This window comes from Lutimaribacter pacificus, from assembly GCF_900142185.1.
Lineage (GTDB): Bacteria > Pseudomonadota > Alphaproteobacteria > Rhodobacterales > Rhodobacteraceae > Lutimaribacter > Lutimaribacter pacificus.
In genome coordinates this window covers 1-57,504 of sequence record NZ_FQZZ01000015.1, presented here as the reverse complement: position 1 = coordinate 57,504, position 57,504 = coordinate 1, and the positions used below count along the sequence as shown (strand labels likewise).

Genomic DNA, 57,504 nt, shown 5'->3' with positions numbered 1-57,504 from the left:
GTGGAACTGATCGCGCCGATCGCGATGGAAGACGGCCTGCGCTTCGCCATCCGCGAAGGCGGCCGCACCGTCGGCGCCGGCGTCGTGTCGAAAATTATCGAGTAAGGCAGCCTGCCTCACCCGATGGAACATCTGGAAGGCGCCCGGCAACGGGCGCCTTCTTTTTTGTGTCGCCGATATCGCTGCAAAAACCACCGAAAACAGCAATGACACCAGCCGGACAGGCGACCCTGACGCTCAACACGGTCCCGAACGGGGCGAAACGGGCGCGGCACCGCAAGGGGATGAAAATCGCCCTTGATTTCGGTCAGGCAGCATCGTATCCGTCACCCCGGCCTAGGGGTATAGCTCAGCTGGTAGAGCGACGGTCTCCAAAACCGTAGGTCGCGGGTTCGAGCCCTGCTGCCCCTGCCAATCCTTCCCGTCCGATACCGATCCGGCCGCGCGGTCCTGCCGCGCCGCGGTGCCGTGTCCAACGAAAAAGGCCCGCCGGATCGGCGGGCCTTTCGGTATCCGTGGCGATGCGCTTATTGCGGGATGTCGCCTTCGATGCCTTCGACATAGAAGTTCATGCCCAGCAGCGTGCCGTCATCGGCGGTTTCGCCATCGGCCAGCCACGCGCTGCCGTCCTGCTTGTTCAGCGGGCCGGTGAAGGGGTGGTATTCGCCGTTGGCGATCGCGTCCTTCAGCGCCAGCGCCTCGGCCTTCACGTCCTCCGGTACGGCATCGGTGATTTCGCCGATGCCCACCATGCCCGGGCCGATGCCGTCCCAGGTGTCGGTCGATTCCCAGGTGCCGTCGATCACCGCCTGGGTGCGCGCGATGTAATAGGGTGCCCAGTTGTCGATGATCGAGCTGACGCGCGGCCGCGGCGCGTATTCGCTCATGTCCGAGGCCTGGCCGAAGGTGATGACGTTGCCGGCGCTCTGTGCTGCGGCCTGCGGCGCGGTCGAGTCGGTATGCTGCAGGATCACGTCGGCGCCTTGTTCGATCAGCACCTTGGCGGCGTCGGCCTCTTTCGCCGGGTCGAACCAAGTATAGGCCCAGACGATCTTGAACTGCACGTCGGGATTGGCCTTGCGGGCGTGGATGAAGGCCGAGTTGATGCCGCGGATGACCTCGGGGATCGGGTACGAGCCGATATAGCCGACGATGTTCGATTCGGTCATCTTGCCGGCGATGTGGCCCTGGATGGCGCGCCCCTCGTAGAAGCGGGCCGAATAGGTCGACACGTTGTCGGCGCGCTTGTAGCCGGTGGCGTGCTCGAACTTCACGTCCGGGAATTTCTTGGCCACGTTGATCGTCGGGTCCATGTAGCCGAACGAGGTGGTAAAGATCAGGCTGGCGCCGTCCAGCGCCATCTGCGTCATCACGCGCTCGGCATCGGGGCCTTCGGGCACGGATTCGACAAAGACGGTCTCAACCGCGTCGCCGAAATGCTCTTCCACGGCCAGGCGGCCCTGGTTGTGTTCATAGGTCCAGCCGCCATCGCCGACCGGGCCGACATAGACGAAGCCGACCTTGGTCTTGTCCTGCGCCATGGCCGTGCCGGCCAGGCCCAGGGCAATGGCTGCGGTCGCCAGAAGCTTGGTGAATTTCATGTAAGGTTCCCCCTAGTGGTTGCGATTATGGCCTCATTGCGAGGCATGGAAAGATCGGCCGAGTGCGGCAGGTGCCCTGCTTTTGTCCGCCGACATGATGACGAGCACGAGGATCGTGATCAGATAGGGCGACATTGCCAAGTATTCGACGGGAATGGCAACACCGGCCGCCTGCAGGTTCAGTTGCAGCACCGTGATCCCGCCGAAAAGATAAGCGCCCAGCATGACGCGCCACGGCTTCCAGCTGGCGAAGACGACCAGCGCCAGCGCGATCCAGCCGATGCCGGCGGTCATGCCCTCGGTCCACTGCGGGACGCGGATCAGGCTGATATAGGCCCCGCCCAGCCCCGCACAGGCGCCGCCGAACATGATCGCCAGGATGCGGATGCGCACGACCTTGTATCCCAGCGCATGTGCGGCGTCGTGATTCTCGCCCACCGCCCGCAGGATCAGCCCGGCGCGCGTGTTCTTCAGCACCCACCAGACGGCCGCCACCAGCGCCAGCCCGAAATAGACGACGATATCGTGCCGGAACAGGATCGGCCCCAGCACGGGGATATCCGACAAAAGCGGAATGTCCACGCGCGGAAAGGGCGGCGGCTTGATCCCCTGGTATCCCTGCCCCAGCAGCGCCGACAGCCCCAGCCCGAACAGCGTCAGCGACAGCCCCGAGGCCACCTGGTTGGCCAGCGCGAACTGCGTCAGCACCGCAAACAGCAGCGACAGCGCCGCCCCGCCCGCCGCGGCGGCGACCAGCCCGACGATGGGCGAGCCGGTATTGACCGCGATGGCAAAGCCGCAGATCGCGCCGGTGATCATCATCCCCTCGACCCCGAGGTTCAGGACACCGGCCCTTTCCACCACCAGCTCGCCGATGGCGGCCAGCAGAAGGGGCGTCGCCGCGACCATCAGCGAGGCCAGCAGCAGGATCGGGTTGATCGAGCCGAAATCCATCTTACGCCACCTCTCTTGTCACCCGCCGGATGCGGTAATTCGTTGTCACGTCGACCGCCAGCAGGAAAAACAGCAGCATCCCCTGGAACACCTGGATCGCCGCCGCCGGCAGCCCCAGTTTCGACTGCGCGATCTCGCCGCCGATATAGGTCAGCGCCATCAGCCCGCCCGCCAGCAGGATACCGATGGGGTGCAACCGGCCCAGGAAGGCCACGATGATCGCGGTAAAGCCATAGCCCACGTTGAAGTCGATGCTGACCTGCCCCGACGGCCCGGACACCTCGAACAACCCCGCCAGCCCGGCCAGCGCGCCAGCGGTGCCCAGGCAGAACAGGATCAGCCGCGCGGGGTTCACCCCGGCAAAGCGCGCGGCCCGCGGCGCCTCGCCCGTCAGCCGGATGTGAAAGCCCAGCATGTGCCGGTTCAGCAGGATATAGGCCAGGATCACCGCCACAAGGGCGCTGACGACGCCCCAGTGCATCCCCGATCCCGCGATCAGTTCGGCGTTATGGGCGCTGGGATATTGCTGCAGGTTGCGGCTGCCCGGAAAGCCAAAGCCTTCGGGGTTCTTCAGCAGCCCCAGCGACATCGAGGCCAGCAATTGCTCGGCCACGTAGACCAGCATCAGCGACACGAGGATCTCGTTGGTGCCGAACCGCACCTTCAGCAGCGCCGGGATCATCGCCCAGGCCCAGCCCCCCAGCGCACCCGCCAGCACCATCAGCGGAAAGATGAACCATGCCTCCATCGGGTAGAATGCCAGCCCCACGCCTGCACCGCAGATCGCGCCGATGATGTATTGCCCCTCGGCCCCGATATTCCAGATGCCCGCCCGGAACCCGAGGCTCAGCCCGATGGCGATCAGCACCAGCGGCGCGCCCTTCACCAGCAATTGCGGGCGATAGTAAAACGCGAACTCGGAAAACAGCGGCTCCCAAAAGATCGTGCGGATCGACTGGACCGGGTCCTTGCCCAGAAAGGCGAACAGCACCGCCCCTGCCAGCATGGTCAGGATCACCGCCACCACCGGCGTCAGGTAGGTCCACAGCCGCGAAGGCTGTGGCCGCTTTTCCAGTGTCAGCATGTCGTGCCCCCGGCTTCATCGTTCCCCAAATACTCGGCTGCCCGGCAGTCACACATGCGCAACCTCCATCCCGTGTGCGCCGCCCATCATCAGGCCGATCTCGTCGACGCTCAGCTCCTGCGCCGGGCGGATATCGCTCAGCCTGCCCTCGTTCAGCGCGCCGAACCGGTCGCTGATCTCCATCAGCTCGTCCAGGTCCTGGCTGATCACCAGAACCGCCGTGCCCGTGCCCGCCAGGTCCAGCAGCGCCTGCCGGATCGCGGCGGCGGCGCTGGCATCCACGCCCCAGGTCGGCTGGTTCACCACCAGCACCTCGGGGCGCTGCATCACCTCGCGCCCGATCACGAATTTCTGCAGGTTGCCGCCCGACAGCGCCCGCGCCGCCGTGCCGGGGCCGGGGGTGCGCACGTCGAACCGGGCGATCACCGCCTCGGCGAACTCCCGCGCCTTGCCCCATTTCAGAAAGCCGTTGGCCACCAGCCCCTCGCGCTGCGCGCCGGTCAGCGCGGCGTTTTCCGTCAGGCTCATGTCGGGGGCGGCGGCGTGGCCCAGCCGTTCCTCGGGGGCGGTCAGCAGGCCAAGCTGCCGGCGCGCCGCGGGGCCCAGCCGCCCGATCGGCCGGCCCTTCAGGCGGATCGCGTCGGCATCGGTGCGCAGCTCGCCCGACAGCGCGGCCAGCAATTCGTCCTGCCCGTTGCCCGCAACCCCGCCCAGCCCCAGGATCTCGCCCGCGCGCACCGTCAGGTGCAGGTTCTTCAGCGAGGTGCCGAATTCCGAGGGGCTTCTGACCGACAGCCCGGTGATGTCCAGCGCGACCTCGCCCAACTCGCGCGGCGCGCGTTCGGGGGCCTGAAAGGCGCTGCCGACCATCATCTCGGCCATCTCGCGCGCGGTGGTCCCGGCGGGCACGCAGGTGCCCACGTTCCTGCCCAGCCGCAGGATCGTCGCCTGGTCGCACAGCGCGCGAATCTCTTCCAGCTTGTGGCTGATATACAGGATCGCCACCCCCTCGGCGGTCAGTTTGCGCAGGGTCTGGAACAGGATTTCCACCTCCTGCGGGGTCAGCACGCTGGTCGGTTCGTCCATGATCAGCAGCCGCGGGTCCTGCAACAGGCAGCGGATGATCTCGACCCGCTGCCGCTCGCCCGCGCTCAGGTCGCCCACGGTGCGGTAGGGGTCGATCGGCAGGCCGTAGGTTTCGCTGACCTCGCGGATACGGGCGGCCAGGTCGCGCATCGGCGGCGGGTTCTCCATCCCCAGCGCGATGTTCTCGGCCACGTTCAGCGCGTCGAACAGCGAGAAATGCTGGAACACCATCGCCACGCCCGCCGCACGCGCGGCGCGCGGCTCGGCCGGGGCATAGGGGGCGCCGCGCAGGGTCATCGTGCCGCTGTCGGGCTTGACCAGCCCATAGATCATCTTGACCAGCGTGGATTTTCCCGCGCCGTTCTCGCCCAGCAGGGCATGGACCTCGCCCTCGCGGATGGCGAAGGACACGTTGTCGTTCGCCACCACCCCCGGATAGGCCTTGGTCAGCCCCTCGATGGTCAAAAGAGTATCCGTCACCCCGTCGCCGTCCTTTCGTCCCCGCGGTCTTGCCGCCGCGCCTGTTCAACTATCCCCGCCGCCACCCCGATGGCAATGGCCTGCGGGTGTTTGCCCAGGGCCGGGTCGCCGATCGGGCAGGCGATGCGCGCGATTTGGGCAGGCGCGTGGCCCAGCCCGGCCAGCCGCTTGCGGAACCGCGCCCATTTCGTCGCCGATCCGATCACGCCGGCCCCGGCAAAGCCGCGCCGCAGCGCCGCGTCACACAGCGCAAGGTCCAGCGCGTGGCTGTAGGTCAGGATCAGGTGATGCGCATCCGCGGGCGCATGAGGCATCAGCCGGACGGGATCGGCGGCGGGGATCGCCTGCACGCCCGCAGGAACCACGCCGGGAAACCGCGTGGCATCGGTATCGACCCAGGTGATCGCCAGCTCCGGCAGCGGGGCCAGCACCCCGACGATGGCCCGCCCGACATGCCCGGCGCCCCAGATCCAGACCGGGACCGATGGGTGCAGGACCGGCTCGATCATCCAGCCATCCAAAAGCTGCGGCGCCGGTTGCACACCCTGCGCCCGCGCCCGGTCCAGAACGCGCCGCACCGCAAGCGGCATGTCGCCAGCCGCACCGACAGGCCGCAGCACGACGCCATCCTTCATCTTGCCGGAAATACTCCCCGGGGGGGCGGCGCAGCCGCGGGGGGCGGGCAGCCCCCCTTCCCACGCCTCCAGTCGCGCGGCGTCGAATATCTCGCACAGCAGGTTCACCGACCCGCCGCAGCACTGGCCCAGCTCGGGCCCCAGCGCATGACGGCTCAGGCGGTCTTTTCCGGTGGCCAGCGCCGCCCGCGCCGCGCCTGCCGCCCGGTATTCCAGCGCCCCGCCACCGATCGTGCCCGATTGCCCGTCGGCCCAGACCAGCATTGCCGCGCCGACCTCGCGCGGGGATGATCCGGCAATGCGGGCGATCATCACGCGGGCCACGCGGCCATGCGCCGCGACGGCGGCGCGCAGGGCGGCCAGGTCAAAGCTCACCGCGCAGCCTCCTTATCGCGTGCAGCACCCGTTCGGGCGTTGCCGGTGCGTCCAGCGCGGGATAGCCCGCACCACAGGCCGCCACCGCGTCCGACAGCGCCATCAGCGCCGAGATGCCCAGCATGAAGGGCGGCTCGCCCACCGCCTTGGAGCGATAGATCGTCGCTGCCGGGTTGGGCTGGTCCCACAAGCCGACATTGAACACCGGCGGCGTGTCGGACGCCGCCGGGATCTTGTAGGTCGAGGGCGCATGGGTGCGCAGCCGGCCCTTGTCGTCCCAGACCAGTTCCTCCATCGTCAGCCATCCCGCGCCCTGCACGTATCCGCCCTCGATCTGGCCGATATCCAGCGCCGGGTTCAGGCTGGCGCCCGCGTCGTGCAGGATGTCGGTGCGCAGGATGCGGTTCTCGCCGGTCAGCGTGTCCACCGCCACCTCGGTCACCGCCGCGCCGTGGGCGAAATAGAAGAACGGCCGCCCCTGTCCGCGCGTGCGGTCCCAGGACAGGTCGGGCGTCTTGTAGAACCCGGTGGCCGACAGGCTGACCCGCGCGAAATAGGCGCTTTGCACAGCCTCGGCAAAGCTCATGTCGGCGCCGCCCACCTGTACCCGGCCATCGACAAAGCGCACGGTGCCGGGCGATGCCTGGTGCGTTTCGGCCAGGTGCGCGGCGATCCGGTCGCGGATGGTTTCGCAAGCCGCCAGCGCGGCCATCCCGTTCAGGTCCGAGCCGCTGGATGCGGCGGTGGCCGAGGTGTTGGGCACCTTGGCGGTGTCGGTGGCGGTGATGCGCACGGTCTCTACCGGCACGCCAAAGGCGCTGGCGGCGACCTGCGCGACCTTCTGGTTCAGCCCCTGGCCCATCTCGGTGCCGCCGTGGTTCAGGTGGATCGACCCGTCCTGGTAGACATGCACCAGCGCCCCCGCCTGGTTCAGATGGGTGAGGGTGAACGAGATCCCGAACTTGACCGGCGTCAGCGCGATCCCGCGTTTCAGCACCGGGTTGGCGGCGTTCCAGTCGCGCACCGCCTGCCGCCGCGCGGCGTAATCGGCGCGTTTCGCCAGCGCGTCGGTCATCTCGTGCAGCAGGAAATCGTCGACCTCCATGCCATAGGGCGTGACGTTGCGCGCCCGCGCCGCGCCGGGCGAATGCGGCCCGGCATAGCGGTGCCCGCTGCCCGGCCCGCGCGGTTCGGCCGCGTCGTAGTAATTCACCCGCCGCACCTCCAGCGGGTCACGGCCCAATTCGTGGGCGATGTGGTCCATCACCCGCTCGATTCCCACCATCCCCTGCGGGCCGCCGAAGCCGCGAAAGGCGGTGGCGCTTTGCGTGTTGGTGCGCAGCCGGTGGCTTTCGATCCGCACGGCGGGCAGGAAATAGGCGTTGTCGGCATGCAGCATCGCCCGGTCGGCCACCGGCAGGGTCAGGTCCTGCGCCCAGCCGCCGCGTGTCATCTGGGTAAAGGCGACGCCGGTCAGCCGCCCGTCGCCGTCGAACCCCGCGCGATAGTCGATGCGGAAATCGTGGCGCTTGCCGGTGATCACCATGTCGTCGTCGCGGTCATAGCGCATCTTGCAGGCCCGGCCCGTCGCGCGCGCCGCGACCGCGCAGGCCACCGCCAGCGCGTTGCCCTGGCTTTCCTTGCCGCCGAACCCGCCGCCCATCCGGCGGGTTTCGATGCGCACCTTGTGCATCGGCACGCCCAGCGCCTCGGCCACCTTATGCTGGATCTCGGTCGGGTGCTGGGTCGAGCTGTGCACCAGCATGTCGCCATCCTCGCCCGGCAGGGCCAGCGCGGCCTGCCCTTCGAGATAGAAATGCTCCTGCCCGCCCATCTCGATCCGGCCCTCGATGCGGTGCGGGGCCGTGGCCAGCGCCGCCTCCACGTCGCCGCGCGACCAGGTGATCGGCCCGCCCTCGAAATAGCTGTTTGCGGCCAGCGCCTCTTCGACCGTCAGGACCGGCCTGTCCTCGTCATAGGCGATCCTGCCCAGCTTTGCGGCACGGCGCGCGGCCTGGTGGCTGTCGGCCACGACCGCGAAAACCGGCTGGCCCACGTAATGCACGGGGCCATCGCTCAGCAGCGGCTCGTCATGGATCGAGGGCGAGACATCGTTGGCAAAGGGCAGATCCTCTGCCGTCAGCACGGCCACCACGCCGGGCGCGGCGCGCACCGCCGACAGGTCCATCGACGTGATGCGCCCGGCGGCCACGGCGCTTAGGCCGAAACACAGGTGCAGCGTGCCCGCCGGCACCGGGATGTCATCGACATAACGCGCCTGGCCGGTCACGTGCAGCGGCGCGGAATCGTGGGGCAGGGGTTTGGTAACGCTCATGCCTGCACCCTCCGCACATCGGTTTCGGTGCCGGACAGGTCATGGAAATACCGCACCAGCAGGTTGCGGGCCGTGGTCAGGCGATAATCGGCACTGGCGCGCATGTCGGACAGCGGGGCGAAATCCTGCGCCCAGGCATCCCGCGCGGCGGCGATTGCCGCCTCGGTCCAGGGCTGTCCGGTCAGGGCCTGTTCCACATGCGTTGCGCGTTTTGGGATACCGGCCATACCGCCAAAGGCGATGCGCGCCGAGTGCACGACGCCGTCCCGCACCACGATGTTGAAACAGCCCAGCAGGGCCGAAATGTCCTGGTCGAAGCGTTTGGAGATCTTGTAGCAGCGCAGCGCGGGCGCGGTGGCGGGCAGGGTCACGGCCGCGACGAACTCGCCCGGCGCGCGGTCCTGCTTGCCGTAGTCGACAAAGAAATCCTCAAGCGGCACCTCGCGCCGCGCCTCGCCCTTGCGCAGGTGCAGAACCGCCCCCAGCGCGATCAGCGCGGGCGGGTTGTCGCCGATGGGCGAGCCGTTGGCGATATTGCCGCCGATCGTCGCCGCCGCCCGCACCTGGGCCGAGCCGTAGCGGCGGATCATCCCGGCGTAAGAGGGGTGATGCGCCGCCATCAGCGCCAGCACCCGGTCCATCGTGACGCCTGCACCGATGCGCAGCGTGCCGCCATCTTCGGCGATGTCCTGCAGGTCCGCGCAGCGGTTCAGAAAGATCACCGGCCCCGGGTCACGCATCTGTTTCGTTACCCACAGGCCCACATCGGTCGCCCCCGCGATCAGCGTGGCATCGGGATGGGCGGTGTAAAGCCGTGCCAGATCGTCCGCGCTTTCGGGCTGGAAACCGCGCTGGGGGGCTGTCTGCCCCCCGCCGCCTGCGGCGGCCCCCCCCGAGGATATTTCGGGAGAGAGGAAACCGGGGTCGTCGCGCAGGTGGTCGGGCACGGGCGCGGGTTCCGCCGCGCGGGCGGCGCGCAGGATCGGCACGTAGCCGGTGCAGCGGCACAGGTTGCCCGCCAGCGCGGTTTCGTGGTCGGTTTCGCCGTTGAGGTGGTTCACCGCCATCGACGCCACGAAACCCGGTGTGCAGAACCCGCACTGGCTGCCGTGATGCGCGACCATCGCCTGCTGCACCGGGTGCAGCGCGCCGTCGGGGGCGGCGATGCCCTCGACCGTGCGCAGGGCCTTGCCGTGGAGTTGCGGCAGGAACAGGATGCAGGCGTTCAGCGCGCGCGCGCCCCGGTCGTCGGTGACCATGACCGTGCAGGCGCCGCAATCGCCCTCGTTGCAGCCTTCCTTGGTGGCGGCGAGGCCGCGACGCTCGCGCAGCCAGTCCAGCGTGGTCATCGTCGGGTCGATGTCACGCAACTCCACTCTCTCTCCGTTCAGAAGAAAGGTGATATCCATGAGGTGTTAACCTGCCGCCTTACCTGATCCGACCCGGTCTTTGCCGGGGTGCGCGCCCTCGATGCGGCGTAGAAAGCGCGCGGTTGTCCCTGTTGTGCCCTCAAGGCTAGGCAAGGCGGGGCGGGCTTGGCAAGGAAAAACGCGCTTTTCGGCCGGGCGGAGGGCGCGCGCGGTCAGATTCCGGGCTTTTCGCGGCGGGCGACCCCACATATTGTGTCCCGTATGAGCACCTCGCCCCGATTCATTCACTTGCGCGTCCATACCGAGTATTCGCTGCTGGAAGGCGCGGTGCGCCTGAAGAAGCTGCCCGGCCTCTGCGAAGAGATGCAGATGCCCGCCGTAGCGGTGACCGATACCAATTCGATGTTCTGCGCGCTGGAATTTTCCGTCACCGCCAGCGGCGCGGGCATCCAGCCCATCGTCGGCTGCCAGGTCGACGTGACCTATGACGAGGTGCAGCCGGGCCAGCGGCCCCGCCCGCCCGCCGGGGTGGTGCTGCTGGCGCAGAACGAGGCGGGGTATGAAAACCTGATGCGGCTGTCCACCTGCCTTTACGTCGGCAAGGGCGGCGAGGAGCCGCAGGTGACGGTGGAGCAACTGGCCGAGTTTTCCGACGGGCTGATCTGCCTGTCTGGCGGGCCGAACGGGCCGGTCGGGATGCTGCTGCAGGAGGGCGCGCGCGATCGCGCCGAGGCGCTGATGCGGCGGCTGGCCGCGATCTATCCCGACAGGCTTTATGTCGAGCTGCAACGCCACCCCGAAGAGGGCGGCCCGCCCGAGGCCGAACGCAAGACCGAGCGCGGCTTTGTCGAGATGGCCTATGCGATGGACCTGCCGCTGGTGGCCACCAACGATGTCTATTTCCCGAAAACCGACATGTACGAGGCGCATGATGCGCTGATCTGCATCGCCGAGGGCGCCTATGTCGACCAGTCCGACCCGCGCCGCCGCCTGACTCCGCAGCATTATTTCAAGTCGCAGCAGGAAATGGTGACGCTGTTCGCCGACCTGCCCGAGGCGATTGCGAACACCGTCGAGATCGCCCGCCGCTGCGCCTGCAAGGCGGAACGGCGTGACCCGATCCTGCCGAAATTCGCCGATGACGAGGTCGAGGAACTGCGCCGCCAGGCGAAAGAGGGGCTTGCCGCGCGGCTTAAGGTCATTCCCCACGCCGCACCCGTCGAGGAGTACGAGAAGCGGCTGGAATTCGAGCTGGGCATCATCGAGGGCATGGGCTTTCCCGGCTATTTCCTGATCGTGGCCGATTTCATCAAATGGGCCAAGGAACAGGGTATCCCGGTGGGGCCGGGCCGGGGCTCGGGCGCGGGCAGCCTGGTGGCCTATGCGCTGACGATCACCGACCTCGATCCGCTGCGCTACAGCCTGCTGTTCGAACGCTTCCTGAACCCCGAGCGGGTGTCGATGCCCGACTTCGATATCGACTTCTGCATGGACCGCCGCGAAGAGGTGATCCGCTACGTGCAGGAGAAATACGGCCGCGACAAGGTGGGGCAGATCATCACCTTCGGCGCGCTTTTGTCCAAGGCGGCGGTGCGCGATATCGGCCGGGTTCTGCAGATGCCCTATGGGCAGGTCGACCGGCTGTCGAAGCTGATCCCGGTCGAAGGGGTCAAGCCGGTGTCGATCGTCGAGGCGCTGAAGCAGGAGGAACGCCTGCGCCAGGAGGCCCGCAACGAAGAGGTGGTGGATCGCCTGCTGAATTACGGGATGCAGGTCGAGGGGCTGCTGCGGAACGCCTCGACCCACGCGGCCGGCGTGGTGATCGGCGACCGGCCGCTGGACCGGCTGGTGCCGCTTTACCAGGACCCGCGTTCTGACATGCCGGCCACGCAGTTCAACATGAAATGGGTGGAACAGGCCGGGCTGGTGAAGTTCGACTTTCTCGGGCTGAAAACGCTTACCGTGGTGCAGAACGCCGTCGACCTGATCGTGAAGGGCGGGCGGCACCTGCATATCGCGCCGGACGGCACGCAGCTTTACGATCCGCCCGAGGGCGCGGTCGACGATATCGGCGCGATCCCGCTGGATGACGAGGCGACCTATAAACTCTACGCCAGCGCCAGGACGGTGGCGGTGTTCCAGGTGGAAAGCTCGGGGATGATGGATGCGCTCAGGCGCATGAAACCGACATGTATCGAGGATATCGTGGCGCTTGTCGCGCTCTACCGGCCCGGCCCGATGGAAAACATCCCGACCTATTGCGAGGTCAAGAACGGGCTGAAGGAACGCGCCTCGATCCACCCGCTGATCGACCATATCCTTGAGGAAACGCAGGGCATCATCGTCTACCAGGAACAGGTGATGCAGATCGCGCAGGAAATGGCCGGCTACAGCCTTGGCGGCGCCGACCTGCTGCGCCGCGCGATGGGCAAGAAGATCGCCGCCGAGATGGCCAAGGAGCGCCCCAAGTTCGAAAAGGGCGCGATGGAAAACGGCGTCGACAAGAAAAAGGCGACCGAGGTTTTCGACCTGCTGGAGAAATTCGCCAATTACGGCTTCAACAAGTCGCACGCGGCGGCCTATGCGGTGGTCAGCTACCAGACTGCGTGGCTCAAGGCGAACCACCCGGTCGAATTCATGGCCGGGGTCATGAACTGCGATATCCACCTGACCGACAAGCTGGCGATCTATGCCGAAGAGGTGCGGCGCGGGCTGGACATCGAGATCGTGCCGCCCTGCGTGAACCGCAGCCTGGAAACCTTCGACGTGCAGGAGGGGCGGCTGGTCTATGCGCTGGGCGCGCTCAAGAACGTGGGGCTCGAGGCGATGCGCCTGATCACGGCGGCGCGCGGGGACAAACCCTTTGCCACTCTGTTCGATTTCGCCCGCCGGGTCGATCTGAAACGCATCGGCAAGCGGCCGCTGGAAATGCTGGCGCGGTCCGGTGCGTTCGACCAGCTCGATCCCAACCGCCGGCGGGTGTTCGACAGCCTGGACGCGCTGGTGAACTATTCCGCGGCGATCCACGAGCAGAAGAACTCCAGCCAGGTATCGCTGTTCGGCGAGGCGGGCGACGACCTGCCCGAACCGCGCCTGTCCCCGGTCGAAGACTGGCTGCCGGTCGAACGGCTGGCCGAGGAACACAAGGCCATCGGGTTCTACCTTTCGGGCCATCCGCTGGACGATTACCTGCCCGCACTGAAACGCAAGAACGTCCTGACGATTGAGGCGCTGCGCGAAAAGGCCGAGCGCGAGGGCGCGGCCATCGGCAAGGTCGGCGTGCTGGTTTCGGGCCTGCAGGAGCGCAAGTCGGGCCGGGGCACGCGGTTTTTCCGCATGAACATCTCGGACCCGACCGGGCAGGTCGCGGGCATGGTGATGTTCTGCGACGATTTCGAGGCGACCCGCCAGGTGTTCGAGCAGACCAATCAGGTGGTCATGACGCTCGAGGCGCGGTTCAACGAGGGGCAGTTCGACCCGATGGGCCGCTCGGTCGCGCCGATGGACGGGATCGTGGCCGATGCCGGTGCGGCGGGGCTGCGCATCTTCGTGGACGACGCGGCCGCCATCGCGCAGGTCGACAGCGTGTTGTCGCAGGCGGCCGAAACCGTGCGCGGCGTCGGCAAGGGGCCGATCCATTTCTGCCTGATGAACCCCGGACTGCCCGGCGAGGTCGAGATCGACACCGGCATCGAGTACCCGGTGAACCCGCAGATCAAGGGCGCGATCCGGTCGCTTTCCGGCGTGCTGGAGGTGCAGGAGGTCTAGGCTGGTTTCGGCCTGCGGCCGCCACCTTGCTGGACGCAGGCGGCCTGTCTGCGCTATCACCCCCGCACATGACGGGGGAGATCGGAACGTGAAGCCTTGGATCGCCAGTGTCGCGGCGGCGCTTGTCCTTGCCGGATGCGCCAGCCCGATGGATCGCGTGACGCGCCTGTCCGAGCTGGACCTGGCCGACGCGCCCGCGACGGTCGAAATCGCCGAACCCGCCTCCGAGGCGCAGGCCGAAACCGGCGGCCTGTTCGCCCGGCTTCTGCGTCCCAAGACCACCGCGCCGGACGGCACCGGGGATGTGGCCGATACGCCTGTCGCGGAAACGCAGGCCGCCCCGGCGGAACGCCGCGGGCTGTTCGGCCTTTTCGGCGGTGGTGCGCGCGACACGAAAGGCGAGGGGACGCAGCTTGCCTCGCTCGACCCCGACGCCCCGGATGGGCGGGTGATCGCGCCGGGCCTTCTGCTGCCCTATGGCGAGGTCGCGCGGGTCTGCGACATGCCCCGCCGCGACATGGGGCGCGAGGTGGCGAAATACCCCGAGCGCGGCCCCGAATACCGCCTTTACGACAGCGCGCCGGGCAGCACCGCGCCGCACAGTTTCTACCTCACCGGCTTTCCCGACGGCTGCGCGCGGCAGTTCACCGGGGCGCTGGCCATGTTCGGCAGTCCCGCGATGCACGAGCAGTTGCGCTATGGCGCGCCTGCCGGGTCGCTGCCCTATAGCGATACCGACAAGGCCTATGAAAAGATCAAGCGCAAGGTCTGCGGCGTCGGCCGCAACAAGCCCTGCGGCGCAAGGGTTTCGCGGCTGGAACGCGACACCGCTTTCCTGACGGTCTACGAACATTTCGGCGACAATGCGCGCTGGGCCACGATCCTGCTGCATGGCGGTGCGGTTGTGGCGCGCGACGTGAAATCGGGCGGCTGATCGCGGTCAGTAATGCGGCGGGCGTTCGTCGCCCAGCACGATACCGCCGGTGCCCTCGGACTGGCGCGCCGCTTCGCGCTCCATCAGCATGGCAACGCGACGCGTCAGGCGGTCGATCTCGGCCTGCTGGCTTGCGACCATGTCGGACAGGTCGTCGACGGCGCGGATCAGGTGGGCGAGTTTCTCTTCCAGATGCTCCATCGGGATCTCCGTCTGCGGTGCGGAACGGGACGTTATCATGGCGCCGCCGCGCGGGGAATGGCAGATTGTTCCGGCAAGACGGAGGGGAACATGACGGTTACGACGCAACGTCTGGACAGGGTGCTGGTCGTCGGCATCGACCGGCCCGCGCAGCGCAACGCGGTCGACCCGGCCACGGCCCGCGCGCTTTTCCGCGCGTTCCTGGATTTCGAGGCCGATGACGGGCTGGACGTGGCCATCCTGACCGGCACCGGCGGCGCGTTCTGCGCCGGGTTCGACCTGAAGACGGCCGCCGACGGACGGGCGGACGAATGGCTGCAAAGCCTTGATATTCCTGCGGATTGGGACGATCCCGCCGGGCAGCCGATCCCGGGGCCGATGGGCCCGTCGCGGCTGATGCTGTCCAAACCCGTGATCGCCGCGATCGAGGGGCACGCGGTGGCGGGTGGGGTGGAACTGGCGGCCTGGTGCGACATGCGGGTGGCCTCGGAAACGGCTGTTTTCGGGGTCTTTTGCCGCCGTTGGGGCGTGCCGCTGATCGACGGGGGCACGGTGCGGTTGCCGCGCATATTGGGGCAGGGGCGGGCGAATGACCTGATCCTGACAGGTCGCCCGGTGGGCGCGGAAGAGGCCCGCGCGATGGGGCTGGCCGACCGCGTGACGGACCCCGGTAAAGCCTTGGAAAACGCCATAATTCTGGCCCAGAGCCTGACGCGGTTTCCGCAGGGCTGTATGCGGGCCGACCACCTGTCGGCCCGGATGCCGGGCGCGGAACTGGCCGCCGCGCTGCGCCGCGAATGGCGCTCGGCCGGGGCGTTCCAGGCGGAAGGACGTGCGGGTGCCGCGCGGTTTTCCGGGGGGCGCGGACGCGGCGGGACCTTCGACGAGATCTGAGGCGACGGCCCGCGATTCAATGGTTAATCGCGCGGTTCGGGTGCGAAAGCGCGCGGTTCTTAACGAAAGATGACCGGAAATCGCGCGGTTTGGCGGGAAAAGCGCGCAGTTTCGGGGGCATGACCTGCCCCGGCAAGGTGTCGGACTGCGGGTTTTGGGGTGTCATGTTACCTCTGCCCGGAAAACCGCGCGGTTTGGACGGGAAACCGCGCGACGTTAACCTTTGCGATGGCGGCACGACGCATCCCGCCCGGAACAGCCGCGCAGCGGCCCGGGCATCGCACGGCCGCCCCCCGACCGCGGCCATGCGATGCCCTCGGACGGCGGACGAACCGGGCCAGGGTGTAGCGGCGCCCAAAGGGCGAATGCCCTGACGATCGGTATCCGGCGGGAGTATTTCGGGAACGATGAAGCACCATGGCCCGACCGGCGGATCGCTTGCCCTTTCAGGGGGGGTGCGCTAGACGCGGCGCGAGTTCCGTGGTGCAAGGACCAGAGCGATGGCCAAGCAGAAAAAAGCCCCCCGCCCCAAGGCCGAAACGCCGAAAGGGTTCCGCGACTATTTCGGGCACGAGGTGACGACGCGCGCCGAGATGCTGCGGCAGATCGCCGGGGTCTATCATCGCTACGGATTCGACGCGCTGGAAAGCAGCGCGGTCGAGACGGTCGAGGCGCTGGGCAAGTTCCTGCCCGATGTCGACCGCCCGAACGAGGGCGTGTTCGCCTGGCAGGAGGACGAGGGCGACTGGCTGGCGCTGCGCTATGACCTGACCGCGCCGCTGGCCCGCGTCTATGCCCAGCACCGCAACGATCTGCCGACGCCCTACCGCCGCTACGCGATGGGGCCGGTCTGGCGCAACGAGAAGCCGGGGCCGGGGCGGTTCCGGCAGTTCTATCAATGCGATGCGGACACGGTGGGCAGCGGCTCGGTCGCCGCCGATGCCGAGATCTGCGCGATGCTGGCCGACACGCTGGAAGAGGTGGGCATTCCGCGTGGCGATTACGTGGTGCGGGTGAACAACCGCAAGGTGCTGAACGGGGTGCTGGAGGCGATGGGCCTTGGCGACGATCAGGACAAAAGGGATGCCGTGCTGCGCACCATCGACAAGTTCGACAAGGTGGGCGAAGCGGGCGTGCGCGAATTGCTGGGCAAGGGGCGGCTGGATGCCTCGGGCGCGTATATCGACGGTGTGGGGCTGAGCGATGAACAGGCCGGGCCGGTGGTGGCGTTCCTGACGTCGAAAGGGGCGGACAATGCTGCGACCCTGACCAACCTGCGCGCGGCTATCGGTGGCAGCGCGATCGGGGGCGAGGGCGTGGACGAGCTGGAGCAGATCGCCGACCTGCTTGCCGCCCAAGGCTATGGCCCCGACCGCATCGTGATCGACCCCTCGGTGGTGCGCGGGCTCGGATACTATACCGGGCCGGTGTTCGAGGCGGAGCTGACCTTTGAAATCTTCGACGAGAAGGGCCGCAAGCGGCAGTTCGGCTCGGTCGCGGGCGGTGGGCGCTATGACGATCTGGTCAAGCGGTTCACGGGCCAGGCGGTGCCGGCGACCGGCGTGTCCATCGGCGTCGACCGCCTGCTGGCGGCGCTGCGCGAAAAGGGCCGGATCGAGGCGCGCGAGGTTGGGCCGGTGGTCGTGACCGTGATGGACCGCGACCGGATGGCCGATTACCAGGCGATGGTGGCCGAGCTGCGGCAGGCCGGTATCCGCGCCGAGGTGTATCTGGGCAATCTGAAGAATTTCGGCAACCAGTTGAAATATGCCGACCGGCGACAATCGCCGGTCGCGGTGATCGAGGGCGGCGACGAAAAGGACCGTGGCGTGGTGCAGATCAAGGATCTGATCCTTGGCGCGCAGATCGCCGAGACCGCGACGCTGGAGGAATGGAAGGACCGGCCCAGCCAGTTCGAGGTGCCGCGCGATCAGTTGGTCGCCAAGGTGCGCGAAATTCTGGACGCGCACGGGCTATGACCCCGCTGGCATCGGAAACCCGCGAGGCGGCCCGCCTGCGCGAGATATTCACGCAGGCCGGTGCGGTGCCTGTGGAATGCGCGATCCTGCAACCGGCGGATACGCTGCTGGATCTCTATGGCGAGGATATTCGCGCGCGGGCCTACGTGACCTCGGACGCGCTGCGGGGCGAGCAGATGCTGCGCCCCGATTTCACCGTGCCGGTGGTGCAGATGCACATGGCGCACGGGGCCGAGCCCGCGCGATACACCTATGCCGGGCCGGTCTTTCGCCGGCAGGAGGACGACGCGGCGCGGGCCAGCGAATACATGCAGGTGGGATACGAGGTGTTCGACGGCGCGAACCTGGCCGCCGCCGATGCCGAGGTGTTCGCGCTGATCGGCGAGGCGCTGAACGGCGCGGCGCTGCGCGCGGCGACCGGCGATATCGGGATATTGAAGGCCGCGGTGGGCGCGCTGAACACGACGGCGCAGCGCAAGGCGGCGCTGATGCGGCATATCTGGCGGCCACGCCGGTTCCGCGCGCTGATCGACCGGTTCGCGGGGCGTCTGCCGGTGCCGCCCGCGCGCGCGGCGCTGCTGGCCGCGGCCGACCCGTTCGCGGGCTGCGCGCCGGTGATCGGGCTGCGCACCCGGCGCGAGATCGCGGCGCGGATCAATACGCTGCACGAGGATGCTGCCGCGCCGCCGATCCCCGAAAACGAGGTGGCGCTGATCGACGCGATCCTGTCGGTGCGCGAGGCGATGCCCTATGCGCTGGAGCATCTGCGCGACATCGCCGTGGACATGCCCGCGATCGCCCCCGCGGTCGAACAGCTTGCCGCGCGGATGGCGGCGCTGGAGGCGCGCGGCGTGGATGTGGAGCGGCTGGATTTCGAGGCCAGCTATGGCCGGACCAACATGGAATATTACGACGGGTTCGTGTTCGGCTTTTACGCCGAGGCGCGGCCCGACCTGCCGCCGGTGGCGACCGGCGGGCGCTATGACGCGCTGACGCGGATGCTGGGGCAGGGCGATGCGATCCCGGCGGTGGGCGGCGTGATCCGGCCGGGGCTGCTGCTGGAGCTTGGGGGGCGGGCATGACGATCAAGCTGGGCGTGCCGTCCAAGGGGCGGCTGATGGAAAAGACCTTCGACTGGTTCGGGGCGCGCGGCGTGTCGCTGTCGCGGGCCGGGTCGGACCGGGAATATGCCGGCGTGGTCGAGGGCATCGGCGGGGTCGAGCTGGTGCTGCTGTCGGCGGGCGAGATCCCGCGCGAACTGGCCGCCGGGCGTATCCACCTGGGCGTGACGGGCACCGACCTGGTGCGCGAGAAGCTGGGCGGCTGGGAACAGAAGGTCGAGGAGCTGGCGGGGCTGGGATTCGGCCATGCCGACCTGGTGATCGCGGTGCCGGCGGCCTGGGTCGATGTCGACACGCTGGACGACCTGGATGCGGCGGCGGCGGCGTTCCGGGCGGTGCACGGGTTCCGGCTGCGGATCGCCACCAAGTATCACCGGCTGGTGCGGGATTTCCTGCGCGAGCACGGGGTGGCGGATTACCAGCTTGTCGACAGCCAGGGCGCGACCGAGGGCACGGTCAAGAACGAGACCGCCGAGGCGGTGGCCGACATCACCTCGACCGGGGATACGCTGCGGGCCAACCACCTGAAGGTGCTGTCGGACGGGCTGGTGCTGCAAAGCCAGGCGACGCTGTTCCGGGCGCGCGGCGCGGCGGTGACCGCCGGGGAACGCGCGGCGCTGGCGGCGCTGACCGAAAAGCTGGGGCTGGATTGAAAAAGGGCCACCGCGCGTGATGCGCGATGGCCCCCGGGGGGCACGCGGGCCCGTCCGCGATCAGAAGCGGAACGTGCCGCGCAGTTGCACCGTGGTGGCTTCGATATCGGTGCCCGAGCCGTCGAAATCGTCGAACTCGTGGTAAAGCGCCTCGCCGCCGACGGTGAAGCTGTCGGTGATCATGTGCTCATACCCGAGGCCGACGAAATAGCCGTTGTCGCTGCCCATGGTGTCGGTCTCGGCGCGGGCGACACCGGCCGAGGCGTAGGCAAGGCCGTTGCCGATCTTGTAGCCGCCGCGCAGTTTCAGGCGGGCGACGTTTTCCAGCGTGGTGCCGCCGGCGTCGATATCGGCGAAGTCGTAATCGAGACCGCCGCCCAGCACCCAGTTGCCGAAGTCGTAATCGTACCCGGCCACCAGGCCGCCGATCGTGCCGTCGCCGTTGTCGGTGCCGACGTCGACATCGCCATAGCCGATCTGGCCACCGGCATAGCCGCCGGTCCAGTCGATCCCCATCGGCACGGGCTGCTGCATCGGTTCGACCACCGGTGCCGGGGCGGGAGCGTCCATGTTGCCCGCGAAGGCGGGTGCGGCGGCGCCTGCCGCCACGGTGGCGAGTGCTGTCATTGTCTTGCGCATCGTTCCATCCTTTCGGTTTCCGTTCGCCGGCCGCATCTGCTCGGGCCGGCGCTTATGATCAGGACAGGGTTTCCTGCTGCCTGTTCCAGTCACATAAGTGCAGGGCACGGGATACAAGGGGATGGGGGATAAAGGGCAATCACGACGGCGCGATGGGCAAAAGATTGCGCGTTTTGCGCGAATGAACCGGCGGGTTTCGGCGGGTTCCCGCGCGTTGCGCCGGGGCTCGACCGGGGGGGCGCGTCGTGGCAGGATCATGCCTGCCGAAAGGAGTTGCCCGATGCTGCGCCTCAGCCTTGCCCTTTGCCTGACGGTCGCCGGCCCCGCACCGGGCGACACGGTCCGCGTCAGCGACCTGTCTGCCGGCGACCGCCTGAACGTCCGCGCCGGGCCATCCACGCGGTTCGGGGTGGTGGCTGTGCTGCCCGGCGGGCATGGCGGCCTGACGCGGGAGGTTTGCGTGCTGCTCAAGCCGTCGCCGGATGCGGCGAACGGTGGCGATCTGCCGGAATGGTGCGCGGTGTCGCAGGGCGGCGGGATCATCGGGTGGGTCAATGCGCGCTACCTTGCGCCCGAGGCGGCGGCGCCGGGCGAACTGCGGCTGCTGCGCGGGTTCCGCGCGGACGACGACCCGTGCCGGATCGTCGGCGAAAGCGCCGCGACGGTGGATTACCTCGATCACACCCGCTGGCTGGTGGGATGCCCGGCGGGCAGCGCCGGGATCGCCGAGGTGCTGGGCCGCCATGGCGGCGAGGAGGTGGACCGCATCGGCGGGTATGTCCTGCTGTCGGTGCCGCGGGGGGATTAGGGAGTAAGGCGCGGCCCGGTTCGCCTGTTGTGGGGGTGGTGGGCCGTTCCGGGGAAGCGTGACAGAGGGCACCGCACGGCCGCGGTCGGGCGATCCGACGGTTTGTGACTGGCAGTTTATCGTCCAGCCACATCCTCCCTCAAATCGGAGTGCTTGCGGCAGCCAATCGCCCGGCCGGGGGGCGGCCGTGCGATGCCCGGGCCGCTTCGCGGCTGTTCCGGGCAGGTGCTTCGGTGCCGGTTTCAGGTTATCGGATACCTAAATCACCCCGATTTCGGCCAGCGCGCCGGCGAGGTCGGGCGGCAGCGCGTCCTCGTCCTGGCGGTTTCGCGGCAGGTCGGGCGGGGCGTCGGCGGGGTTGAGGTAGCGCCAGCCCTGGAAGGCGCGCTTGGGCGCGGTCATGGTGCGCACCAGCCCCGGTTCCAGCACCAGGGCGCAGCGGCGGATGCCGTCGCCGCGATCCACCTCGTCCATGCGCAGGACACGCTGGCGGCACTGGATCAGCCCCTTGATCACCCAGTAGATCGAACCGCCCGTCACGATCTCGGATTCGCGTTTCGGCCACATGCGGGTGACGTGGCGCGGCAACCCGTCGTCGAAGCGCCGGCGATACTGCTCCTGCCAGGCGGCAAGGCTGTCCACGCTTTCGGTTCCGGCGCTGAGCTTGATCAGATGCAAAGATTTATCCACAGATTCCCCCACAAGCCACGCAGTATATGGTAGCCTGTGCAATATCCGCTTCAAGCAGTTGTGCAAACCGATGGTTTCAGGCATTCTGGGCGCCTTCCATCGCAAATGCCGGACGAGGATTCGCGCCATGACCCGTTTCGCAGCCCCGATCGCCGAACAGATCTGGGACATGAAATACCGTTTCAAGCAGGCCGACGGCACCCCGATCGACCGCACGGTCGAGGATAGCTGGCGCCGCATCGCGCGGTCGCTGGCGGCGGTCGAGAAAGACCCGGCCGCGTGGGAGGACCGGTTCTATCACGCGCTGGAGGATTTCAAATACCTGCCCGCTGGCCGGATCACCGCCGGGGCGGGCACCGGCCGGGACGTGACGCTGTTCAACTGCTTCGTGATGGGCACGATTCCCGACAGCATGGCGGGCATCTTCGACATGCTGAAAGAGGCCGCGCTGACCATGCAGCAGGGCGGCGGGATCGGGTACGATTTCAGCACCATCCGGCCACGCGGCGCGGCGGTGCACGGGGTGGCGGCGGATGCGTCGGGGCCGCTGTCCTTCATGGATGTGTGGGACGCGATGTGCCGCACGATCATGTCGGCGGGCTCGCGCCGGGGGGCGATGATGGCGACCATGCGCTGCGATCACCCCGATATCGAGGATTTCATCACCGCCAAGTCGGATTCGGCGCGGCTGCGCAATTTCAACCTGTCGGTCCTGGTCACCGACGCCTTCATGGAGGCGGTCAAGGCCGACGGCCCGTGGGAGCTGACATTCGGCGGCAAGGTCTATCACACGCTTGAGGCGCGCGACCTGTGGAACCGGATCATGCGCGCGACCTATGATTACGCGGAGCCGGGGGTGATCTTTATCGACCGGATCAACGAGGCCAACAACCTGCGTTATTGCGAAACGATTTCCGCCACCAACCCCTGCGGGGAACAGCCGCTGCCGCCCTATGGCGCCTGCCTGCTGGGGTCGGTCAACCTGGCGCGGCTGGTGCGGCGCCCGTTCGAAGAGGGCGCGGATATCGACGACGCGGCGCTGGACGAGCTGGTCGCCACCGCCGTGCGGATGATGGACAACGTGGTGGATGCGTCGGAATTTCCGCTGGAGGCGCAGGCACAGGAGGCGCAGGCCAAGCGCCGGATCGGGCTGGGCGTGACCGGGCTGGCCGATGCGCTGCTGATGGTGGGGCTGCGTTACGGCAGCGAGGCGGCGGCCGCGAAATGCGAGGACTGGCTGAAGCGGATCGCGCGCGCGGCCTACCTGGCGAGCGTGGAACTGGCGAAGGAAAAGGGCGCCTTTCCGCTGTTCGACGCCGGGCAATACCTGGCCTCGGGCACCATGCAGCAGATGGACGAGGACGTGCGCGCCGCGATTGCCGAGCATGGCATCCGCAACGCGCTGCTGACCTCGATCGCACCGACCGGCACGATCAGCCTTTATGCCGGCAATGTCAGTTCGGGGATCGAGCCGGTCTTTGCCTACAGCTATACCCGCAAGGTCCTGCAGAAGGACGGCAGCCGCAGCGAGGAAGAGGTTGTCGATTACGCGGTGCAGATGTGGCGCGCGAAATTCGGCGAGGCCGAGCTGCCCGACTATTTCGTGAACGCGCAGGTGCTGGCGCCGCTGGATCACGTCAGGATGCAGGCGGCGGCGCAGAAATGGGTGGATTCGTCGATCTCGAAGACGATCAACTGCCCGGAGGACATTTCCTTTGACGATTTCAAGGATGTCTACCTGCAAGCCTATGAGACCGGCTGCAAGGGCTGCACCACCTACCGCCCGAACGACGTCACCGGCAGCGTGCTGAGCGTGAGCGAGGGCAGCGAGAAGGCGCCCGAGGCCGACCAGGGCGCCGACGTGATCTATATGTCGGAGCCGCTGGACCGGCCGCAGGCGCTGGAGGGCTCGACCTACAAGCTGAAATGGCCCGACAGCGAGCACGCGATCTACCTGACGGTGAACGATATCATCATCAACGGCCACCGCCGGCCCTTCGAGGTGTTCATCAACTCGAAGAACATGGAGCATTTCGCCTGGACCGTGGCGCTGACGCGGATGATCAGCGCGGTGTTCCGGCGCGGCGGCGACGTGTCTTTCGTGGTCGAGGAACTGAAGGCGGTGTTCGACCCGCGCGGCGGGGCCTGGCAGAACGGGAAATACATCCCCTCGATCCTGGCGGCCATCGGCGGCGTGCTGGAGCGCCACATGATCGCCATCGGGTTCCTGGAGGGCGAGGGCATGGGCCTGAAATCCGACCCCCGGGCGCAGGTGGTGAACATGGACGGCAACCGCGGCAAGGCCTGCCCCAGCTGCGGCCAGTACGAGATGCGCATGGTCGAGGGCTGCATGACCTGCATGAGCTGCGGCCACAGCAAATGCGGCTGAGGGGCGGGGTGGTGCGTTCCCTGTGACACCTTGGGGCAGGGCAGCCTTGCGCGGCCCTTGCCTGTCTGTGTGCAGCGGCCCGTGCAGGCTGACGGGACCGATGTCGGCAAGGACATCGACAGCCATTTCAATCCTAGGATGAAGTGGTGCCCGGGGGCGGCGTCACAGTAACGTGTTTGTTCAAAGGATTAGAGGTCAGTGGGACATTTTTTTGTTCCACCAACTGTTTGGGAATTCCAGCATCATGTCCCACCAGCTTGGCGGACAAACTAGAGATCAGCCGTCCCCTCCGACTTCAATTCCCGCAGCCTGAAACATCTGCAGCATGCGCCCAACCTCAGTAGCTGCAAGCGTCGTGGTAAGCTCGGACTGAATTTCCCGTACCATTTCACTGAAGGTGAGTATCGTAACCGGGTTGCCACCAATGGCATCTGAAAACGGTTGATAACTTTCCCAAACTGATCGTTCGCCACCCAGTTTTGCGACGGCCAAGACGTAGGTGAAGCGGTCCGTACCTGTTGCATCGCGAACGGCCCTTACAAACGCTTCGGACCATTTAGGAACGGTCAGTTCGCGGAACGCTTTCCACGCCTTCCGCCCGCGCAGCACCTTGTCTTGTTCTATGGCAGCAATCTCAGAGGCGGGATTGAAGCCGCCCTGCCAGCTCTTGCAGCTGACCGCGACAACTTTCCGATCACCGTCGATAGTCGGGTGAAAACCCAGAACGTCTATATCACTATGGTTTGAGTCTTGGTTGCTCACAAACTCAGGGTGATCTTTTCGCGGCAAAAATTTCAAATTGTGCTGCACGAAATACCCCTTATGAACGAGATATTCCTCAACAATCTGCTCAAGTATGTCTTCCTTTGTAGCCAACTGTAGTGCTTCCTCGGTTTTTGAAATTGTAGCGATCAACCTTCGCCATGCGGAAGGTTCGAGCTACTTTTTTCCACCGCTTTTCCGGCCACATCGCCTCTTGGATCAGTGCCACCCAACCACAAGATAACACGTCCAGCGGATTCCTCTGGTTCCAGAGCGGTTTTGCCAATTAACGCACACTCCCATACGATCAAAACACGCCAACCAAGATCGAGCAGTTGCTTAGTATTGCGCTCATCGCGTTTCATATTCGCCCGGAATTTCTCGTTCCAAAACTCTTGCCGCGATTTTGGCGTGGTCGATCGGTAACATCCATGGCGATGCCAATAGCATCCATGTACGAAGATGACCGCTCGATATTTGGGAAGAACGATGTCAGGGCTCCCCGGCAGTCGCCGATAGTGAAGCCTGTAACGCAGGCCCCTTTTGTGTAGCGCCGACCTCAGTCGCATTTCCGGGCCTGTGTTCTTCTGCCCAACCGAAGCCATGATGCGAGAACGGGTTGTCGGGTCGACCTTGTCCATCAGGCTCGCGTAAGCTGTTTCGTTGTAATCAGCGCCTCTAGGTGACGATGTAGCTTTTCTGGGACAGTGCCGCCTTCTATCAAGACTCCTGCTTCCATGTTCTTTTCCATTGCATGCCCCGTAAGGTTGGCGCTTGAGATGAAGCACACTTCTTCGTCGGCGACAGCCACCTTGGCATGAACCTTACCACCCATGAACGAGTCAGCCTTGCTGTCCCACGCGAATACGGACGCTTCCGGCAGAGTCTTTTTCATCGTGGAAATGCCATCGTTGGACACGGCACCTCCATCGCTTTCGCTTCGTTCCAAGAGGATCGAAACCTTCACGCCGCGTTCGATAGCTAGCTTTAAGGCCTCAATGATTTCATCGACTTTGTAGGCGACAAAGCTAGTCAAAAAGAGACGCTCTTGGGCGTGCTGGATGACTTGGATGAGCGCACGCTCTGTCTTCCGAGTGGGTACAAGGTGACTAGAGGGCCCAGTCCACACGAGCTCGATTATCTGCTCACCACTTATTTTTATCTGCACATAGCTCGCCGCCTTGATCATGGCAGAGAGCTCGGCACCCGAAATGGAGCTTTCCCTTTCCCACTCTTCGATAAGCCGCTTTAGTCGCTTCTTGGATTCAGGTGCTATCGCCCATTGCGAAAGCCGTTTCGCTTCCGCCGAGCTCGCCAGTCGAGCGGCAAGCTGGGCCAGCTGCTCAACTTTCTCAGGCGGCGTATTGGAAACGACATCAGACACTGCCTCAAGGAGCCTTATCAAGTGGCGCCTCCAGCGAAGAAAGCCGCATCGGTCACATCAAGCGTCGGGATGATCAGCGCACGGTCTATGAAGCGATTTCCAAGCTCACATGAGGTCTCCGCTACGAATGAACATGCATGACAAGCAGCCGCGTGCAGAGAGCGATCTTTCTCAGGACTGTGCTCTGAGCAAAGTGGGTCAGAAGAGCAAATCTGTCCCCGCTGGAGAGCTTGCGAAATGAGCCTTCCAAGATTGTCAGGGTTTCCAAGATCGACAAGTCCACCCAACGTGCCATCGGAGTCCGCGGCAGCGGTATAAATCAATATCCCAGCCTGATTGTCGCTCTCAGAGGTATCCGCATATATTCTCTCGCGAATGCTGGCCGCGTTATATCCACATTCCAAGGCCAACTCTCGAATGAGCAAATGCGAAAGTGTGTGGAGCATCGCGTAGCGAACTCCTGGATAGTTCTCGTCGGGATCAAGGCCACGCGCTATCCGCCAGCCTCTGTGTCCGGCATACAGCATCGCATCTCGCGCTTTCACGGAGTCCTTCTTTTCCCAAGCGGCTATCTCAGCTTCGTCGAAGCGTATGAAGATTCCTTCGCCATGCACTTCCGACGCGGGTATCCAATCGGGAACTCCTTTTCCGAGATCAGCGCGGGCAGCCGTGTCATCCCCTACGCCGCCCTCTTCCGGAGCTTCGACACGAGTGAACCCCAGCAGCGCGTTAACCTCACGCAGGCGTTCCAGGAGAAGCACGGACTTTATCGGTTTCTCAAACTGTTTGGGTGCAGACACCGACTTACTCAAAAAATGAGGCCAGTCAGTTGGCGGGTTGGGGTTGGTCAGGACCTTCCACTCCGGCCCCTTGATGTCAGCGCTGTCGACGCTCGCTTCGGCCGTTCCGTTCTGCTTTTCAGTGATGGCATCCCAAATCTCATCCAAGGTGAAGTCATCCAGCCCTGGGATTGCTTCGCGTTTTTTGAGAGCCTTTAGCGTGCCTTTCAGTTCCGCTTTGTCCTCAACATCTTCGAAATCATCCCAGAGCGCGTCGACGATATCTCGGGCAGAACCAATGGTTACAGGTATCGCCAGAGCCGATAGAGTGATGGGAAACCAGCTATTCGTGGCCCCTAAAAGAACCGCACGCGGCTGCTCGTCGCATCCATCAGCATACTCGTCCATATGCGGATGACGTCCACGGCAGGAGGGAAGGTTGTCTTTTCCGGCCTTGCCGAAAGCGTGAGCCATGTTCCGGGACGCGCCGCATTCATCACACTTCACCCACAGATTTTCGGTTTGAAGGGAAGCGCCACTCTCGAAGAAGCGTAGTGTTCCCGTACAGCTAGAAGGACCGCTATGGACGAAATAGTGCCACGGGAAGTCATCGAGATGCCCCTCGCGGCAGGCAAGCAGAAAACGCGCGGGTACTGCGTCGGCGTCTTTTGCCTTTTGATCGCCTTTCGACCCCGTGCAGTCTTTGTGAACGAACCGTGTGCGTTCGGGTTTGAAGTGCTCTTTGCACTCGAAAAGGCCGAGATCATACTCGGACAAAAGCCCACACTTCACGCATCTCAGCCACCTCGGAAAGGGACGAACCGGTACGCCGATCAGTGATTCCGCCGAAAAGCGTTCGACGTTCTCTTCCCTTGTGAAAGGAGGGATGCGCAGCGTTTCGACCTGTGGGCCTAGCACGCGGCGAACAGCTGCAAGTAGGCGCGCCTCATCTATCGGTTGGCATCGGCTTTTCTCCCAGCGATCGATGCCAAGCGTCACGACGGAAAGGTTTGGAAGGTCAATTAGAGCTCCAGGTCCATAGGTCCAAAGAAGCTGCGAGGGGCGCACCTGCCCGACTGGCGTTCTGTCTCCACTCATTCTTCCCCCTCCGCGTCACTGGTATCCAAAGGCGGTGGCGTCCAACTGGGCCCGGAACCGCCTCTTACTTTACTCATCACCAAACGTACTCCCGGCTCGACTTCGCGCATGGACATCGGAACCGTGAAATCATCCCAGGCTTTGACACCTGGCTTCTTGAGCAACGCAACCATCTTATCCTTGCCTGGACCCTTCTTCTCATATCCTAGCGTTCGTCCCCCCTTAGCGGCTTCACCGCACCACTCATCAATTCGGGATTTGATTTCATCGGTTGCAAGCGTCTTCACCTTCGACTCGTGCGTAACGTTCCAAGCGCGACTTACCAGAACGTTGCTCGCATGCTTGGCCGCGTCTTTGTCCGTACGATCAAGCGCCGCTGCGCCGGTGTTCGGATTGAAGTCATCGTCTTCCAAACGCATTACGCTCACGAGCGCACCGGTTAGACCCCGGTCCATCGCCCGAGGCGAGAATGGCGTCACCGATTGGGCTTCTACATGCTTGTAGAAAGTTGCGTGATAATGCTCGAAAGTCTCGTAATGCGAGAGGTCACGTGGGCGCGCCCATGTAAGCACAGTGCAAACGAGGCCCGGTGATGCACGACCGACACGGCTGGTCGCCTGAATGTACTCGGCCGTACCCTTTGGCTGACCATTCACGATCATGAGCCCGAGGCGGTTAACGTCCACCCCAACAGACAGCATGTTTGTCGCCAATACCGCGTCGACAGACCGATGCTCGTTTTCCTCCCATCTCGTGACGAACTTTTCCTCGCTGTCATCGTATTCCGCTTTGAACTTTACCTCCAAGAGGTCCAGCTTCTTGGGAATGTCACGACTGGACACTCGCGAGGTGAGCTCGTCGACATTGTTGACACTACGTTGGGCAAGGCCTGGTCTATCGACCATGCTCATGTTCACGCGATAAGATCGTGTTTGAACATCGTCTTCGGCCAAGCGTTTCATTCCGCCGAGCTCGCGTAGAGAGTTGAAATAACCCACTGCGGTCATGTACGGATCGGCCGCTTGTCCGAAACGGTCAAAGAGTGCCTGTGATGCGGTCAGAAATGCTGTATAGACACGGATCAACATAGCAGGTCGCGAGCTACCAGGCGAACAAACGCCGATATATCGCCGACCTGGAATTTGTGTAATCGGCCTTTGGACAGAGAAGAAGTTGTCGGCAATGTCGAGCCCATGTGGCGGGAAGACCGCCACCCTGCGCATGAAGACATTGTTGACCTGCTCCGGGGCCTTGCGGACGGTAGCGGTGGACGCCACGATCTTGGGCTTGATTACCTCATCGCCAATCTTCCAGCCCGAGAGTTCATCGATCGCGGTTTCATAGAGGCCGACCATCGTTCCCAGAGGACCACTGATCAAATGGAACTCGTCCTGAATGATCAGGTCAGGCGGCCGGATCGGACTGATAGACCGAGTGTCGGTGCTGGGCATCCCTTTGAATGCTCGGTGTTTGCCGGTGCAGTCAGCTTCCGGCCAAAGCAAACCGTGGCGCGGGCATTCCTTTGTCGCCCGTCCGAACAGAGTTCGGGCTTCGCCGCGCCAAGCCATAAGTGCGAACTTGTCCACTGTGGCGATCATCATGGAAGGCGGACGGTGATAGATTTCTTCGTCGACAACTACGACGGGGATGCCCGGGTGAGCATTCTTGCTGGATTTTCCTTTGGAGAATGCACAGCGACCTTTCTTGTCACCGCAATAAATCTCGGTCCGCTTCTGGGCCTTGTTTACAAAGATATCCCTGCTATCGCGCACTTCGCTTCCGCACCAGGGACAACTGGTTAGCTGGGCAGGCGAAGTGCTGCCTTCATCGTACTTATCTGGATCGCGGATATCACGAATGGCAGCGTGGCTCTCTTCAGTCGTACCGGGAGTGACCTTGTTGCCTACCCAAAGTCCGATCGTGAAGGGCGTCGCGCCCAGGCTCTTATCACCTGCGGCCCGCGCTTCTTGACGCAAAACTTCCATAGCACAAATCAGCGTGGTCGCTCTTTGGAATTGCTGAAGGGTCAGCAAACGCAGCGTATAGCGCATGATCACGCCAAGGCCGCGGGTACCATCAAAACCTCCTAGCTTTCCTTGAAGTCTCCTGATTGCCATCGCGAAAGCGGCAACACCGAGATATGCTTCGGTCTTACCACCGCCGGTCGGGAACCAGAGGAGATCAGCTAGAGCTTCGTGTGGCTTCGTTCGATCGCTGTGAAGAGGGTCGGCCAAGGACGGTAACGACAACAATACGAAGGCGAGCTGGAACGGGCGCCAAGACCGGTTCTTCCGAATATTGAAGTCTTCGACATCCTTTTTTGAGCCCCTTCGGCGCTCTAGGGCATAGATGCTGTGAATACGCTGACGCGCCATTGCGCGATTGGCAAACCGAAAGGCTTCAAGAGGTTTGTCATCGCTGGAATCTTCCAGGACCTTGATGCCTTCATCCAGTCTTTTCTTGATTTCTGTGCAGCGTTCAAGAGCGGCGAGAGCCTGCGCATCGTGACCGACGACATCGCTTCCGATACGTTTGTTCTGCGTTGAAATCCAGTCGGCGTAGTCATTTGCAATAATGCGGAGCGCGGAGACAAGATCATTGCGCTCCATCGATGCCAAATGCTCCATATCTAGGTAGCCTTCAGCAATCATCTTTTGCATGGCCGGACGGTCTTCCGGGCGAAGTCCGGGGGTCTCAGTTACCGGAACTTCATACTGGGGCATGATGGCCGTACGAACTTCATTTGCGCAGTCGGTGTTGTTGGCCACGGTCTCTGCGTGAACAGCTACGCCGTGGCCAACCGCGAATTCTACCTGTCGCCGATACACCATTTCTAGCGCGTGACGTTCAGGATCGTCCCCTTGACTGGAGTTTGCCAAGCGCCGCCTAAAAATGGCAGGGTCTGGAGTTCCGTCGCTCGCTCTTATGATAATCTCGGGCTGAAATACCCAAGCACTGTCCTTATTTTCTTCCGGTTCTTCCTGCCCATTGACGATGAACAGCGTGACAAGACGATCACCGTTTGCGTTCTTGCCGCGCACTGTCCCTTGAAGGCGCACATCCGGATTGTTGGGATCGGGCTTCTGTGGCTTCAGAACGCCATCTTTAAGCGCTAAGGTAATCTTGCCGCCACAAGGTTCACGCTGCCAAACTTTGACTTTGACATCCTCCTGCCTTGTTTCAGTGACGTTGCCATCTGCGTCCCGAATTTTCTTGTTGATTGGCTTCGTATGCTCATGGTCGTACTCGCGGACGTATTTTCCCCATATTGCCTCGACCTCGATCGTCTCTACGTCGCCATCCACGCAGAACGTTATTCCGAGGCTAGAAGGGACCAAAGACTGATTGCTTGCGGCATCTATCTCCTCAGTGGATTCCGCCTCGGCATCAACACGACCTGTCGACCGCTCGAACTCCGCGCCCGCCTCGTGCCGACCAGTGTGAACCTCCAAGTCGTCAGGTTCTTCCTCTCCAGGCTCGCTCTCTAGCGGGCCTTCGAGTCCTTCTATGCCGCCGGAGGTTCCGTTGTTCCCTTGCTGCGGAGCCAGCTTGCCTACCAGGTATCGATCGCGAACGCCCATATCGACGATCTGTTCGTGCGGGCCATTGGCCGGTCCTAACAGGTCATCCATGACAGCAAGCTGAAGAAGCTCGCGAATGTAAGCTTGGTTTTCGATTGCAGGGACATCGGCAACCGCTTTTCCCGTAGTGGTCGCAACTGCATTCTCAAAGATGTCCCATGACAGGCGGGAAATTCCACCTTTAGTGGGTAGCGTTAAACCGCAGGCTGACGCTTTTGTGCCCGGATGAATGAAGCTTGCCCGATCCAAATAGACATTCTGGCCACCAAGATCGGTCCGAATGCGTGTTACCTTGCCGACACGACTTAGAGTGGCATCTGTCTTGGAGAAGAGCACCCAATCTCCGACGGACAGACCAGTGTGCAGCTTCGGATCACCATTCAGCCGAAACGCAAAATCGGGATGTGGGAAGCCATCTAAGGCGACTTCTTCCTCAACGGCGAGCCAGGCGTTCAATGGCTTGGTAGTCTGCTCTTCACTCAATTTCTGCCTCCAGGTATCTCGAATTCTCGTGCGAGAAGCTCTTTGACCGTCTCGGGTGTATTGAAACCACTTGCTGTCAAAATTTCGGTTATGTCTTTTCCACTAAGGAAAATTATCGGGTGACGGTCTTCTCGCACCTCCTCGTATGCTTGTCGGCCGATGACAGAAGTTGTCACCAAGACGCCGAATTCCCGGTGTCTGATACGCGAGATCAGTCGTGCGACTTCCTTAACTCCGATTGTGTTTGCGGAAGCCCCATTTAGCGGAGGCCGGTAGCATTTCGCTTCTAGCGAGAATTCGGCATAAACCGGGTCTTCGCTTAGTCCCAGAAGGTAACGCCCGATAGCATCCCGACCCCCGTCGACCGATGCGCGTGTAACCTCATCAATAATTACACGGGGGTCATGCATCTGAAACACTCGCGCCGCGAAGGCCTCAAAGGCACGCGGTGCGTCTTTGAAATGCTGCCACACCACTTCAAGCATAGCTGACTTTTGAACCGTGTCGGGCATTTGAGTGGCCACGTCGCGAATGACGGTCGTACTCTCAGCGGCAAGCGGTCTGTACCGGCCGTTTGATACCCAGTCTGCCCATGCAGCTGGCGCGTTAGCGGTGAAGCTATTTCCTGCAGCAAGATCGTTCAGCCATGCGCGGGAGATGATCTCAGTATCCAAGACGGTGAAGGTTGCCTGGTAGTTCTGAAAGCGCTGTCCTTTGGTAGTCTTCCAAACAGCCACAAGGTCCGACGTAGCAGGTAACCCTGTGAAGCCTGGAACGGCTAAACCTTTGAATTGAACGGAGCGAGCGCTGACCGCAGTAGGATATTTTTGAAATATGAAGAAGGGCGGTATGAGTGCACGATTTGCGGGCGTTGCGTGAAGCAAATCGAACGCTCGACGAAGTATGCGGTTTCCGCCGCGGTCGGTGTCGTGAAGCTCGTGCCCAGGCGTCTTGTTGTCACCGAAGTAAACGAATTGGCCTGTGCTGTTATCTAGCTTGTCGGGCCAATCCTGATCTTCGCCACTTGTATATAGTACTACAAATTTTTTGTCGTCTCCGCGACCTGAGGCTCTGAACCCTCCAAGATTGCCGGTTCCAGGCAGAACTTTCGAAAGCGCTTCACCAGACAATTGCCCACCGGGAGCTCCCTCGTAGACTGCGTCTACAAGCAGGTCAGTGGTTGGCAAATCTTTGAAGGAAACAACACGAACCATCAATCCCCCTTACAACCGGTCCACTATTGAACCGAGACGATCTAGCGTCTTGCTATGCTCTAGGTATTCTGAGTAGGAATTCTCCGCGCCAGCGATAAGGGAGTCATAATGCACGATACGGCTGCCTTGTGAAATTGCCGCCATAGATGCTTTAACCCGATCCGGATTATCCTTTTCATCCTCCACATGCTTGCCAATTACGAAAACCACTTCGATGTTCGGCGTTGTCTCACCTTGCACGAGAAGGATTTTCTTTAGCTTATCGACATATGTTTGACCCTGCTCTTGAAGCTCCAAAAGCTTCATCTTTCGGCCTGCTTTCTTGAGCTCGACGATAATATGTTTGCCGGCGTTAGTCCGGTAAGCGATATCGACGCGGCCCAACCTTTCCTTCTCGGTCAAGTCTTCAACAATCACTCCGTCAGATAGGAGGCGTGATTCAATGATTTCGCTTCCGGTTGCCCGCTCCCATGATGGATCAAGTAACCACAAGTGTTCGAATAGGTACTGTTGAAGAACCCTCTCTTTTGCGTCTTCGTCGACTAACCCTTGGAAATCTTTGATGGCATCTAGCCGCGACTTCACAATGTCCCGATAGAGTGAGGCTTCCAGAGCATCGCGATCTGCGAGAACAGCCAGAAGCTTGTCGACATTGTGGACGCTTTCGACCAGTTCCTCCGCAGATCCTCGTATCCTCATGCGCTCAAAGGCAAGAATACCATGCTGATACAGAAGCTTACGGTCTTCCTGATCATCTACTGGAAGCGCACTTAGTTTTGCGATGAGGGACTCGGCACTCTTTCGAAACCCCTCAGGGAGAGACTCAAACCATTCCTTTAGTGCTGGGGATGTCTCTTGGGCGTCTTTTACTTCATGCTTGCGACGCCATTCAGACCAGCGGCGTTCGACCTCACCCAATCTCGACCTGAGAAACGCGAGGAGAGCTGCGTATCTTGGATCATCTTCTTGTACCCTTTGACGGTCGCTGGTGGCAATGTCAGCCAAGTCATCATCATCCAGAAAGTCCGCTTCGATCTGACCAGTCAGATACTTCGTGTAAAGTCGGCCGTCATTCAGTTTGTCTAAGATGTTCTCATGAAACAACCTGCCACGTGCAAACACGACGATGCCGTTCAGGTTGCCAGTATCTTCACTGTCGAGTTGCTTGGGAGTCCGCGCGGTACCGATCCATCCATCAACATTCCAACTCGCCTCCCAGCCGTCAAATCGGTTCGGCAGTTTTTCCTGTTCAAGCACCTTTGGTATCGATGTTGCCTCAGGCTCGAAGTCACCCATTGTCCAGAGAAATTGCGTGATCCGCAGATCACCCCTATCGTCCGTCGTTACGGGCTGCCCATCGATCGAGATTTTGAACTGATATAACTCTCCGATCACTGAGAACCGGCGCGCCAAACGCATACGCAACGCGGCCGCGCCACGTGCAAGCCGCTGCCGCTTGATCTCTTTTAAGACAATTTTGGTTCCCTTTTCGACGTCGATATCGTCAACTGGCAAAGCGTCCGGCGAATAATGAGGCTCCTTTCGCTGTACTGAGGCTTTGATACCCTCGACACTCATCCGTAGACCATGTGCCTGTCCATTCTTCGATGACTGAACATCAATTTGATCGGCAATGGAGAACAGCGACAGCTTACCCAGTCCTTTGCGGCCCATCACCCGACGCCCTTTAGCGGTGGTGCGGCCATACGGGTCATCCTCTTCACGTCGGCGGTATCCGACACGAAGATATTTATCATTCATATCCGCAACATCCATGCCAATGCCGTCGTCGACGATCTTGATCCACTTACCATCTGGATCAATTGTGATTTCGACATTTTCCGCGTCAGCATCCCAGGCGTTCGCAACGGCTTCCGTCAGCACTGCAGCAATGTTGCTGTAAAGATTAATTCCCAGATGATCGAGAACGTTCAGGTCAACAGTCATCCGATATCTATTTGCGGTATCAACTGCGTCAGGTACAATCTCTTGTGAACTTATGTTGCTTTCGGTCATTTCTTGGTTCCTTTTGCCGAAAACAGATCTTTAGTTTGGCAAGTTTGAGTGTTCGAACGTCCACCGCGCCGCTTGGACTTGGCCTGAGCCTTTTCCGAAAGATGTCTTTCCTGATTTAATCTGCTGAGCCTCCCAATCAGCTCAGACCGGCTATTGTCTGAGATACTGAACCGAACTTTATTGTCTTCAAGTATGGTGGGATCATCTCGGAAGTCGTGATCAAGCTTTATATCGCTCCATCCATAGGCAGCAAGAACTGTCCGATCTAAGTTCACCAAAGATTTTCGAAGCTGTAATGTCTCATGCTCTTGGTCTATTGGGTCGTGAATTTTGTTGTAGAGCTTCGTTAGGCCTATTCCTTTGTCGAGCATTACCGTTTCGCGCAGTTCTACGAACGTTTTACCCACTGTCCGAAGGTCCTCTCCTAGATTTGGGAAAGGAAGTGTTTCAATTATTGTCGTTGGCGTATATCGAAGCAAAAGAAGGTTGTGACTACCGTGCTTGCGCGCCCAAATCTCATGCACGGAAGAGGAGAGCAGGCCCGCCAGCGCAAAATCACTAACTGGAATTATTGCGACAGAATGAGAGAATATATTCTTCCCTACTACCCTACCAAAGGCGACGTGCTTTACAGCACCGGTAGCTATCGCAAGACTCCACTCCGAGTCCTCAATTCTTTCATATAGTTCGCGCCTTGGCCTCCAATACTGCCACCACTTGTCCATAATTTTTGCATATGATTTTTGCTTACTTTTCTCTAGCCTTTCTGGGAAGACGCGCTCTTTGGCGATTGCAAGGCAATCTGGGTAATCGAACGCAACGGGCCCGCTGTAGCCACTAGGCGATTCAGAGCGGTTTAGCGGCCAGTCAAAGAAGGAAATAATCCACTTAGATGCTTTTTGGTGGGGATCAGTGTTTAGCTCCTGACCTATCATGTATGGCCAAACAACATCCTTGTTTTTTGAATCTTTTGATATTAAATGGCGCGCCTCGTCGTCAGAAACCTGAAACCCGTCACCTACAATTATGGAACCTTGAAATATTAGTTTTGAATTCTCGCTTAGCGAGTAGATCGCCGCATCGTCTTCGCCCTCTAGCAAGTATGAATTTATGGCCTGAACTGACTTTCCGTTTAGATATGATGCGCCTTGCCAGCTTCCCTTTCGAATCCAAATTGGCGAGATTGTCACACTAGCCGCCCCCGGCCACTTTGATTTGTTATTTGCCCGAATGATTGTGAAGTTCCGACTTTCAATGCCCGCGAGAGCGACTTGTCTTGTGTCACCCTCGGCGATTGAACTGCTTGTGACTAGTCCAATCACGCATGCGTCTGCACTAACCGATTCTAAACGGCGCACGAAAAAGGCACAAATGTCAGCATTTGCGCTCGCGTTTCGTACGAGAGTCTGCGTGAGGTATTGCAGATAGGCGGCACCAAAAATCTGCCTAATCTTCCTGCCGCCAAGGTATGGCGGGTTTCCCACCACTGCATCAAAACCTGAGTTGCCAGACCTAAAGACTTCAGGAAATTCAAGGGGCCAATGAAACGGCTTTCTAGTAGCTACGTCGGCCGGAACATCCAAGCTCAAATCAGCGACGGCGCGCTGCCGCAATAGGTCAGTAGCAGCGGTGTCCCCCGCAAGGGCCCTACCGGCGTCAATTGACAATGAAGTCGTATCTACCGTTTTTCCACCTGAAGCGAGCGCCCTTCCAACCAGCGCGTCTGCAACCAATTCAGGCATCTCAAGCTTTCGCCGAGCTAAGCCGTCGAGCTCTTGCATCGCTTCAACATCAAGAATGTCGATGATCGGTCGGCTTCGCAGCTCTGCACGAAGCGTAACAGCTGCTTCGACCGCTTTGTCAATTTCTGCAGCAAACAGTTTCTTACTAGTGGCTTTTCCTGGATTCATGTCCAGATAAAGAAGTTGGTCGATATCGTGGATACCAAGTAGGCTGTCGCCAGAACGTAAATTATGATCCAAAAAACCGAACGGTCGGCCTTTCGCTAGCGTGATCAGCCAGATCGACAGCTTGGCAAGTTCGACAGCCAGAGGATTGATGTCCACACCATAGAGACAGCGCTCGGCAATCAGACGACGCGCCGTAAGCAATCGTTCTTCAGGATCATTGCGCAGTAGCTCATGGCCGTCTTGCCGTTCGACAACCTCTCCTTCAGCCGTCACCGCCTTTCCGGCGCCTTCGGCGTCGCGCCACGCTTCAACCAAACGATCAGCAAGCCAACGGCAAACTTGAACGAGGAATGCTCCCGACCCCATAGCAGGGTCGCATATTTTCAAGTCCAGCAACTCTTCTGGTGACTTCAGAGTCCAATCTTCTCGGTTTTTGCCTTCGGACGGACCAACATACGCAACAGGCTCCAGCGTCTCCTTCACAATCGCCTCTGTCAGGGATTTAGGCGTGTAGTGAGTACCTGTTTCTCGGCGATCCGTACCCGTCGTAACCATGAACGTCCCGACAGGGTAAACCAGTGGGTAACCCCATCGGTCGATCCGCAAGAAATGGAAGTAAGGCTTGATACGGTCTCGCAAATTGACATCGGCATGGCACGCCGTCAGCAACTTGTCGGCATCGACTGCTTCCATCGCTTTGCCAAGATCGTTTTTAACGCGACTTGCCGAGCTGCCAGTTCGCTCCTTCAAGAGTTTTGCTACCGCGTCATCGCTCTTAGCTTTAGCAGCTTCTAGCTCTTCCAGTGTGACCCAAGGTTTCTTGGCGCTCTTGGTTGCGTTCAAGTCAAGGGTAACGTCCTTGGCACGAACAACAGTGCGCTCCAGTAGACCTTCGTAGACATAGCCGATCTGCTCGACATCAAGCGCGCGGTAAGACAGCGTGCGCCCTTGGAAGAGCTGAACGGCGTCCAGCAGCAGCAACACCGTGCGATTGTCTATTGGAAGCGGGACGGCATGATCAGTGCGCCAATCAGAGTCCTTAGGACGTCCCTCCAAAAACGGAAAGCGATTGGGATCGAATAGCGATCCGCCCAATGCCGGTAGTCGCATTTCTTCGTGGTCGATACCGCCATACACGGCGCGGAAAATCGCGAGAAGCCTTGCCCAGGCGTCGAAGCGTCGTTCCAGTATCTCTTCGGATTCCGCACGGAGCTGCATTCTTAATGTCGATACAGCATAGTTCGCCTCGTAACGATCGTCGCCCAAGAGGAGCAAACCGCGCTCTTCCGCCGATAGCAGAAAAACGATGCGCATCATGACAGTTAGACCAGCTTCATACAGGGCAGTAGGTTCAATGCCCTTCAAGAGCTCTCGATTGCGATCGACGTCCGCCCGATCCAGTGATTGGATCAGAACCTCGACAGCACGGCTGACTTGTTCACCTAGCGCATCCGTGACCTCGTCTTGCAGTTTAAGCGAGGCATCGAGAAGTGCTGGCAATTGTTCATCGCTCCCGACAAAAAAGCGCCGCACACCGAGAAGGTTGATGAATGATTGCAGTGTTTTTGGTTCCGGGCTCCAAAGGCGCGCGTACCAACTGGCGAAAGTGGTCACAGCACCGACTGGTGCATCGACAAGCATCCAATGCTCGCCATTCGTCAGCAGGCCCAGGCGGGTTTCTTTGGCGCGGCACAATTCGACCATGCGCTCGGCGGGACTCGCGGCCCAGCCATCGCCTTTGAGCGGCTCGTTGAGATCGGTGCCTGGCGCATACACCGAGATAAGCATGAGGCTCTTGTCAGCGCTTTGGTCATCGACGACGGCATAATCTGGGCGCAGCGAGACGCTATGTTCGGCGAGTTGGTAGGTCAGATCATCCGGCAACTCGTCGCCAGATTTGAGGATGTCTCCGTCCCCGTCCTCATCGAGCTCCAGGCCCTGCCGCAGTAAGAGATCGATCCAAGCAGCATGAAGCGCATGAAGATCATCCTCACCGAACTCAACCGCGTCACGCCATTCTTCATAGGCTTGCCTCAGAAGTTTGCGCTTTGCCGGGTCGACCTCTTCAAGGCCCTGAGGAAATGCATCTTTTAGCACCGGCTCGGCCAAGAACGGGCCGGAGATATCCATAAGCGAAAGCCATTCGCCGTGCAGACTCATTTCACTCATCATGCGCCTCCTTTGATCTGGGAAGCTGGCACCAAGAGGATCACAGCAACGGGAAATGTACGTGCCGCAAAGCTTTCGTATCGCCGCTCGATGGCTTGAACCTCTTGATCACGCTCTTCGGGTATACTGGCCAGCCGCGCTTTGAGCGCCTCGAAGTCCCGCCTTACCTGAGTGCGCTCGTCTTCGATGAGCTGGGCGATCCAGTCGATCTGTTCTGGCTTGTTCTCTTTGGCGAGTTCTTCTCCGATCGCTTTTTCGAGTTCGCTCAGAACAGACCGAATATTCTTGATCTCTTGCTCTTTGCGGTTCTGGAGTGTGTTCTCCAGGTTCCGGAGGCGATCGCGAGAGCGCGCCTCGACGGTTTGCATGATAGCGTCGCGGTATTTGCCGAACCTATCAGCCAACTGGTCAAAAGCAGGCGAAGAAATCTCGCAGGACTTGGCGCGCTCCAACCATTCATTGACGCGCCTCACTCCCTGCTCCCGTGCAAAACCGGTGTCTCTGAGATATCCACCCGAGACCGTTAGTTCTTCGTGCAGACGATGATGGCTGCCACCAGTGATGACCAGTCGGGAGATGGCCGCGACGGCAGGTGTATCTAGGAGATCGTCCGGTACAACACGAACGTCTACGCGATTGAGTTTTTTGACATCGTCCTGAGCCCACACCTCGGCACGCATCAGCCGCAGACACATCTGAACAAGACGGTGGTTCAGGTGCACGAGAACCACGTCATCGCGGTTTTTGGCAACGTCGTGATCAAAAGTGATGGGTCTGATTTCGCCAGTGTGCGGGTGACGCAGACCTTCCATACAGCGCGCCCAGGTTCCTGTCAGAGCGGGCATTTCGAAGACTGTGCCTGAAGGCGCGTCTTCAAGTTCCACGTCTTTGAGCGGTGGCCGATCGGCTAACGCCAAACCAACCTTCACCGCCGAACAAATGCGTTCAGGCGTGAGATGGAAATCTTTGCGCGTTTCCATCAGCCGTTCGTGAAGCTTTGCGATACGGTCAGTCAGCTCCCGCTCTGCCCGAACGAATTTCTTGGCTTTCGCGGCACGCGCTTCAGCCTCGCGGGTATCCAGCTCCCGCCTTGTTCCCTCGATCAGGCCAGCCATTTGTGGTGCGATTACGGGGTTAACGCTCCCCATATCTTCTCGCATCGCTTCCAGCTTTTTGAGCGCACGAATGATGTCGTCTTGATGGCCGCCAAGCGCATCGCCTTTCGCTGCGCCGCCGTCGACTGGATGCCATATCAGTACTTCGTCCTGACGTTGCCCGTGTCGGTCGATACGGCCGTTGCGCTGTTCCATAACGTTTGGGTTGTAAGGGATTTCCACATGGATCATGCAGTTACAGTAGTTCTGCAGGTCGATACCCTCGGATGCAGCGTCCGTTGCTAGCAAAATTCGAACGTCGGCGTCCTTGGGATTGGTCTGAAACGCCGCTTTGACCTTCTCGCGATCTTCCTGATCCATTCCACCATGAATTATTTCAAGGCGGTCGCCGCCGTATCCCTGTGCAGCCAGTATGCGGTGCAGCCATTGATGGGTTGTGCGGTACTCGGTGAACAGGATAACTCTTCGATCATTCCATTCGCCGTTGGTCTTGAGGTTGTTTTCGATCCACTCGACAATCGCCTTTGCCTTGGAGTCGGACTTGTTGGCAGCCCCCTGAGCCCAAGCACGCATTTTCTCTATGAGCTGACGCTCTTGCTGTGTCAGCGGCGCGCTTCGCTTACTTGCTTCTTCGACAGCTTCATCTCGGATTTCTTCGGCGCGTTCGTCGTCCGCATAGTCTTCTTCAGCTTTGGCGATCGCGGTGCGAAGGATGCGTTCGGATAATACGCTCTTCTCTGGGCCTCCGGCTTTCGATTCCAGAGTATGAACGTGTTTTTCGAGCGTGGAAGCGAAGGCGGCTGGTGATGAGAACAGTCGCTTCTTGAGCAACGTATTGACGAATTTGGTGCCGGTCGAAGCCGTCTCCCTCGCGGTGGTCTCACGGCTCTTGCAGTAAGCCTCAAGAAGAGCATGCATAGAACGCTCTTGGTCGGTGAAGGGGATCGCCAGAGCCCGTAAGTCCCGCCTTGGATAAAGGGGCTTTCCCTCGCTATCGACTAGGTCGGTTTTCAGTCGCCGTACCATGACCTGGGAGAGCTGCTTGTCGTCAGGCATGATGTTTCTGGAAAACCGCTGATTGTCGAGCAGCTCCAGCAGCGACGTAAAGGACTCGGTGTAACCGTTATGCGGCGTTGCGGTCAGGAAGAGCCGATGCTGGAAATGCGGCGCAATCCGCCGGATCAGTCGGGTGCGCTGGCTTTCGATCACGTAGTTTGTCGACCCGGCGGGGGCGACGTTGTGCGCCTCATCCACAACCAGGATGTCGAACTTCCTAGGATAGGTGGCGTGAACGGGTAACACATCACGCATCATGCGCAACGGTTCACCAGCTTTTAGCCAATCGACGGACGTGATCAGTCGTGGGAAGGATGTCCAGGGATTGGCATGAATGCCGCGGTTTCGTCTGAGTTCTTTGACATACTCGGTGTTCACGACTTTGAATTCGAGGCCGAATTTCTCCAGCATCTCGATGCGCCACTTCTCCTGTAGCGAAGCGGGGCAAACGACCAACGCGGTGCGAGCTCGATGCCTCAGGAGAAGTTCCTGAATTACCAGGCCAGCTTCGATAGTCTTACCGAGACCTACGTCGTCTGCGATCAAAAGGTTCGCACGCGCCATGTCAATGGCGCGAACCATAGGATCGAGCTGGAAGTCTTCGATGCTCACGCCGCTTCGGAACGGAGCCTGAAGAAAACCGCGATCAGCGTTGGTCGCGGCGCCCCACCGAACGGCATCCAGGAAGGCCTCCAGCTCCTCAGTATCATCTTTACCGGTAATGGCTGGTAAGCCCGCCCGTTCGATGATGTGAGCACCGGGCTCGATTTCCCAAAAGATCTGGACTTCTTCACCCAGGGCATCGTCATCGATTGACGCTAGTGTGATCAGGTGCTGGGGGCGACCGGCAAACCCTGTCGCCTCGGATGCCGCAACATCGGCAACTACCCATTGGCGGCGTCGGGCTTCTACAAGTTGGCCCGGCTCTGGAACACTAACGATCGCGGGGTCTGGAGAGTTCTCGACAGAAGCGAGTTGGGAATTCACGCAGCCTCCTCTTGGTCCGCCTTGCGGCCCTCAACCTCTTCAATGTGCTGTACAATACTTTGGCCAATGGCACGGCCCAGATTGACGGGAACCGCGTTACCGATAAGACGACCAATGGTTTTTGTCGAAACGGGCGCCCCTTTCCGCACGAACTTATAGCCTTTGGGAAAGCTTTGAAGAATTGCGCCTTCTCTTAGAGAGATGGCCCGATCTTGTTCGGGATGACCAAATCGACCATTCCCGAAACCGTAATATTGGGTTGTCATTGTGGGTGCTGGCTCATCCCAAACCATGCGTCCATAGACGCTTGGATAGGTCTTTCCAGTCGCTTTCTTGTGACAATCGGCGACCAGAGACTCGTCCCAATCTTTCCAGCTTCCGCCAGGCTTCGAGGCGCGAATTCGCATAAGATTCAGCTCCGAGAGTTTTGCCGCTTGATGCAACGGGTCCTTCGGGTGCTGCTCTCCGGCCTCGATTCTTGGAAGCTTCGCGATGGCCTGCTTAACGGTTTTCCGCTTTCCTTGTGGCGTGGTTGGGCGGATCATTTTGATCTCGCCAAGCTTGGAGGCTAGGAGAACCAAACGGTTTCTCTGCTGTGGCACACCGTAATCAGCGCAGTTTATTACTTCGAAGGAAACGTGAAAGCCATTGCCCTCAAGCCTCTCGGTGAATTCCAGAAAAACGTCCTGCTCTGCCAATCGGGGAACGTTTTCCATCGTCACCAGTTCCGGCTGGGTCTCTTCCACCAATCGCGCAAATTCCATCAACAAGTGCCAACGATCATCGGAAGGGCCGGACTTGCCTTGTTGATAAGTCGAGAATGGCTGGCACGGTGCACAACCTGCCAGCAGCTTGTACTGCGCACCATCAAATGCAGAAGCGAGCTCGGTTTGCGAGACCTCGGAAACGGATTTCAAAAGAAATTGGGCGTCGTTGTTAGCTTCGTAAGGAAATTCGCACTCGGGATCGAGATCGACACCCAGCGTTACGTTGACTCCTGCCTTTTCAAGTCCTCGCGTCAATCCTCCGGCGCCGCAGAACAAGTCGACGCCTGCAATCCGAGCTTTTCCTGTATCCGATATCCGTTCTTTTGCCTGCATTGCCGCTCTATTTCTCTCTCAGTTTGTTTTTATTGGCGCGAAGCTCGATTTCCGCTGTGTGCTCCTCGACATATCTGCGCATGAATTCTCTGATGACCTGTGCCGCGGGTTTGTCATCCGCGGCGCAAGCCTCAAGAAAGCTTTGGCGCAACTCTCGCTGCACCCTGATGCGAAGTCCAGCATCTTTCATCATCGCGTAGTGTATCCAATGGATACACTTTTGTGTAGTGGATTTCTCGATTATTCCCAGAAGCTTATCGCCCTGCTTCGCCGGAGCCGTCCGTCACCCCTCACTCGCTGATGGGGGTGCGGTGGCGTACAAGACGCAGGGCGCATAAGCCCGCTCTGCTTTGCTGGTGGGTTCAGAGGCAAGACTTTCTAAAAAATTCAATGCTTCCGTTGCTTGTAACGCTGAACAAACTGGGGGTTGATGGAGCGCCATGATCACGATCCCTCGGCATCTCCTATGTAGAGGTTTCCGAACGCCTCTCCGCTGACCGCGTTTGCTCTGCCAGCAACCTGCCGCAGGATCAGGGCACTGCAATCATCCCTCTCCTGGTGGTTTCCATCCGGCACTTCATCGCCCTCCAGAAATCTCGCTTGCGTGTCCCGGGAAAGCTCGGCCCAGAAACCGTCTGTGGCCAGAACAAGGTCCTGTTCTTCTTCTAAGCGTATCTCGGAAACGTCAGGAGCTGCGAATTCACGGCTGCGAAAACTGCGCGTCAGACGATGTCTGACAGGCGTCTGCGCGATGTCTGCGACTGACAGGTCACCGGTCACGTTGGCCAGGGTATGGGGCTGGGCCTGCCAAGTAATATCTGTTGGGCCTTGGCAAGTTCCGGCCAGGCAATCTCCTGAGTGCAGTATCTGGGTGGCACCGTCGCTTTCGACAAGCGCTATTACTAGGCTTGCCGAATCCTTCCGGTAGTTCGTCGATAGATCACCATGGATTTCCTGTAACCGGTCCGTAACGGTCTGGGGCGTCACCTGCTCAGAACTTATGAACCAGTCGATTAAATCACGCGCGATAGCTCGGGCGAATTCACCGCTATTGGCTCCGGATGTCGAACCATCAAGAACTATAGCCAAAGCGGACTCGTCGCGCAGGCCGACACCGCAACAATCTCGGTTATCACATGTGAGAGTTCCTCGTTCGCTGCGCCAGACAATCTCGACCGCCATGCTACGCTTCACCATCACATGTGGCCAAGGCGTCTAGTCGGTCGCGAACGAGATCGGCGCGGCCCTCGGGTCCTCTGATATTTCCGTCAAGAAAGCCATCGTAATCATAGTGCTTCTGAAAGTCGCGAAGGGTCGCCGCAATAAATGCTCTGATATCGCCATCTGCCGCCTGAATCTCGCCGATCAGCTCTTCCCGTCCATCCACGACGATTAGGATATCTTCAAGATCATGGCTGCCGAGCGGATCGTCGCCGCCCCGACCTAGATATGCTTCGAGTTTGGTGGCGACAAAGAGCGGCGGCGTAAGACATTTGATCTCCTGTCCGCCTGGTAGATGGCGCGTCGCTGCCGTTTCGATGCCCTTGGCATACCAGCGATTTGAAAACCCGAGGATGGCTTCATCGTCGGGCATGAAATCGACTTTGAGATCGCCAAGTCGCATGCGGCATATGACATTATCTTCCGGTGAGACGGAAAAACCTTTTTGCCGTAACTGCTCCTGTAACTGTGCCCATGCGCCATAGCCTGCCAGATCGACAATCAGGTCGACATCATCGGTCGCCCGCACGTCCTCAAGTGTAATGGGGTCGGTAATGAAGAGCGCTGTTGTGCAGCCACCGACAAAAACGAGACGCTCACGAAGATCATCGCCGATCGCCTCGGCGACGGTTTCTAGCATGTGCAGCAACTGGCCCTGAACGGTTGTCATCGTTTAAGCAACCTTTCTTTGAGACGTTCAGCCGCAAGATTGGATTCTCGTTGTTTACCGAGACGAATGGCATCGACGAGAGCGAGATATTCGTAGAGCCGCTCGTCACTTTTCGCGGCCTCTGGCACGGATTTGAACAGGGGCTCAATCGATTGGCCGCGTTCGTTACCTTGCGCATACGGCCAGACATAGATGTCCTCTCCGGCGCTCATAAGTTGCCCTTCCAGCATCGGCGCGGCGAAAGCTGTCGGAAGACCGCGAGACATGGAGCCAGGCTTGACCGGGAACACGAACTTCATGCCATGCGCGATGAACTCATAGAGGTTTCGGCGGCTGGGTTTCGCACGTCCGCTCTTGCGATCTTTTGTGGCAAGACCCGACTCAAGGCTTCGATTGAGTGACGCGCTCACTTCAGTCTTGCTGATGCCGAGAGACGCACCTAAACCGCGTACGGAAAAAGGCTCCTCGCGCCCCGATACGCCATCAGCATCGTCAAGAAGACCGGAGTCTTCTTGTTCCTGTAGGCTCACTAGTTTGAGCAGTATGACGATGTCTTGGCTTTTCATTCAATTTCCAACAAGTGTCCTCTGTCCGCGGACTAAGGACAGTTAATCACAAACCGGACATCCTGTCAAACATTCACCCGTGCAAGCTATTGAAACTTCGAATCTAATTTGGATGCAGGCGGGCGTTCACAGGCATTCACGCTGCACGAAACACCGAAGACAAACACATTCAGCAGCACTCCAAACGAGCCGTTCGATATTAGCTTCGGCGCTCATCAATCACCGCGGCGATAACCGTAACCGCCACGGCCACGCCCCTGTTTGATGCCTTTGTCTTTCGCGCGCTGCTTCCAGCTCCGTTTCTTTTTGTGACCGCCGTCATCATCCCCGCCATGATCACCATCATCATCGTAGTGATGATCACCGACCGCCTCGTGATTGAATTCACTCTGGAAGGCGTATTCCTCTAGAAGACGCGGATCAGTACGCATGGTTTCGCCAGATAGCGCCGTGCGCCGCGCTTCTTCGCGCTTGCGCTCAAGTTCCATCATCCGGCGCAAGGCCTCCCGCTTAAGATCACGCTCAAGCGACGCGCGCTCGCGCTTTTCGATCTTCTCGATCGCCCGCTTGCGACCGGCCAGCGCAACACGTTCACGCGCATGCCGCCGGGCAAGCGCCTGCTGTTCAAGGCGATGCCTATCACGCGGATCAAGCCCGGTTTTTTCGGTGATGTGACCGAGCACAGAACGCAGCGCCGGACGCTCTGAAATCAGATCGGCGACCCGCGCGCGCATGCGGAACAAGAGTCCGCCGCTTTCGGCTTTTTGCGCAGCATCGAGCGCGAGTTTTTCATCCTGATGACGCGTCAGGACCCCTTGCTCGGCCTGCGCAAATTCCAACCGACGCTCGCGCTGCTGCGCTTCCATCGCCGTGCGTTTCTGATTGATGCTGCGCTTGAAACGCTCATCAACAGCATGCCGATCACCACCATGATCATCACGATCATGGCGTTCCTGTCCATGATCATCATGCTGACGATCATGCTGCGCGTCTTGCTGCTCACGCAGGCGTTCTTCCTGCGCTGAAAGTCGGGCTTTGGCCTGCTCTTGGGCCTGCGCAACACGCGGCAACCCCTCCATGTCGAGACCTGCCAGCCGTGCGTTGATCTCCTTGGCACGAACGCCTTTGACGTAGCGCGTCAGGCTATGCACATCGCCGAATTTATCGACGATGACAAAGGCGCGGCTATCGCCTTTGGCAAGCACATAACCTTTCTCTTCGAGCGCGTTCACGAAGGCGGCGGCACTGTCCGCCTGCGCGTAAGCAGCCGTGATTTCTTCGCGCCGCTGCTCCGGGCTGATGCCGGTCTTCTTGGCGTTCGCCATTTCACCAAGCGTGGGCTCAAGCTTTTCGTCAAACTGCCGGTTTTTCTCTTTCCAGGCCTTGAGCCCTTCGGGCAGATCATGCCCGAATTTCTCGGCCAGGATGACCGCCATATCGCAGAGCTTAGCCTTGTAGAACGAGTCCGGGATCGCTTTCATCTGCGCAGCATCGATGCGCGACCAGACGACATGAGCGTGCTCACGCCCGTCTTTTTCATGGAAGACGACAGCGCGCGGCTGCCCGTCAAACCCCAGCCGTTTTTCGATGGCGTCGATTGCCTCGAAATACTGCTCACGCGTCAGCGCTTCATGGGGGTTGATGGACAGGGAAAAGAGCGGCTTCTGGGCACGCGTGCCGGTGGCAATCAGCTCGATCTCCGCAAAAGCGCCATGCAGATCATCTGCGATCGTGCCGCGCACTTCGCCAAGCTCGGCGCGTTCGTTGTCGTAGCCGTTCATGAGATGGGTAGCGAGATCGGTGCCGTTCGCGCGGGCGCTGCCTTTGAGGATCATGGCGTCCTCCCGAGCGAGTTGAACAGCGCCACACGCAGCTCGGAAAGATCGCGCTGCGCAGCCTCGATGGCATCGGAAAGCTGATCGAGATCACCGGCCTCGGCAGCCTGCCGCATGGCGCACGCCATAGGCCCGAGCGCCGCTAGTAACCGCGCAGCCATTTCGCGATCAAGCGGCGGCGTGCGCGCCGCTCTTGCGGGCTTCTGATCGAGAAGAGCGAAACGGATCAGGGCAGACACAGACAGACCGGCGGCATCGGCTTGCTGCTTTACGAGCTTGGCTTCCTGCTCGCTAAAGCGCGCCTTAAGAATGATCTGGCGCTCTCTGTTATTGCTTCCGCTGCCAGCCATGTCGTTCACCTGGTTGTCTGCTCTCGGGCATCCGCCTGCAGGGGCGTTTCCCTGCTCGTGATCCAACACCGAAATGTTGGTCGATGGAGTTCCAAGAGGAGAGCCGACATCTCCCTTTTGGTTGCCGTCCAGGGCGCAAATTGCCCTGGTGCATGGGTTCAGTCCGGATGGGAGAGGCATGTCTCCAAAGCTCCGGTCGATGGTGCAGGAGAGTGAAATCTCCTGCTCTGGTTTCCAAAGGGCACGAAGGCTCTTTGGTCGTGGTGCAGCACCGAAATGCTGCTGTGGCGTGCCATGGGAGAACGATTCGTCTTCCCTACGGTCTCGCCACACGAGCGGGGGATGGAACGGGGGCGGCTCTTGAGCCCCCTTCCCAAGATGGCGCGGTGCCACCGCGCACATCTTGTATCGCTCACAAACGACCTATGGTTTCTATTTTACGGGGGCAATATTAGGGAATTCTTAACACCTGCTCCGCATCCTGCGCTCAGCAAGCGATCCCTTTGATTTGCAGTCGTTTTTACCGCAAATTTTGCGACAGGACAAGAGTTGGACACGCCTCTTTCGCCCTGTTGGGATCGCTGGCTTCGCGGGTTGAAGCGGATCGGGACGGACAGGCACGCACGAAGCGGGCCACCGTCCTGATCCTTGCCGATCAGGCAAATCCAGACATGAAAAAGCCCCTACGGTTTCCCGCAGAGACTTTGGGATTAGTGCGTCAATTAGCGTGGCTGTGGCGCTTGTGTTTGTGTTGGTGCAAATGTCCTGGCATGAGCGATTGCGCGGCCAATGCCTGCAAGCAAGTCTCGCTTATCTGCGTCATCAACGAGTTCATAGTCTTCACGACTGCTGCGGCCTTTCTCTTCATCGGCTAGCAGACGGGGAAACCAGGAGTCGTGTTGAACCCATTGGCTCATCTCTTTGGTGCGATAGAACGGTCCGGCCAAGAGAAACTTGTCCACAGCGGCGGCGACATCGACGGTTTGTTCGTCATTCTGCATGCGCGTAATTTCATTGTAAACGGAGTCCAAATAGACGGACACCTCGATTTGCAACGCTGTTTCTTCGCCAAGCTGAAGTAACAAGAACTGGGCGCATTCGGGGGTTTCAGGATCGATCTTGCGCTCACCAGCCGTGAACGCGACATCAACATCAGCCGCCGCGATGGAGGCTGTGATGAACTCGGATAACTCGCCCACAACGTGGTCAAACCGCGCTTGGATCGCTTCAGCTTGCGACATGCACTCTGTCATGACATCTGCTGGTGAAACATTGAAAAACGTACTGGTCAAACTCATTACTCATCCTCTTGATAAAAAAGAATGAAAATACCTGACCGCACATGAATTATGCAAACTAATTCTCCAAGCCATTGAAGCAGCATATAAAACTTGGGTGCAAAATTTGTCTCTTGCTGACCGAACCGTGACACGGCGCCTCTGTCATCGACGTCCCGTGGCCGATAACCGACGGGGCGCCGCACGCAGGTTAGAAAAGACTGAGCTGTTTGCTCTGCTCGACGTGGCGTTGCCACGCTTCGCTCTGCGCTTCGTGATCGAGCCAGGCGATGGCGAACGCAACGGGATCGCCGTGATCTTCGACCGCCTCGCGGCTGGTGAAGTGCGAGCGGTAGCCGGTCTCGGTGACGGGCAGTTTTACCCGCCCGTCACTGATCAGTTCGAGATGGGCGACTGGGTATTTGGACGAGTTCGTCCAGTTCGGCGCCCAGCGGATTTCGATACCGATGCCCTGCCACTCGATGCGGAAAGTTTGGTAGGTGCTGCTCATGGCGCACCTACCTTCGCAACGCGGTATCGGTCGGTATCGAATGCTTCAGGGTGCGTTTGACCGGCGGTGATTTCGTCCCAGAGATCGTCCAGGTACTCATCCAAAGCCGCCTGCGCTTCGGCGCTGGTTGCGAATGTCTCGTATTCGACCGTTCCGTCATGGTGCTCGATGTGCCAGGTGTTCAACCAGCCATCGCAAAGCGTGTATGTTTGGACCTCGTATCTCATGCGACAATCCTCCCGTTCGCTCTAGCCAGATCGGCATAGGCCGACAGGCTACGCTGCGGGCGGAAGTGCCGGTCGCGTTCCGGCGGCAAGCCGAACGCGCCGCGCAGTCCTTCGATCTCGCTGATGCGCACGCTGCCAAGCTCGGGGCAGCCGAAGCCGAGGTCGCATAGACCGAAGGCGAGATCGGGGTCGTCGGGATCGAGCTCTGATATCAACCAGGTGCAATTCGCATCCGGGGTGAAGAGCTTGACCACCGGCATATGGTCGGGTTCCTCCTGTCCTTCGAGCTGGGCCGCGCTTGTCGCACGGCCTTGCTCGATCAGCTTTTCGGTATGTTCGGTAAGAAGGAGTTTCATCGGATCAGCCCTCCTTGCCGGGTTTGAAGGTTGCGGGCAGGATTACCAGGCGGCCTTCGGTAGCGGCCAGCGGCGTGCGCAGCGCACCCTTGAAGCCGGTGCCGGATTTTGTCGGCCACAGGCCTGAAAGCTCGGTCCAGTGCGTTTCGCCATCCGGCGTGTCCTGCACCAGCCATGCCCGGAATTTCGGGCGCGTGCCTGCGGATTTGGTTTGATCGTTGGTTTCGTGTTCAGTCGTCATTTCAAGTCTCCTTGGTAAATTGGGCCAGCCCCATGCCAGCCGATGCGGATGCGACCGGCGCATGCGTCGGGGCGGCTGCAACGCTTTGTTGGGGGGACCGTCTCGCCGAAGCCTTGGCGAAGGCGGACGGGGGAGCCGACAAAGCAAGTTGCGGCCATCAGCCCCGCGTTATGCGTCAGCTTCCAGCACGGTCTGGCGATGCGGGCGGCTACCAATGGCAGGAGACGGGCACGACTGATGCCGCGCGAAACCCAAACCACGACAGTCAGGCGCGCTTGATGTAAATGGCGGGATCAGGACACGCCGGAAGGCGCGGTATGGCACCATCCATAGGCCGAGCCCTTTCAAAATCCGCAGGATGAATTTTGCACTGCGCAACCGCGCATGGCTTGCTAAACTGCCGCCATGCGTATCCTGTTCGTTTGCACCGCCAACAAGCTAAGGAGCCCGACGGCTGAAGATGTCTTTCGGGATTATCCGGGCATTGAAGCGATATCGGCTGGTACGGACTCGGAAGCACCGCGCCCGTTGACCAAGGACCTGGTCGCTTCTGCCGACATGATATTTGCGATGGAAACCCATCACCGCGAACGCATCCGGAAGAAATTCAAGCAGCGCCCGCCTGACAACATGATCGTCACGCTGCATATCCCTGACGAGTATGAGCGCGGTGATCCGGAACTTGTGGAATTGCTGGAAGATCGGGTGACGCTGCGGCTGCTCGAAAGCGATGATTAGATGGGATGCCGGGCAGGATTGATCTCGGCCTCCGTCTTTATGATGGCGGACAGGCACATGTCTGGTCTGCTATGATCCCGTCATGAAAGCATGGATCATCAAATGGGATTGGATCGGCGACCATGCGGCAGTCAAGCAACCAATCGTCGCCATTCTGAGCGCAAGAAAATCTCCGGAAACCGTTCGAAACTATGTCGAGCTTTTGTATGGGTCGCAGCAAAGCCTGCACGATCAGCTTGATATTGCGCGGTACAACAAGCCAAGGACAAATCCGAACCCGGCGGAGTTTGCTGGCAATTGGGCTGGCGCCATCACCTGTGGACACAATCCGTTTTTGGAGGCGTTCTTGGCTGATGACGTAAAAGTTCTAAAGGCGGCCGATGGCACGGAAGATGTTGTCTATGTGCGACGCAAACCGCCAGCTGCTGTTACAAAGGAACGGTAAGATGCCATCTACTGATCGGCATTATCGGTTTTGACCCGCACAAGCTCGATCTCGTAATCCGGAAACAACGGATCGGCGCTATCGCGCGTGTAGACGCGTCCGATCCCGCCGTTGAAATTCAACTCTCCGCGCAGAGTCAGCGGGTCATCGTTGACTTGGTAGAGACGATAGAGCCGCGATTCCAAGACCGATTTGGTCGCCATCAGGAAGCGCGGCACCGCGCGTTCAGTATGACCGAACGGCACAAAGACACCTGCATCTACCGCCTCCGGCATGCGGTTAGGAAACGCCGTGACCTGTGGATCAATTGACAGGTTAAAAATCGCTTCAGAGACAAGAAGCGCATCATACTTATCGAGCGGCCTTAGCTCGATAGTGCCGTAAGCGATCTTATCCGTCAGTTCCGCAACCGGCTGCGGCTTGAACTCCCACGCAGATAGCGTCGTGACCTGTGCTTCCCCTTCGTCAACTTCGGCACGCCGGTCATAGCTGACATAGGCATGGTAACGCCCGGCCAGTGGTTTCAGATCAATCTTACGCAAATAGGGGCGCGAGAAGAACGCTGCGAGCGTGGCCGCGCTCTCTTCGATCTGCGGCGGTGGCACCTTGCGAAGATACCGCGCCACTGCGCCTATGAAATCGTCGGTCTGGCGGTGCTCACCATCCAGAAACCGTGCCACGCGCTTGCGCCCGGCATCGCCGTCCAGGGCATAGCCGGTCTCTTGCATAATCTTCAGCGCAACACCCTGCGGCTTTAGCCGCAGCGCATCGGCATAATCGGCAAGCGCCTTGCGCAGCCTTTCACGCTCTTCATCCGAATAGGTCTCTGTTGGGTATGCCATACCCCGTGTCCAGCTTGTGTCCGCGCATTTTTCGATTCTGTGCCCATAATAGGAAGCCAGCAGAGAAACGAAAGGGTCGCACAATGGCTGGCAGCTTCCTCGCATATACCGCCGCAGGCGTTCTGGGTCTCGGCCTTCTGAGCTGGCGCTTTAACAAGGATCGCACGACCTTTGGGAGTGCGAGCTGGCTCAAGCCCTGGGATGCCATGAAGGCAGGCCTGTTCAAAAAGCGCGGCATCCTGGTCGGTGACTGGACCGGTCTTCTGCCGGTCTACTACCAGGACACACACGCCTTCACCTGCGGCGAGTCCGGCAGCGGCAAAGGCGCCTGCGCCATCGTCCCGAACGCACTCCTTGCCCCCTTTGCCTTTCTCAATGATCCGGGCGGCGAGAACACCGCCATCGCGATCAAGGCCTGGCGCAAGAAGGGCTATGAGGTCATGGTCATCAATCCGTTCGGCATGTTCACCGAAGCGCCGTGGGCGCTGCCGACGCATGGGTTTAATCCGGTTGATACGCTCGACCCGAATGAACGCACCTTTGCATCCAGCGCGAAGCTGATCGCTGAACAGTTGATCTCGCGCAGCGGCAATGAGTCCGGCAACAGCAAGTTCTTCAAGGACGCTGCTGAAAGCTTCCTGCAGGCAGCGCTCATGTTTATGGCGCGCCACTATCCGAAGCAAGACCGCCATCTCGGCACGCTGTTCGATCTCGCCTATGCCGGTCCCGATGAATGGGAAAACCTGCTGCAAAAGATGCAGGACCGTCCTGACTGTCAGGACCTCGTGGGCAAGATAGCCTCGGCCATGAACCGGCGTGAGGAACAGGCGTCTGAGGAATTCTCGGCGATCATGTCCACGATCCAGCAAGATTTGGCGTGGCTGGGCGATCCGGTCGTGCAGGAAAACCTGAAGCGCAGCGATGTAGATTTTGCCGCGCTCAAAGGCACGACGAAGGACGGCAAGCGCGTTAAAGGCGCAATCATCGCCGTGGTCCTGCCGCTGGAATTCAATGAAAGCCACGCGGCCATCCCGCGCCTTGCGCTCGGCTGTGCCATCCAGGAGATGCAGCGCCTGCCGACGGCGCGCGAGAAGGTGCTGTTCATCATCGATGAGGCGGCTGCCCTCGGCAAGGTCACACGGTTTCCGAACTGGCTGGCCACGCTGCGCAAATACAATGTCGTGCTCTGGCCGATCTTTCAGAACCTTGGCCAGGTCGAAGACCTCTATGGCAAGGGCTGGCAAACATTCCTTGCGAATTGCGGCCTCCGACAATTCATCGGGGTGGGTGATCTGCAAACGGCAGAGCATGTCACCAAGCTGCTCGGTCAGCTGACGGTCAAAACCCAAAGCTTGAACCATGAGGGTAAACTCACCGAGTCCGAAGCGCGCCGCGCGCTGATGGATATCGATGAAATCCTCTACGCCCCGAGCAAGGACCAGCTTGTCTTCACAGGCAAGAACCGCCCGGCGGTGCTTAAAAAGACGCCCTATTGGGTCAGACCGGAACTGCGTGGGCTGTTTCACCGCAACCCGTATCGGAAGAAGAAGAGCCCGTTCACCTTCGGCACCAGTGCCAAGGTTCTCAAGGGTCAGCTCTTCTACGCGCTGATCTGGCTTCTGGCCCCGCATCCCATCGCCAAGGCGCTGTACCTGATCTGCGCTGCAGGCCTCGCCGCACAATATTGGGGGACTTTCTGATGGAATTTATCATCGTTCTCTTTTTCGCCTTGGTGATCGGGGCGGGCATCATCTTCGCCGTCATCGGCATCCTCGCCGTACTCGGCGGCGCAGCCCTGCTGTTCGTCCGGTTTGTGCTGCCGCCGCTTCTGCTCACGGCCGCCGCGCTCACCCTGCGCGGCGCAGCGGCAGCCACAATTATCACCATCGCGACGATCCGCGAGATGACCGGCCATGCCGCACGCGGCGTGGCGATCTGGGAAGGACAGCCGCATTGGCAACAGCAAGCGCAAGAGCGCGTACGCCAGGAACAGAGCGTGCCGGTCATCGATAGCTGGGAGTCCGCCTGCACCTTGCTCGGCCTGCCGACTGAAGGCTTCGCCAAGCCGGAACTCTCCCGCGCCTATCGCCAGGCCATCGTCACCGCCCATCCGGATGTCGGGGGCAATCCGGCGCTAGCCAAGGCGCTCAACGTCGCCCGCGACCTGATCCGCCAACAACAGGGCTGGGCCTAACCCCAGCCCGAAACGAGAAGGAGCAAGACCATGCACGAACAGACACAGCACACCCCGAACCCGACACCACAGCCGATCGACACCAAAGCGCTCGATCAGGCGTCAGACGATGCTTTGCACGATCTGATCGGCAAGGCCCAAGCGCTGCTCACCCAGCGTGAGAACAGCCGCAAGCGCGAGGCCATCTTCAAGATTAAGGAACTGGCGAAGGCGCATGGTCTGGATGTTACAATCGAGCCCACGAAACGCGGTCGCGGTCGTCCCCGCAAGAAAGATTAACCCTGCAATAAAAGGAGAAAACGGCATGGTTGTTGAAGGTATCCGCGCCAGAAAGAAAGAGCGCAGCCGCACCGTCGATATTACATTCACGGTTCATGTCGAGACATATCTGAACATGACCAAGAACGCCGATGCAGGATGCCACCCTGATACGCTCGACTACATCGCCGGTAGGCTGAATTTGGTGTTCATCGATGATGCGTCGCGAACGCAAAAGCCAAAGGACGCACAAGAAGAGGTTAGACCCAGTTTCGACGGGACTGACGGGATTCCATTTTAGATTCAAGATGTGCCGTCTGTGCTGCGGCGCCGACGGCGCTTCAAAAATTTGTTTATAAATTTAGAGAAAAATGAGAGACTTCTGTGTCCGTTAATACTAATTAAATAATATCCATAAAGTCATGTATAAAAAATTCTGTTTTGGTGCGATTCTTTCTATGGCGCTTATTGCGTATCATTCACCAGTCAATGCAAGTGAAGAAGCATTTGATCTCTTTGGTGCGGTAGCGCAGTTTATTGACGAGTTACCTTCCGAGGAAAAAAACTCCGATGATATCGATTGGAATAGTCCACCTTCGGAGCAACCTAGTCCTGGAGTAGGCAAAAAACGAGATCAGCAAGAATCTGCAAAGGTAAATGACAGCGCTGTTGTTCCTGAAGACTATGAGTCAGCGCCAAAGACAGAACGCGCCAGAGCATTCTTGCAGGCGTTTCAGGACGGCCATGAGATTGCGGCGTGGTATCTGTGCGTTGAGGTGTCCAAACGGCATACAGATTTAGACATTATCAAGTGGTGCAGAAAAGCGGCGGAGAAGGACTTCACAACGCCAAGTTTCGCATTGGGCACGCTATACCTCCAGCGGAGCGTTGAGTTGGACATCCCAAACGCATCAGATCTTGCGATGGCAGAGAAGGTCTCCCGACAAGCGATTCAAAACTGTCAGTATGATCTGAGTAGTGATTCAAAGCTGATCGATGAGATCAATTTGTTCCGTGCAGCTTTGCCTTTTCAAGACCCCGATGGCAAATTTTCTGTTGAAAAATTTCTTGAAAAAGAGAGGGGTGCATGCATCGAGTCGCACGTGATGATGTATCACGTTCTAACTATCTCCTCGCTTATTTCTAATATCGATGAAGTTGAGGCAAGATCAATTTATGACGAAGCATTCAATCATTTAACGATTGCAGCTGATATGGGAAATGCTGAATCCATGCACCTGATTTCTCAAAGCTTCTTAAGTGATGCCGGTGATGGCTTTAACCTCCAGAAAGCAATCGAGTGGGAGACCAAAGCCTTATCCTCTGGATTAAGCATTGAAAGGTTACCAATCAGAGATCTTGTAGATGTGCCCATCGAACTATTTCGGCAGCCAGTCCTTCTAAGGGCTGGCATCGACGATGTCGGGGCCAATCTTGGTTATATTTCATACTGCCTAGCCTTCAACTCCTTCTTGGAAGACCAAGGCCCGCGACGAGTTCAAGCAAGAAGATCGCCTTTGTCCGACAATATTACGATCATGACTGAAGTAAATCGTAAAGACCTTTGGATTCGCCTCAAGCAATACGATGGGTATCTTCTCATATCAAAAATCGGAATAGGAGGAATAACCGGATCATCATTCGGTGATGCAGTCCAGATACTTGGCGCGATTATGCATGAGTGCTGAAGATCGTCGCATATTTGTTGAAGCGGAATCAACCAACAAGTACATTTTCCTGGTTAGTTGGCTTATGTGTGCCTTAGCATCCCGAAATTATTCGGAACGCAATCAATGTCTTCCTAAGGCCGCCTATATGGCAACCTCTGTCGCATCGTCTTCGTCGATCAAGGGCTGCAGGCCATGCAGGAAATCCGCTGCGCGCTGCGCGTGCGCTGAAGCCGTAAAGATCGCGCGCTTATCGTCCTTCAGGACTTTCAGCCAGCTACCGATATAGGCGGCGTGATCTTCGCGATCTTCGAGCGTTAATCCGAGATCGGCACAAAGGAACGCAGCGCCCAACTCCGCCACATATCCTGACAGTCCAGCCCCATTCTGAAATTTTCCGGCAATGAGAACGGTTTTGGTCATGCCGCTACCTCCTCTGCATGGGGCTGCTGCGCA

48 protein-coding genes, 1 tRNA gene and 1 pseudogene are annotated in these 57,504 nt (G+C 60.3%); 17 read left to right on the top strand and 33 right to left on the bottom strand.

All coding sequences use genetic code 11. The features are described 5' to 3' along the window. Both F3H87_RS20935 and F3H87_RS20930 read left to right on the top strand, forming a co-directional pair. The coding region (locus tag F3H87_RS20935; RefSeq protein WP_149788994.1) for an EF-Tu C-terminal domain-related protein at window positions 1-105 on the top strand (105 nt) is incomplete at its 5' end. 233 nt (window positions 106-338) lie between these two features. Further along, a tRNA-Trp gene (locus tag F3H87_RS20930) sits at window positions 339-414 on the top strand. Window positions 415-527: 113 nt separating this feature from the next. Here the strand turns inward: F3H87_RS20930 and F3H87_RS20925 are convergent. From F3H87_RS20925 to xdhA, 7 genes are read right to left on the bottom strand one after another with little or no spacing between them, the layout of a single operon-like run. Further along, window positions 528-1,601, bottom strand: a complete 1,074-nt coding sequence (locus tag F3H87_RS20925) for a BMP family ABC transporter substrate-binding protein (protein WP_149789811.1) — start codon at window positions 1,599-1,601, stop codon at window positions 528-530. 33 nt (window positions 1,602-1,634) lie between these two features. Beyond that, a complete protein-coding gene (locus tag F3H87_RS20920; protein ID WP_149789810.1) occupies window positions 1,635-2,555 on the bottom strand; it encodes an ABC transporter permease in 921 nt (306 codons plus the stop codon). A gap of 1 nt (window position 2,556) precedes the next feature. Beyond that, window positions 2,557-3,639: an ABC transporter permease gene (locus F3H87_RS20915; RefSeq protein ID WP_149789809.1), complete on the bottom strand. Its 1,083-nt coding sequence runs from the start codon at window positions 3,637-3,639 to the stop codon at window positions 2,557-2,559. Window positions 3,640-3,687: 48 nt separating this feature from the next. Next, window positions 3,688-5,205, bottom strand: coding sequence for an ABC transporter ATP-binding protein (locus tag F3H87_RS20910; RefSeq protein WP_149789808.1), 1,518 nt, complete (start codon window positions 5,203-5,205; stop codon window positions 3,688-3,690). Then, a complete protein-coding gene (xdhC, locus tag F3H87_RS20905) occupies window positions 5,202-6,215 on the bottom strand; it encodes a xanthine dehydrogenase accessory protein XdhC (protein WP_149789807.1) in 1,014 nt (337 codons plus the stop codon). Before xdhC ends, F3H87_RS20910 begins: the two co-directional genes overlap by 4 nt. Further along, a complete protein-coding gene (xdhB, locus tag F3H87_RS20900; protein ID WP_149789806.1) occupies window positions 6,205-8,550 on the bottom strand; it encodes a xanthine dehydrogenase molybdopterin binding subunit in 2,346 nt (781 codons plus the stop codon). Before xdhB ends, xdhC begins: the two co-directional genes overlap by 11 nt. Beyond that, on the bottom strand, window positions 8,547-9,959 hold the full coding sequence (xdhA, locus tag F3H87_RS20895; protein WP_149789805.1) for a xanthine dehydrogenase small subunit: 1,413 nt from the start codon (window positions 9,957-9,959) through the stop codon (window positions 8,547-8,549). Before xdhA ends, xdhB begins: the two co-directional genes overlap by 4 nt. Before the next feature lie 222 nt (window positions 9,960-10,181). On the opposite strand from xdhA, the gene dnaE reads away from it, so the two are divergent. Both dnaE and F3H87_RS20885 read left to right on the top strand, forming a co-directional pair. Further along, window positions 10,182-13,688 carry a DNA polymerase III subunit alpha gene (gene dnaE / locus F3H87_RS20890; protein WP_149789804.1) on the top strand — a complete coding sequence of 1,169 codons (3,507 nt, stop codon included), beginning with the start codon at window positions 10,182-10,184 and terminating at the stop codon, window positions 13,686-13,688. A gap of 88 nt (window positions 13,689-13,776) precedes the next feature. Then, window positions 13,777-14,622 carry a hypothetical protein gene (locus F3H87_RS20885; RefSeq protein WP_149789803.1) on the top strand — a complete coding sequence of 282 codons (846 nt, stop codon included), beginning with the start codon at window positions 13,777-13,779 and terminating at the stop codon, window positions 14,620-14,622. A gap of 6 nt (window positions 14,623-14,628) precedes the next feature. On the opposite strand, the gene F3H87_RS20880 is transcribed toward F3H87_RS20885, so the two are convergent. Then, the gene (locus F3H87_RS20880; RefSeq protein WP_149789802.1) at window positions 14,629-14,823 is read right to left on the bottom strand and encodes a SlyX family protein; all 195 of its coding nucleotides are present in this window, start codon (window positions 14,821-14,823) and stop codon (window positions 14,629-14,631) included. Between the two features lie 90 nt (window positions 14,824-14,913). Between F3H87_RS20880 and F3H87_RS20875 the strand changes: the two genes are divergently transcribed. The 4 genes from F3H87_RS20875 (at window position 14,914) to hisG (ending at window position 19,470) form a co-directional block, all read left to right on the top strand. Then, window positions 14,914-15,717, top strand: a complete 804-nt coding sequence (locus tag F3H87_RS20875) for a crotonase/enoyl-CoA hydratase family protein (protein ID WP_149789801.1) — start codon at window positions 14,914-14,916, stop codon at window positions 15,715-15,717. Window positions 15,718-16,217: 500 nt separating this feature from the next. Further along, the gene (gene hisS / locus F3H87_RS20870) at window positions 16,218-17,696 is read left to right on the top strand and encodes a histidine--tRNA ligase (protein WP_149789800.1); all 1,479 of its coding nucleotides are present in this window, start codon (window positions 16,218-16,220) and stop codon (window positions 17,694-17,696) included. Further along, window positions 17,693-18,778 (top strand): ATP phosphoribosyltransferase regulatory subunit, encoded by a 1,086-nt coding sequence (locus F3H87_RS20865; protein ID WP_149789799.1) that lies wholly within the window; start codon window positions 17,693-17,695, stop codon window positions 18,776-18,778. Before hisS ends, F3H87_RS20865 begins: the two co-directional genes overlap by 4 nt. Continuing rightward, a complete protein-coding gene (hisG, locus tag F3H87_RS20860) occupies window positions 18,775-19,470 on the top strand; it encodes an ATP phosphoribosyltransferase (RefSeq protein ID WP_149789798.1) in 696 nt (231 codons plus the stop codon). Before F3H87_RS20865 ends, hisG begins: the two co-directional genes overlap by 4 nt. A 60-nt stretch (window positions 19,471-19,530) precedes the next feature. Here the strand turns inward: hisG and F3H87_RS20855 are convergent, their stop codons facing one another. After that, complete coding sequence (locus tag F3H87_RS20855) at window positions 19,531-20,109, bottom strand: outer membrane protein (RefSeq protein WP_149789797.1); 579 nt, start codon at window positions 20,107-20,109, stop codon at window positions 19,531-19,533. 280 nt (window positions 20,110-20,389) lie between these two features. Here F3H87_RS20855 and F3H87_RS20850 point away from each other — a divergent pair, with 280 nt between their 5' ends. Continuing rightward, entirely contained in the window at window positions 20,390-20,917 is a 528-nt protein-coding gene (locus tag F3H87_RS20850) for an SH3 domain-containing protein (RefSeq protein WP_149789796.1), read from the top strand. 258 nt (window positions 20,918-21,175) lie between these two features. Here F3H87_RS20850 and F3H87_RS20845 read toward each other — a convergent pair whose 3' ends face one another. Beyond that, a complete protein-coding gene (locus tag F3H87_RS20845; RefSeq protein WP_149789795.1) occupies window positions 21,176-21,607 on the bottom strand; it encodes a DUF1489 family protein in 432 nt (143 codons plus the stop codon). Between the two features lie 127 nt (window positions 21,608-21,734). On the opposite strand from F3H87_RS20845, the gene F3H87_RS20840 reads away from it, so the two are divergent. After that, on the top strand, window positions 21,735-23,996 hold the full coding sequence (locus F3H87_RS20840) for an adenosylcobalamin-dependent ribonucleoside-diphosphate reductase (protein ID WP_149789794.1): 2,262 nt from the start codon (window positions 21,735-21,737) through the stop codon (window positions 23,994-23,996). A 276-nt stretch (window positions 23,997-24,272) separates the two neighbouring features. On the opposite strand, the gene F3H87_RS20835 is transcribed toward F3H87_RS20840, so the two are convergent. From F3H87_RS20835 to F3H87_RS20735, 21 genes are all read right to left on the bottom strand, one after another. Beyond that, window positions 24,273-24,872, bottom strand: a complete 600-nt coding sequence (locus tag F3H87_RS20835; protein WP_149789793.1) for a hypothetical protein — start codon at window positions 24,870-24,872, stop codon at window positions 24,273-24,275. Window positions 24,873-24,907: 35 nt separating this feature from the next. Then, window positions 24,908-25,399, bottom strand: a complete 492-nt coding sequence (locus F3H87_RS20830) for a very short patch repair endonuclease (protein WP_149789792.1) — start codon at window positions 25,397-25,399, stop codon at window positions 24,908-24,910. Further along, window positions 25,399-26,163 carry a DISARM system phospholipase D-like protein DrmC gene (gene drmC, locus F3H87_RS20825; RefSeq protein ID WP_149789791.1) on the bottom strand — a complete coding sequence of 255 codons (765 nt, stop codon included), beginning with the start codon at window positions 26,161-26,163 and terminating at the stop codon, window positions 25,399-25,401. The genes F3H87_RS20830 and drmC overlap by 1 nt, the downstream gene beginning before the upstream one ends. Further along, the gene (gene drmB, locus F3H87_RS20820; RefSeq protein WP_149789790.1) at window positions 26,160-28,019 is read right to left on the bottom strand and encodes a DUF1998 domain-containing protein; all 1,860 of its coding nucleotides are present in this window, start codon (window positions 28,017-28,019) and stop codon (window positions 26,160-26,162) included. Before drmB ends, drmC begins: the two co-directional genes overlap by 4 nt. Next, a complete protein-coding gene (gene drmA, locus F3H87_RS20815; protein WP_223228162.1) occupies window positions 28,016-32,083 on the bottom strand; it encodes a DISARM system helicase DrmA in 4,068 nt (1,355 codons plus the stop codon). The genes drmB and drmA overlap by 4 nt, the downstream gene beginning before the upstream one ends. Beyond that, a complete protein-coding gene (locus F3H87_RS20810; protein ID WP_149789789.1) occupies window positions 32,080-33,297 on the bottom strand; it encodes a restriction endonuclease in 1,218 nt (405 codons plus the stop codon). The genes drmA and F3H87_RS20810 overlap by 4 nt, the downstream gene beginning before the upstream one ends. A 9-nt stretch (window positions 33,298-33,306) precedes the next feature. Beyond that, window positions 33,307-35,313 carry a BbrUII/HgiDII family restriction enzyme gene (locus F3H87_RS20805; protein ID WP_223228161.1) on the bottom strand — a complete coding sequence of 669 codons (2,007 nt, stop codon included), beginning with the start codon at window positions 35,311-35,313 and terminating at the stop codon, window positions 33,307-33,309. Next, entirely contained in the window at window positions 35,310-39,392 is a 4,083-nt protein-coding gene (locus F3H87_RS20800) for an Eco57I restriction-modification methylase domain-containing protein (RefSeq protein ID WP_188129297.1), read from the bottom strand. Before F3H87_RS20800 ends, F3H87_RS20805 begins: the two co-directional genes overlap by 4 nt. Then, entirely contained in the window at window positions 39,392-42,550 is a 3,159-nt protein-coding gene (drmD, locus tag F3H87_RS20795) for a DISARM system SNF2-like helicase DrmD (protein WP_223228160.1), read from the bottom strand. Before drmD ends, F3H87_RS20800 begins: the two co-directional genes overlap by 1 nt. After that, the gene (locus tag F3H87_RS20790) at window positions 42,547-43,650 is read right to left on the bottom strand and encodes a DNA cytosine methyltransferase (protein WP_149789788.1); all 1,104 of its coding nucleotides are present in this window, start codon (window positions 43,648-43,650) and stop codon (window positions 42,547-42,549) included. The genes drmD and F3H87_RS20790 overlap by 4 nt, the downstream gene beginning before the upstream one ends. Window positions 43,651-43,657: 7 nt before the next feature. Then, window positions 43,658-43,840 (bottom strand): hypothetical protein, encoded by a 183-nt coding sequence (locus tag F3H87_RS22195; protein WP_149789813.1) that lies wholly within the window; start codon window positions 43,838-43,840, stop codon window positions 43,658-43,660. A gap of 254 nt (window positions 43,841-44,094) precedes the next feature. Continuing rightward, window positions 44,095-44,832, bottom strand: a complete 738-nt coding sequence (locus F3H87_RS20780) for a PP2C family protein-serine/threonine phosphatase (protein ID WP_188129296.1) — start codon at window positions 44,830-44,832, stop codon at window positions 44,095-44,097. A 1-nt stretch (window position 44,833) separates the two neighbouring features. After that, the gene (locus tag F3H87_RS20775; RefSeq protein WP_149789786.1) at window positions 44,834-45,541 is read right to left on the bottom strand and encodes a hypothetical protein; all 708 of its coding nucleotides are present in this window, start codon (window positions 45,539-45,541) and stop codon (window positions 44,834-44,836) included. After that, window positions 45,538-46,107 carry a hypothetical protein gene (locus tag F3H87_RS20770; RefSeq protein WP_149789785.1) on the bottom strand — a complete coding sequence of 190 codons (570 nt, stop codon included), beginning with the start codon at window positions 46,105-46,107 and terminating at the stop codon, window positions 45,538-45,540. The genes F3H87_RS20775 and F3H87_RS20770 overlap by 4 nt, the downstream gene beginning before the upstream one ends. A gap of 215 nt (window positions 46,108-46,322) precedes the next feature. Next, entirely contained in the window at window positions 46,323-47,942 is a 1,620-nt protein-coding gene (locus F3H87_RS20765; protein WP_149789784.1) for a relaxase/mobilization nuclease domain-containing protein, read from the bottom strand. Further along, complete coding sequence (locus F3H87_RS20760) at window positions 47,939-48,292, bottom strand: plasmid mobilization protein (protein WP_149789783.1); 354 nt, start codon at window positions 48,290-48,292, stop codon at window positions 47,939-47,941. The genes F3H87_RS20765 and F3H87_RS20760 overlap by 4 nt, the downstream gene beginning before the upstream one ends. Window positions 48,293-49,014: 722 nt before the next feature. Further along, on the bottom strand, window positions 49,015-49,590 hold the full coding sequence (locus F3H87_RS20755; protein WP_149789782.1) for a hypothetical protein: 576 nt from the start codon (window positions 49,588-49,590) through the stop codon (window positions 49,015-49,017). 190 nt (window positions 49,591-49,780) lie between these two features. Beyond that, window positions 49,781-50,080 (bottom strand): hypothetical protein, encoded by a 300-nt coding sequence (locus F3H87_RS20750; protein WP_149789781.1) that lies wholly within the window; start codon window positions 50,078-50,080, stop codon window positions 49,781-49,783. After that, complete coding sequence (locus F3H87_RS20745; RefSeq protein WP_149789780.1) at window positions 50,077-50,307, bottom strand: hypothetical protein; 231 nt, start codon at window positions 50,305-50,307, stop codon at window positions 50,077-50,079. The genes F3H87_RS20750 and F3H87_RS20745 overlap by 4 nt, the downstream gene beginning before the upstream one ends. Then, window positions 50,304-50,663: a DUF2958 domain-containing protein gene (locus F3H87_RS20740; protein ID WP_149789779.1), complete on the bottom strand. Its 360-nt coding sequence runs from the start codon at window positions 50,661-50,663 to the stop codon at window positions 50,304-50,306. The genes F3H87_RS20745 and F3H87_RS20740 overlap by 4 nt, the downstream gene beginning before the upstream one ends. A 4-nt stretch (window positions 50,664-50,667) precedes the next feature. After that, on the bottom strand, window positions 50,668-50,904 hold the full coding sequence (locus tag F3H87_RS20735; protein ID WP_149789778.1) for a hypothetical protein: 237 nt from the start codon (window positions 50,902-50,904) through the stop codon (window positions 50,668-50,670). Between the two features lie 405 nt (window positions 50,905-51,309). Between F3H87_RS20735 and F3H87_RS20730 the strand changes: the two genes are divergently transcribed. Next, window positions 51,310-51,642: a low molecular weight protein tyrosine phosphatase family protein gene (locus tag F3H87_RS20730; RefSeq protein ID WP_149789777.1), complete on the top strand. Its 333-nt coding sequence runs from the start codon at window positions 51,310-51,312 to the stop codon at window positions 51,640-51,642. Between the two features lie 82 nt (window positions 51,643-51,724). Beyond that, window positions 51,725-52,087 (top strand): hypothetical protein, encoded by a 363-nt coding sequence (locus F3H87_RS20725; RefSeq protein ID WP_149789776.1) that lies wholly within the window; start codon window positions 51,725-51,727, stop codon window positions 52,085-52,087. An 8-nt stretch (window positions 52,088-52,095) separates the two neighbouring features. On the opposite strand, the gene F3H87_RS20720 is transcribed toward F3H87_RS20725, so the two are convergent. After that, the gene (locus F3H87_RS20720; protein ID WP_149789775.1) at window positions 52,096-52,929 is read right to left on the bottom strand and encodes a hypothetical protein; all 834 of its coding nucleotides are present in this window, start codon (window positions 52,927-52,929) and stop codon (window positions 52,096-52,098) included. Window positions 52,930-53,012: 83 nt separating this feature from the next. Here F3H87_RS20720 and F3H87_RS20715 point away from each other — a divergent pair, with 83 nt between their 5' ends. The 5 genes from F3H87_RS20715 (at window position 53,013) to F3H87_RS20695 (ending at window position 57,069) form a co-directional block, all read left to right on the top strand. After that, window positions 53,013-54,629, top strand: a complete 1,617-nt coding sequence (locus tag F3H87_RS20715) for a type IV secretory system conjugative DNA transfer family protein (protein WP_188129295.1) — start codon at window positions 53,013-53,015, stop codon at window positions 54,627-54,629. Beyond that, entirely contained in the window at window positions 54,629-55,123 is a 495-nt protein-coding gene (locus F3H87_RS20710) for a hypothetical protein (RefSeq protein ID WP_149789773.1), read from the top strand. The genes F3H87_RS20715 and F3H87_RS20710 overlap by 1 nt, the downstream gene beginning before the upstream one ends. A gap of 30 nt (window positions 55,124-55,153) precedes the next feature. Continuing rightward, window positions 55,154-55,402 (top strand): H-NS histone family protein, encoded by a 249-nt coding sequence (locus tag F3H87_RS20705; RefSeq protein ID WP_149789772.1) that lies wholly within the window; start codon window positions 55,154-55,156, stop codon window positions 55,400-55,402. Window positions 55,403-55,427: 25 nt separating this feature from the next. Then, window positions 55,428-55,682 carry a hypothetical protein gene (locus tag F3H87_RS20700; RefSeq protein WP_149789771.1) on the top strand — a complete coding sequence of 85 codons (255 nt, stop codon included), beginning with the start codon at window positions 55,428-55,430 and terminating at the stop codon, window positions 55,680-55,682. A gap of 121 nt (window positions 55,683-55,803) precedes the next feature. After that, on the top strand, window positions 55,804-57,069 hold the full coding sequence (locus tag F3H87_RS20695; RefSeq protein WP_149789770.1) for an SEL1-like repeat protein: 1,266 nt from the start codon (window positions 55,804-55,806) through the stop codon (window positions 57,067-57,069). A gap of 123 nt (window positions 57,070-57,192) precedes the next feature. Here the strand turns inward: F3H87_RS20695 and F3H87_RS20690 are convergent. Next, window positions 57,193-57,411, bottom strand: a pseudogene (locus F3H87_RS20690) (zincin-like metallopeptidase domain-containing protein); the annotation flags it as partial. Window positions 57,412-57,504 lie beyond the last annotated feature (93 nt).

Bases quoted from the DNA above. Each gene is read 5' to 3' on its own strand.
- F3H87_RS20705 (WP_149789772.1), top strand. From the start codon at position 55,154: ATGCACGAACAGACACAGCACACCCCGAACCCGACACCACAGCCGATC.
- F3H87_RS20875 (WP_149789801.1), top strand. From the start codon at position 14,914: ATGACGGTTACGACGCAACGTCTGGACAGGGTGCTGGTCGTCGGCATC.
- F3H87_RS20735 (WP_149789778.1), bottom strand. From the start codon at position 50,904: ATGACGACTGAACACGAAACCAACGATCAAACCAAATCCGCAGGCACG.
- F3H87_RS20880 (WP_149789802.1), bottom strand. From the start codon at position 14,823: ATGGAGCATCTGGAAGAGAAACTCGCCCACCTGATCCGCGCCGTCGAC.
- F3H87_RS20915 (WP_149789809.1), bottom strand. From the start codon at position 3,639: ATGCTGACACTGGAAAAGCGGCCACAGCCTTCGCGGCTGTGGACCTAC.
- F3H87_RS20775 (WP_149789786.1), bottom strand. From the start codon at position 45,541: ATGACAACCGTTCAGGGCCAGTTGCTGCACATGCTAGAAACCGTCGCC.
- F3H87_RS20920 (WP_149789810.1), bottom strand. From the start codon at position 2,555: ATGGATTTCGGCTCGATCAACCCGATCCTGCTGCTGGCCTCGCTGATG.
- F3H87_RS20745 (WP_149789780.1), bottom strand. From the start codon at position 50,307: ATGAGATACGAGGTCCAAACATACACGCTTTGCGATGGCTGGTTGAAC.
- F3H87_RS20725 (WP_149789776.1), top strand. From the start codon at position 51,725: ATGAAAGCATGGATCATCAAATGGGATTGGATCGGCGACCATGCGGCA.
- xdhA (WP_149789805.1), bottom strand. From the start codon at position 9,959: ATGGATATCACCTTTCTTCTGAACGGAGAGAGAGTGGAGTTGCGTGAC.
- F3H87_RS20750 (WP_149789781.1), bottom strand. From the start codon at position 50,080: ATGAGCAGCACCTACCAAACTTTCCGCATCGAGTGGCAGGGCATCGGT.
- F3H87_RS20855 (WP_149789797.1), bottom strand. From the start codon at position 20,109: ATGCGCAAGACAATGACAGCACTCGCCACCGTGGCGGCAGGCGCCGCC.
- drmB (WP_149789790.1), bottom strand. From the start codon at position 28,019: ATGAGTGGAGACAGAACGCCAGTCGGGCAGGTGCGCCCCTCGCAGCTT.
- F3H87_RS20710 (WP_149789773.1), top strand. From the start codon at position 54,629: ATGGAATTTATCATCGTTCTCTTTTTCGCCTTGGTGATCGGGGCGGGC.
- F3H87_RS20840 (WP_149789794.1), top strand. From the start codon at position 21,735: ATGACCCGTTTCGCAGCCCCGATCGCCGAACAGATCTGGGACATGAAA.
- F3H87_RS20770 (WP_149789785.1), bottom strand. From the start codon at position 46,107: ATGAAAAGCCAAGACATCGTCATACTGCTCAAACTAGTGAGCCTACAG.
- F3H87_RS20700 (WP_149789771.1), top strand. From the start codon at position 55,428: ATGGTTGTTGAAGGTATCCGCGCCAGAAAGAAAGAGCGCAGCCGCACC.
- F3H87_RS20925 (WP_149789811.1), bottom strand. From the start codon at position 1,601: ATGAAATTCACCAAGCTTCTGGCGACCGCAGCCATTGCCCTGGGCCTG.
- F3H87_RS20740 (WP_149789779.1), bottom strand. From the start codon at position 50,663: ATGAAACTCCTTCTTACCGAACATACCGAAAAGCTGATCGAGCAAGGC.
- F3H87_RS20755 (WP_149789782.1), bottom strand. From the start codon at position 49,590: ATGAGTTTGACCAGTACGTTTTTCAATGTTTCACCAGCAGATGTCATG.
- hisS (WP_149789800.1), top strand. From the start codon at position 16,218: ATGGCCAAGCAGAAAAAAGCCCCCCGCCCCAAGGCCGAAACGCCGAAA.
- F3H87_RS20810 (WP_149789789.1), bottom strand. From the start codon at position 33,297: ATGGTTCGTGTTGTTTCCTTCAAAGATTTGCCAACCACTGACCTGCTT.
- F3H87_RS20695 (WP_149789770.1), top strand. From the start codon at position 55,804: ATGTATAAAAAATTCTGTTTTGGTGCGATTCTTTCTATGGCGCTTATT.
- F3H87_RS20730 (WP_149789777.1), top strand. From the start codon at position 51,310: ATGCGTATCCTGTTCGTTTGCACCGCCAACAAGCTAAGGAGCCCGACG.
- F3H87_RS20800 (WP_188129297.1), bottom strand. From the start codon at position 39,392: ATGAGTGAAATGAGTCTGCACGGCGAATGGCTTTCGCTTATGGATATC.
- F3H87_RS20805 (WP_223228161.1), bottom strand. From the start codon at position 35,313: ATGACCGAAAGCAACATAAGTTCACAAGAGATTGTACCTGACGCAGTT.
- F3H87_RS20865 (WP_149789799.1), top strand. From the start codon at position 17,693: ATGACCCCGCTGGCATCGGAAACCCGCGAGGCGGCCCGCCTGCGCGAG.
- F3H87_RS20850 (WP_149789796.1), top strand. From the start codon at position 20,390: ATGCTGCGCCTCAGCCTTGCCCTTTGCCTGACGGTCGCCGGCCCCGCA.
- F3H87_RS20760 (WP_149789783.1), bottom strand. From the start codon at position 48,292: ATGGCTGGCAGCGGAAGCAATAACAGAGAGCGCCAGATCATTCTTAAG.
- xdhB (WP_149789806.1), bottom strand. From the start codon at position 8,550: ATGAGCGTTACCAAACCCCTGCCCCACGATTCCGCGCCGCTGCACGTG.
- F3H87_RS20780 (WP_188129296.1), bottom strand. From the start codon at position 44,832: ATGGCGGTCGAGATTGTCTGGCGCAGCGAACGAGGAACTCTCACATGT.
- F3H87_RS20830 (WP_149789792.1), bottom strand. From the start codon at position 25,399: ATGGACAAGGTCGACCCGACAACCCGTTCTCGCATCATGGCTTCGGTT.
- F3H87_RS22195 (WP_149789813.1), bottom strand. From the start codon at position 43,840: ATGAAAGATGCTGGACTTCGCATCAGGGTGCAGCGAGAGTTGCGCCAA.
- F3H87_RS20715 (WP_188129295.1), top strand. From the start codon at position 53,013: ATGGCTGGCAGCTTCCTCGCATATACCGCCGCAGGCGTTCTGGGTCTC.
- F3H87_RS20765 (WP_149789784.1), bottom strand. From the start codon at position 47,942: ATGATCCTCAAAGGCAGCGCCCGCGCGAACGGCACCGATCTCGCTACC.
- hisG (WP_149789798.1), top strand. From the start codon at position 18,775: ATGACGATCAAGCTGGGCGTGCCGTCCAAGGGGCGGCTGATGGAAAAG.
- dnaE (WP_149789804.1), top strand. From the start codon at position 10,182: ATGAGCACCTCGCCCCGATTCATTCACTTGCGCGTCCATACCGAGTAT.
- F3H87_RS20720 (WP_149789775.1), bottom strand. From the start codon at position 52,929: ATGGCATACCCAACAGAGACCTATTCGGATGAAGAGCGTGAAAGGCTG.
- F3H87_RS20790 (WP_149789788.1), bottom strand. From the start codon at position 43,650: ATGCAGGCAAAAGAACGGATATCGGATACAGGAAAAGCTCGGATTGCA.